We start from the raw sequence: 55,892 nt of genomic DNA, 5'->3' as shown, positions 1-55,892 counted from the left end.
GAGCCGCCGGCCCAACCGAGCGAGAAGCTCCGGCATGCCGTAGAGCGAGTCGACGAAGCCGGTCGTGGCGCCGTCCTGGTGGGCCAGCGCGCCGACCCGCGATCCGGCGACACGCACGTTCTCGGCGTATCGGCGCAGGCAGTCCAGCGCGGCGCTGTCGTCGCGGACCAGCCCCCCCTCGACGGCGTCCAACAAGACGCCCGCGGGGCCGAACGGGTTGGGATCGCTGTTCGTTCCGGCCTCGTCGGCCCACCGCTGCGCCTCGGTCACGGCGAACGTCGTGTACGCGGGATTGTCCAGGGCGCGGCTGGCCGCGAGCAGACCGTCGAGGGCGATCGCCTCGCCCCAGTCCCAGCGATAGAACCAGTAGCCCATGGCGGCGTAGCCGACGGCGGCAAGGCGCTCGGCCAGGGGCCGCTCGACACTGGCGTGAACGTTGACGCTGTCCCCGAACCGGAACATGGCATCCTCTCCTGAAGGTGGCGCGCACGGGGCGGCCGGTGGTCAGTACGTCGCGCGGCCGCCGCTGATGTCGAACACCGCGCCGGTCGAGAAGCTGCATTCCGGGGAGCACAGCCAGCGGACGAGCTCGGCGACCTCCGCGGTGGCACCCGCCCGGCCGATGGGGATGCGGCTGAGCATGTACTCCAGGTGCTCGGCGGAGACCTGCTCGTTCATCGCGGTCATGATCACCGCGGGGGTCACACAGTTCACGATCACTCCGTCGCGAGCCACCTCCTTGGCGACGGACTTGGTCAAGGCGATGACGCCGGCCTTGGAGGCGGAGTACGGCGAGGCGTTGGGGTTGCCCTCCTTGCCCGCGATGCTCGCGACGTTGACGATGCGCCCGTAGCCCTGGGCGCGCATGGCCGGAACCACGGCCCGGATCAGGTGGAAGGTGCCGCTCAGATTGACGGCGAGTACCCGATGCCACTCGTCGTCGTCGATGTCCCAGGTCGGCATGGATCGCCCCGCGATGCCGGCGCTGTTGACCAGGATGTCGATGCGTCCACGAGCGGCCAGGATGTCGGCGACGGCGCTGTTGACCGCCGCGGCGTCGGAGACGTCGAGCGTGACGCCCATCGGCGGGTCCGCCGATTCCGAGGTGAGAGCCGCCGTCGCGGCCTCCACGGCGGCGGCGTCCCGATCGGCGATGACCACACGCGCGCCACCGCGGGCCAGGACGGTCGCCGTGGCCAGTCCGATTCCGTTCGCTCCACCGGCGATGAGGGCCACGGGCTCGTCAGGTTGCATTGCTGCTCCTTGTCATGACCGATGGCCTCTCCTCGGGGAGCAGCCGCCACCATGTCGGGTGAATCGGTGGTCGGCAGAGCCTTGCGGTACCGGCCGAGCCACCTTAAGGTCATAACGTTATACCCGGCTGTACGGCTGCACACAATGATGCGACCGGAGTGGGTCAAGCGGGCAGAGACGCCCGAAGGAGGCCTGGCGTGGACAAGACAACGACGACGAGCCCGCGCGCGGCGACCATCGCCCGAGCACGCCGCTCGGGATGGAGCACCCTCGCCGCGCTCGCAATCCTGGCAACCGCCGCGTGTGGTGGTGGCAGCTCCGGCGCCGGTGGCGACGGAGCCTCCGACGAACTGAGGGTCGCACACCCGTTCCCCATCGCCGGCCTCGACCTCGTCGGTCCGCTCAGCGGCGATCGCGCGGTCCTGACGATCAATCAGAACCTCTTCGACTCGCTGACCCGCAAGGACCCGGTAAGCGGAGAGATCGTCCCCTGGCTGGCCGAGTCGTGGGAGACCACCGACGGCACCAGCTGGACGTTCACCCTGCGCGACGACGTGGTCTTCCACGACGGAACGCCGCTCACCGCGACGGACGTCCAGGCGACGATCATGACCCTCATCGAACGCAAGACGCCCCTGGCACCGATCTTCGCCGGGGTGACCAGCGTCGAGGCGCCCGACGACACGACCGTCGTGATCAACGCCGACCGGCCGCTCGGGACGCTGCCGTCCAATGTGTCGCTGCTCGGCATCGCGCCGGCGGACCAGGTCGGCAGCGACGACTTCAACCAGCGCCCGATCGGCTCCGGCGTCTTCGAGTTCGAGTCGTTCGAGGGCGGCGCGGAGCTCGTCCTCGCCGCCAACGAGGACCACTGGAACGGGCCGCCGGCGGCGGAACGGCTGGTGTTCGAGCAGATCCCGGAGGCCAGCAACCGCGTCGTCGCGCTCGAGACGGGCGAGATCGACCTGACGTGGGGCATCCCGGTCGATCAGGTGGCCAGGCTCGAATCGGCCGACGGCGTGACCGTCGAGACGGTTCCCGCGTACGTGAACTACGAGATCCTGGCGAACTGGAACCGGCCGCCGCTGGACAACCTGAAGGTGCGACAGGCGCTGGCCCACGCCATCGACGTCGAGCCCATCGTCGAGAACGTCCTCGGCGGCTTGGGCGCTCCGTCATCCGGACCGCTCCCGACGACGGTCTTCGGTTCCGTGGAGCTCGACCCGTTCGAGCACGATCCGGACCTCGCCCGCCGGCTGCTCGACGAAGCCGGCGTGAGCGACCTCACCATCAAGGTGCTGGTGCGCGACCAGGAGGTCGAGCAGCAGGTGGCGCTGGCCATGATCTCGGACTGGGCCGAGATCGGGGTCACCGTCGAGCCGGACTTCCAGGAGCTGGCCACCTGGACGGAGAACTACGTGAACCAGAACTTCGACCTGTCCCTCACCGGCCGCCCGACGCTCACCGGGGACGCCGACTACACGCTCGGGCGCCTCTACCTGTCCGAGTCGGATCGGGTGCCGTGCGCCAATGCCGAGCTCGACGAGCCCATCGTCCGGGGCGGGTCCGAGACCGATCCGGAGGCACGGCAGGCGGCGTACGACGAAGCACTCAGCTACCTCTGGGACAACGTCTGCGGCATCTACCCGATCGACGGGCTCGAAGCGTTCGCGTGGAACGACGCGCTGGCCGGGTTCGAGCCGCCGCCGAGCACGATCCCGTTCTTCGCCGACGTCCGGATCGAGGAGTGAGTCCGCCCGACGCCGGAAGGCAGGCGACGTTGCTCGACGTCCGCGATCTCCGGGTGACGTTCCGCCCGGCAGGTGGTCCGGTGCCCGCGGTCGACGGCGTGTCCATGACCGTCAACCGGGGTGAGCGGGTCGCGGTGCTGGGCGAGTCCGGCTCGGGCAAGAGCGCGACCGCGCTGGCCCTCATGGGGCTCCTTCCGGGCTCGGCGGACGTGTCCGGTTCCATCCTGCTCGACGGTGAGGAACTGGTCGGCCGCGGCGAGGCGGGAATGCGCTCGGTGCGGGGTGAGCGGCTCGCGCTGGTGTTCCAGGATCCGTTGTCGGCCCTCAATCCGGTCTACACGGTGGGACGGCAGATCTCGGAGATGTTCAGCCGGCGACGCGGGTTGCCCGAGCGGGAGGCCCGCCGCCGCGCGGTGGAACTGATGGAACGGGTGCGGATACCGCATGCCGCGGCTCGGATCGATGACTATCCGCACCAGTTCTCCGGTGGCATGCGGCAACGGGTCGTGATCGCCATGGCGTTGGCGCTGTCGCCGTCACTGCTGATCGCCGACGAGCCCACGACCGCGCTCGACGTCACCGTCCAGGCGCAGATCCTCGCGTTGCTGCGCCAGCTCAGCGATGAGGAGGACATGGCGCTCATCCTCATCAGCCACGACCTCGGGGTGGTGGCCAGCGTCGCCCAGCGGGTCTACGTGATGTACGGCGGTCAGATCGTCGAGCACGGCGCCACCCAACCCGTCTACGACCGCAACGCTCACCCGTACACCGCCGGCCTCATGGCCAGCCTGCCGGACCAGTATTCGCGCCGCGAACGGCTGGTGGCGGTTCCGGGGTCGCCGCCGGATCCCCGCGCCCTGCCCGCCGGCTGCCGGTTCCACCCGCGGTGCGGCTGGGCCGAGTCGCTGTGCGAGACGACGCCGCCGGAGCTGCTCCCGGTCGACGACGGACACCGGCGGTCCCGATGTCACTTCTCCGACCGCGTGCTGCAGGCGGGGAGTCCCCGGTGAGCGCCGCCATGCTCCAGGTCCGTTCCGCGCGCAAGACGTTCGAAAGCCGCGGGATCGTCGGACTCGGCCGCGGCGAGAGTATCCAAGCCGTCCGCGACGTCAGCTTCGACCTTGCCGAGGGCGAGACCATGGCGCTCGTCGGCGAATCCGGGTGCGGGAAGACGACACTCGCCCGGATGGTGGTCGGTCTGGAGACCCCGACCTCGGGTTCGATCACGTTCGAGGGCCGTGACCTGAGCACGCTCCGGCCCGCGCAGGTCCGCCAGGTACGGCGACGCATCCAGATGGTGTTCCAGGATCCCTACGCGTCGCTGAATCCGTACCACACGGTCGAGCGCATCGTGTCCGAGCCCTGGCGAGCCTTTCCCGACGCCGTCGCCAAGGCCGACCGGCCCGCCCGCATCCGGGAGATCCTCAGGCTGGTCGGCCTCGATGACCGGTTCGCTGAACGCTTTCCCCACCAGCTGTCCGGAGGCCAGCGCCAGCGGGTGGGCATCGCCAGGGCGCTGGCGGTGGAGCCGCGGCTGATCGTCTGCGACGAGCCGGTGGCGTCGCTGGACGTCTCCGTGCAAGCGCAGATCGTCAACCTTCTCCGGGACCTGCAGGATCGCTTGGGCGTGGCCTACCTGTTCATCACCCACGACCTGCGCCTCGTGTCCCACATCGCCGACCGGGTCGGGGTCATGTACCTCGGCAAGCTGGTCGAGTCCGGCGCCACCGAGGACATCTACGACCGGGCCACGCATCCGTACACCCAGGCCCTGCTCGGCAACGTGCCGCTGACCCATCCGTGGCGCGAGGACAGGCCCCAGTTCGTGCTCGGTGGCGAGGTCCCCTCCCCCGCCGACCCGCCGTCCGGCTGCGGCTTCCGCACCCGGTGCTGGCGGGCCGACCAGCGCTGCGCCGACGAGGAGCCGGCCCTCGTCGATCGCCTCGGTCACCCCAGCGCCTGCCACTACGCCTCGTTCGACCTGGAGCACGGGGCGACGACAACCCTCCCGAAGGAGCGCACGTGAGGATCACCTCGATATCGGCGTACACGGTCAAGGCCGATGTCCGCTACGAGCTGGCCGGTGGCACCCGGCACGAGAACCAGCTGCCCGGCAGCGACTATCTCCGGTTCGCGCCGTATCCCCAGCTGTACTCACAGCGATCCGAGGCCATGGTCGTGCGAGTCGAGACCGACGAGGGCATCGTGGGATGGGGCGAGTCGCAGGCGCCCGTCGGCCCCGAGGTGGCGCAGGCGATCGTCGAGCGAGTGATCGGCCCCGCCGTGCTCGGGCACGACCCGCTGGCCACCAACGTCCGGTTCATGGACATGTACGGAACGATGCGCGTGCGCGGCCAGATCACCGGATACCAGATGGACGCCATCGCCGGTGTCGACACCGCCCTGTGGGACATCCGGGGCAAGGCGGCGGGACTCTCCGTGAGCGAGCTGCTCGGTGGCCGGTTCCGCGACGTCCTGCCGTGCTACGTCACGGGGCTGCGCGGACACTCCTTGGACGAGCGGCTCGAGGAGGCCGTCGGGTGGGTCGAGCAGGGCATCGGCATCAAGCCCTGCCTCGGCTTCGGCTACGACGACGACAGCCGCGAGATCACCGCGATCCGCGACGCCATCGGCGACCGGGGACCGCTGTTCGTCGACGGCGTCTGGAAGTACAGCTATCCGGAGGCCGTCCGTATCGGCCGTGTGTACGAGCGCAACGGCGTGGAGTTCTTCGAGTCGCCGCTGTTGCCCGAGGACGTCAGCGGCCACGCCCGGCTGGCCCGCGAGCTCGACGTAGCGATCGCCGTCGGTGAGCCGCTGCGGACCCGGTTCCAGTTCCAGCCGTGGTTCCAGGCCGAAGCCCTCGATCTGGCGCAGCCCGACCTCATGCGCAACGGCGTGTCCGAGCTGGTCAAGATCGCGACTGTCGCCGAGTCGTTCAACATCGACGTCGCACCGCACACGGGATGCCTGACGGTCATCGGCATGGCCGGAACCTGGCAGGCGGCCGCGGCCATCCCGAACCTGTTCGTGCAGGAATACCAGCCGGTGATGTTGGAGACGTTCAACCGCTGGCTCGACGAGCCGTTGTGGGTCGAGGACGGGCGCCTCGTCGTGCCGACGGGGCCAGGTCTCGGTATCGACATCGACATGGATCGCTTCGAGCGCGACGTCGACAGCGTCGTCACCATCCGGGAGGACAGATGAGCACGGCGGCCGACAACGGCGGGTGGAAGGGCATCTTCGCGATACCGGTCACCCCGTTCCGACCCGACCTGGAGATCGACCTCGACAGCCTCGACCGGCAGGTGGAGTTCTGCCTGGACGGTGGCAGCCGTGGCCTCGTGTACCCCGGTGTCGTCAGCGAGTTCTTCAGCCTGTCCGAGGACGAGCGCCGCAGCGCCGCCGAGCGGGTGATCGCGACCGTGGCCGGCCGCGTACCGGTCATCGTCGGGGTGTCCGCCACCAGCGCTCCGGTGGCGGCCGGGCTGGCCCGTCACGCGGCCGGCGCGGGCGCCGACGCCGTCATGGCGACGCTGCCGTACGTCCAGCACTTCTTCACGCCGGACCTGGACTACGTCAACGCCTACTTCCGCGCCGTGTCCGATGCCTGCGGCCTCCCGGTCGTGCTGCAGAACGCGCGGATCGGGCACGCCATCGGCATCGACAGCGTGCGCCGGGTGATCGACGCGAACCCGGCCATCCGCTATCTGAAGGAGGAGACGTCGCCGAGCACGCATCAGCTGTCGGCGGCGGTGGCCGCCGTCGGCGACCGGGTCGACGGCATCTTCGCGGGGCTGGGCGGCGTCCACCTGATGAGCGAGCTGGATCGTGGCGCGGCCGGGTCCATGCCCGCTCCCTCGTTCGTCGACGTCCTGTCCCGGGTCTATGACCTCTACGTCGACGGCGACCGCGCGGAGGCTCGGCGCCGGCTCATGGCACTGGGCGGCCTGTTCACCCACGAGCTGCTCTACAACGTCGCCGTGATCAAGGAGATCCTGCGCCGCCGGGGCGTGATCGCCACCACGGTGTGCCGCACCCCGGTCCCGTCGCTGGATGCGGTGGACCTGCGCGAGCTGGACGAGATGCTTGAGGTGGCCGACCTGGACGGCCTGGCCAAGTGAGCGGAGGCCTGCCGTGCAGTACGTGATTCGCCGCCTGGGCCACGCCGTCGTGGTCATCTTCGGCGCGGTCTCGCTCATGTTCGTCATCCTGCGGCTGGTGCCCGGCGACCCCGCGATCGTCTATGCCGGCCCGTCGGCGACACCTGAACAGATCGACGTCGTGCGCGGCGAGCTTGGCCTCGATCAGCCGCTGTACGTGCAGTACGTCAGCTTCCTCGGCGATCTCGTGCGCGGTGATCTCGGCGAATCGCTGCGGCTCGGAGGGTCGGCGGTGTCCGCGGTGGCCGACCGGCTACCCGCCACCGGCTTGCTCGCGCTGTCCGCCATGGGTCTGGCGGTACTGCTCAGCTTCCCGCTGGGCATCGCCGCCGCCCGCCGGGCGCGAACCGCGGTGGACTACTCGATATCGACGTTCTCCCTGCTCGGCCAGTCGCTGCCGAACTTCTGGCTGGGCCTCGTCGCCATCCTCGTCTTCTCGCGGGCGCTGGGGCTGACGCCGAGTTCGGGCTGGGGTACCTGGCAGCATCTGATCCTGCCGGCGATCGTGCTGTCGCTCCCCCTTCTCGGCGTGCTCGTGCGCCTGGTCCGGGCCGGGCTCATCGAGGTCATGGGCGAGCCCTATATCCTCACCGCCAGGTCCAAGGGCTTGACCGGGCGAGTGATCCTCTACCGGCATGCCATGAAGAACATGCTCATCCCGGTGATCACCGTGGCCGGGCTCCAACTCGGGCAGCTGCTCAGCGGCACGGTCATCGTCGAAGTCGTGTTCGCCTGGCCGGGCGTCGGCCGGTTGCTGATCGACGCCATCTCCAACCGCGACTTCGCCGTCGTGCAGGCCGTCGTCATGCTCGCCGCGTTCACGTTCGTCATGTTGAACCTCATCGTCGACCTGCTGTACGGCTACCTCGATCCCCGCGTGCGGCTGGAGGCGAAATGATCGACACCACGATCGATACGGCTACCGTCCCCAGCCGGCCGCGACGAGGAGGCCGCGTGGCTCATCTGCGCCTCTATCTGTCCGCCGGCATCATCGCCATGTTCGTTCTCGTTGCGGTGCTCGGCCCGGTCTTCTACGAGTTCGATCCGGTCACGACGGACGTGGCGGCCCGGCTGCTGCCACCGCTGTCGTCCGTCGACGGGACGTCGTATCCGCTCGGCACCGACCCCTTGGGTCGGGACCTGCTCGGCCAGATCATCTACGGGGCCCGGATCTCGCTCGGCGTCGCTGCCGGCACCGTGCTCGGCGGTCTGGTGGTCGGCGCCGTGATCGGGATCATCAGCGGATACTTCGGCGGCCGGCTGGACTCGTTCATCATGCGGCTGGCCGACATTCAGCTGGCCGTGCCGCCGATCCTGCTCGCCATCCTCATGGTCGCGGTGCTAGGTCCCGGGATCCAGACGCTGATCGTGGCGCTGGCGATCACCCGGTGGGTCTTCTTCGCCCGGGTCTCGCGCAGTTCCGTCCTGGTCGCCCGGGAGCGCCCATTCGTCGAGGCCGCCCGTGTGTCGGGGCTGTCGCATCGCCAGATCATGATGTCGCACATCGCCCGTTTCACGGTCAGCCCGCTGCTGGTCGTGGCGACGATGCAGATCGGGCTGGTCATCCTGGCCGAGGCGGCGCTGAGCTTCCTCGGCCTGGGCGCGTCGGCGCAGGAGCCGTCGTGGGGCCTGATCATCGCGAACGGCCGAGGCGTGCTGCTCGAGGCATGGTGGATCTCGACCCTGCCCGGCGTGGCCCTGAGCCTGCTCGTCGTCAGCGTCGCCGTCTTCGGAGACGAGCTTCGCGACCGTCTGCAGCCCGATCTACGCCTCGACGACTGACAGTGAGGATGTGGGTGAGCTCCGCAGCGGTCGTCCTGACTCAGCGACTGACTGACTGAGGTCTTCAACCGGATCTGTCAGTCGATCCGCTGCGGGGCTCGTTTGCACTCACCAGACGAGGGCCTAGCCATGGCGCCTCACCGCCGCCCGGCCGGCGGTGCCACAGCAGGTTCGCGTCGTTCCTCCAGCCAGGTCTGGATATCGGAAACGGCGAACTTCAGATGACGGCCGATGCGCAGGGCCCGTGGGCCCTTGCCGTCGACCCGCCAATCGTAGATGGTCGCCACCGGCGCCCCGAGATAGTCGGCCGACTCGGTGACGGTCAGCAGCGGTTCCAGGCCACTAGGTGCCGCCGGTTGCTCGCTCAGATCGGTCAGGTGCGCAGGCCGCTCCCAACCGATCCAAGGCGGACCGAGACGGTCCAGGCTCGACGAGCGGGAAGCCGCCCGAAGGCGGCTGTGCGAGGGATAAGTGGTGAGTAAGTGGTGACCTGATCAAGTCTCAACACCATTCTGCTGTTCCAGATCATCACCGCCCGCGGGGAACGAGCATCCATCGCCTGCGCCTCCAACGCCGCGTTCTCCGAATGGGGCGCCACCTTCACCGACCTCCGTTTGGCCGCCGCCGTCGACAGGTTGACGTTCAACGCGCACATCACCCGGACCGGGACCAAGTCCTACCGACTCGGCACCAGCCGCGCCGCCAAGGCCTGGCCGTACGACATCGACTGACCGTCTACAAACCCGCCGCCCACCGCGTCCCCAACCCGGGACGCCGCGAGCCAACAGAAACCGTCGACAGGTGGGGCCGCTTCAAAGCATCACAGTGGGGCCAAAATGGGGTTGTCATTCTCACCGGGATCTCCGAGGGCCTCAATGGTCGGTCCACGACCGGGCCTACCTTGTCCGGGGTATCCGTTCATCTTCGTACCCGTGCTCGAACATGTCCGCGAACGCCGACGCGTTGTGGTTACGAAGGGGGTCGATCAGGTTTGTCACCAACGCGTCGAGTCGTTGTGCCTCGGCTTCCGCGGCAGCGAGACATTCGTGCATGGTGATGGCACGGTGTCCAACTACAAGAACCCCTACCTGCAGGGCGGCACCGCGCACTAGGTCGTCACCATGGTGGCGGCTCTCAGGCCACAGTCCCTTCCCTGCCCGACCGTCCGGGACCGTATCCTCTCAACTAGATCGTCCGCACGTTGAGCCGAGCCGGCAGCACCGAGATCGTCCTGCGAGGCATCGCCAATCTGATCAACCCACACGTGCGCGGGCCGACGCGATCACGGCCGTATCCAGGCCGAAACGTCCCGCCGCGGGGTATGACTGCGGCTATGGCAACCACGGGGGGCCCCATGCCGGGCGCCGTCGCGCCGATGGCCGCCACGCTTTCAGCGAGCCTGCCGCCCGATGACGACGCCTGGGGCTACGAGATCAAGTGGGACGGCGTCCGCACCATCGCTCGCATTCGGGATGGCAGGGTCCGACTCACCAGCCGCAGCATGCGCGACGTCACCGACAGCTACCCAGAAGTTGATCGGCCATCTGCCGCACTGGCTGGCCGACGCCTGGTCCTCGACGGCGAGAGCGTCGCCCCGGACAGGCACGGCCGACCCAGCTTCCAACACCTGCAACCGCGGATGAATGTGAAGGCCCCGACACCGCGGCAGATCCGCGAGACGCCGGTCTACTACATGATTTTCGATCTGTTGTACCTCGACGGCCGGTCACTGCTCCGGGTTCCCTACGAGGACCGGCGGGCCGGCGGCCGCGGTGGCCAGAAGGCGTTGGTATCCGCGCTCGGACAGGCCGAGGTACGGCTCGGCGAATCGCCCGGCCAGGAAGGCCTGGACGATATCGGGCTGGGCACGGTGCGGCGGCGGCAAGCGCGTCAGGACGGAGTACGCCTCCAGCGCCGCGTGCGCCACCAGCCTCGGCCGTCGAGCCAAGGCCTTCAGACTGACCGCATGATGCTCGTGCCAACTGGCGAACCCTGCGATCACGACGCTGGAGTCGACGGCGATCATCGCCGCGTCTTCTCCAGCACGTCACGGACCAGTGCGTCGGTCAGCTCGGGTATCTCGATGTCAGCGACCGCGACCGGACGGTCGCCGTCGTCGACCAGCCGCATGGGCGTGGGCGACGGCACCAGTTCCAATCGTCCGTCGCGCTCCTCCACGTCCAAGGACTGGCCCGAGGTCAGGCCGAGTGCGTCGCGCAGCGCCTTCGGGATGACGACGCGCCCGGCAGCGTCGATGGCAGTTCTCATGCCAGAATTCGACCACTCGTCGACCCACGCGAGCCGATCACTGACGCGGAGCGGCCTGTGAAAGCAGCTCGACCAGGTGTACGGCCTTGACCTTGGACCGCAGCAGGCCCTGCTTGAGCTGGAGGAGGCAGCCGGGGTTGACCGCGACCACGTAGTCGACGTCCAGTGCCTCGATCTCGGCGAGCTTCGGCGCGAGGACCCGCTTGCTGTCGCGCGGGCGCAGCACCGAGTAGGAGCCGGCGGCGCCGCAGCAGGAGCCGGCGGAAGGCAGCTCCACGTAGTCGGCGATCTGCTCCAGCAGCTGGCGTGGCTGCGCGAAAACACCCAGCCCGTTGCGCAGATGACAGGAGTCCTGCAAGGTCACCCGGATCGGGCGCGGGTGGCCGTGGGAACCGTGGGTCATGAGCTTCGTACCAGGCGACCAGCCCGACCGGGCCAGGTATTCGCTGATCTCGACGACGCGGTCGCGGCCCAGCGCGTCGGCCAGGTGCGCCGCGCAGCCGCCGGAGGTGGTGACGATGGTGCCGGGCAGGTCGCGTCCCAGCCGCTCGGCCATCGCGCGACCGCCGGCGGAGTCGCCGTTGTGGGCGTGCAGGGCACCGCAGCAGCCCTGCGCGGCCGGCGCGTCGGCGCCGTCGACAAGTGCCACCGCGGCCCGGCTGACCTTGGGGAACAGCACCCGCTCGGCACAGCCGAGCATGACGTGCGGGGTGTCGGGGTCGACCGAGCGGGCGCGGGTTCGGGCGAAGCGTCGCACCAGCCCGGCCAGCCGCAGCGGCAGCCGCCGGGCCACCGCCCAGCGCAGCCACCGCGCCGGCGCCGGGCCGTGCCCGACCCGCCACTGGTGGTCGCGCCACTGCTCGAGCATCGGCCCGTACTCGACGCCGGCCGGGCACACCGTCTCGCAGGCGCGGCAGCCCAGGCAGAACGACGCCTCGTGCTGCAGCGTCGGGTCGTCGGGCTCCAGGCGGCCGGCCTCCAGCGCCCGCATCAGCGTGATCCGCCCGCGCGGCGAGGACTGCTCGTCCTTCTCCAGCGCATAGGTGGGACAGACCGGCAGGCAAAAGCCGCACGAGATGCAACGGTCGAGCAGCCCGGCGTCGAAGATGCCGCGGCCGTGGACCCCGTGGTCGCCCTCGTCCACCGCGCCCGACCGGCGCGGCACGATCGGCAGCTCTCGCGACGGCCCACTCATGAGCCGGTCTTCCCCGGGTTGAGGATGCCGGCCGGGTCGAACGCCGCCTTGATCCGCGACAACAGCGCCAACTGGTCCGCGCCGAGCCGGTCGGCCAGCCAGGGCAGCTTCGCCGCGCCGACACCGTGCTCGCCGGTGATGGTGCCGCCGAGGTCCAGCGCCGCTGCGAAGATGTCGCCGATGACCGCCTTGGTCCGGTCGATCGCGCCGCCGTCGGACGGGTCGACGACGGCGGTTGGGTGCAGGTTGCCGTCGCCGGCGTGCCCGAACGTCGCCACCGTGATGCCGTGCCGGGCGGCGATGTCGTCGATGCGCCCGACCATCTCCGCGATCCGCGGCCGGGGCACGCCGACGTCCTCCAGCACCGTCACCGGCGCCAGCCGGGCCAGCGCCGGCAGCGAGCAGCGGCGGGCCTCCAGGAGCGCCTCGGACGCCGCCACGTCCTGAGCCAGCGTGACCCCGGTGGCGCCCTCCTTGGCGCACGACTGCGCCATCCGTTCCAGGTTGCGGCCGACGGTGTCAGGGTCGCCGTCGTCGCCGAAGAGCAGCAGCGCGCCGGCCGACCGGTCAAGGCCGAGCGCGGCGAAGTCCTCGACGGCGTTGACGCACTTGTTGTCCAGGAACTCCAGCGTGGCCGGGACGACGCCGTCGGCGATCACCCGGGCCACCGCGCGGCCGGCGTCGGCCAGCGACGGGAAGTACGCCACGCCGGTGCGCGAGTCCGCCGGCGCCGGCACCAGCGCGACCGTGACCTCGGTGACCACCGCCAGCGTTCCCTCCGAGCCGGTGAGCAGCCGGGTGAGGTCGTAGCCGGCGACGTCCTTCCAGAGCCGGCCTCCGGTGCGGATGACCTCACCGGTCGGCAGCACCGCCTCCAGACCCAGCACGTAGTTGCGGGTGACGCCGTACTTCAAACCGCGCAGCCCGCCGGCACAGGTGGCGACGTTGCCGCCGACCGTCGAGACCGTCTTGCTGCCCGGGTCCGGCAGGTAGAGCAGGCCGTGCGCCGCGGCGGCCGCCGCGAGCTCCGTCGTCGTGACGCCGGTCTGCACGACCGCGAGCAGCTCGTCGGCGTCGACCTCGAGGATGCGGTCCAGCCGGGTCAGCACGAGGACGATGCCGCCGTCCTGGGCGAGCGTGCCGGCGGCCAGGTTCGACCCTGCACCGCGCGGCACCACCGGAATGCGCCGCTGCGTGGACAGCCGCAGCACCTCGGCCACCTCCGCCGTCGACCCCGGCAGCACGACGACGTCCGGCCGGGCCGCGAACAGCGGTGTCGCGTCACGCGAGAACGCCGCGACGGCGCCGTCGTCGGTCTTCACGTGCTCCGCCCCGACGATCGAGCGGAGCCGCTCGACCACGCCGTCGTCGACGGCACCCCACCCAACGCTGTGGTCCGACCTCATGATGGACACCTTGCCACCCGCCAGCCCGATCGGGAAATGCCGCTGTCAAGATGTGCAGGTGCGCCGGCTGTTGTTGGACCTTACCCCGCTCAGGGTCAGCGTCCCGTACCGGCGGTTGTGGATCGGCATCTCGCTCTCCGGCATCGGCACCCACCTCACCACCGTCGCCGTCGGGTTGCAGGTGTACGACCTCACGGACTCCACCTTCAGCGTCGGACTGGTCGGGCTGTTCGCTCTGGGGCCGCTGGTTGTGCTCGGGCTCTACGGCGGGTCGATCGTCGACGCGCACGACCGCCGCCGCATCGTCATCCTCACCTCCAGCGGCCTGCTGCTGGTCGCCACCGCGTTCGCCGTGCAGGCCTGGCTCGACGTCGGTCAGGTGTGGCTGCTGTACCTGCTGGTCGCGGCGCAGAACGGGCTCTTCGCGATCAACTCTCCCGCCCGGGCGGCGATCATCCCACGGCTGCTACCCATGCGGCTGCTCCCGGCGGCGAACGCGCTGGCGAGCATGTCGACGAGCCTGGGCCTGACCGTCGGGCCGCTGCTGGCCGGCGTGCTCATCGACCAGGTCGGCTACGGGTGGACCTACAGCATCGAGGCGGTGCTGCTGACGGTGGCGCTGACGACGGTGATGGCGCTGCCGCCGCTGCCGCCGGAGGGCCGGTTCCGGCGCGCCGGGCTGACGTCGGTGATGGAAGGCCTGTCCTATCTGCGTACCCGGCCGAACGTGCGGATGACCTTCCTCGTCGACCTCGCGGCGATGGTCCTGGCGATGCCACGGGTGCTGTTCCCGGCCGTCGCGGCGACGCTGCTCGGCGGCGGGTCGACGACGGTCGGCATCCTGGTGTCCGGGGTGGCCGCCGGGTCGTTCCTGGCCGGGCTCCTCTCCGGGCCGCTGGGACACGTGCGCCGGCAGGGGCTCGCGGTCGTGGTCGCGGTGGTCGGCTGGGGCCTGGCCGTTGCGGCGTTCGGGGTGGTGCTGCTGCTGACGCCGGAGGGCCACGGCGGCACCGGCGACGGCGGCGACGCGCACTGGGCGCTGTGGCCGGCGGTGGTGTGCATGGCGCTGGCCGGGGCCGCGGACACCGTCAGCGCCGTCTTCCGTCAGACGATCCTGCAGGCGGCCACTCCGGACGAGCTGCGCGGGCGGTTGCAGGGCGTGTTCATCGTGGTGGTCGCGGGCGGTCCGCGCCTGGGCGATCTGGCGCTCGGTTCGATGGCCGAGGTCAGCGGCGAGGCGCTGGCCGCCGTCGCCGGCGGGCTGCTGTGCGTGGCGGTCGTGGTGACGCTCGCACTCGCCCAGCGGCGGTTCCTCCGCTATGACGCGTTGCACCCGGCCCCGTAGCCGGCCGCTACGCTGCCTGCTGCCGATCCGGCGGCCGAATGGCAGGAGGCCCAGCGTGTCCGACATCCGCGTCTCGACGTCCCGTGGCTGGGAGATCGTCCATCTCGGCTCCGACGAGCTCGACGTCGACGTCGTACCTGGCAAGGGCGGCGACGTGACTTCCGTGCGGTGGCGGCCGCTCGGCGTCGACGTCATGTGGCACACCCGCTGGGGCCTACGGGTCCGCGGCGAGAGCGTCACCGCCGGTTCCAGCGAGACGTTGCTCATGCACGCCTACCCCGGCGGCTGGCAGACGGTGTTCCCGAATGGCGGAGACGCCGCGGTCGAGCACGGCGTCGAGTGGGGCATGCACGGGGAGGCGTGGCTGGCCGCCTACGACTGGCGCGCCGATGGTCCTGGTGCCGTCGAGCTCAGCACCCAACTGGTCCGCAGCCCGTTCTCCGTCGTCAAGCGGATCACCGTGACCGGCCCCACGGTCACCGTCGCCGAGACCGCGACGAACGAGGCGGCCGAGCCGATCGAGGTCATGTGGAGCCAGCACCCGGCGTTCGGCGCGCCGCTGATCGGGCCGGGCGCCCGGGTCGAGACGTCCGCGCGCACCGTGCACCGTGACCCGTCGGCGCACGCCGCCTGGCCGGCGCTGCCCGGTGCCGGGCCGGACGACGGCGCCGACCTCAGCCGGCTGCCCGAGCCGCGCTCCGGTGTCAGCCGGCTGGCCTACCTGGGCGACTTCGCCGAGGGACGGGCCGGCATCGTCAACGACGAACTCGGCCTGCGCGCCGACCTGACCTGGGACGCCAGCCTGATGCCGTACGCCTGGTACTGGCTGGAGGCCGGTGGACGGACCGGGTTCCCGTTCTACTCCGATGCCTACGTGCTGGCGCTGGAGCCGGCCACCAGCTGGCCCGGACGCGGCATCGCCACGGTGCGCCGCACGACAGGCACGCAGATCACCATCGACCCGGGGCAGAGCCGGACGTCCTCGGTGTCCCTGACCCTGGCCGTCCCGTGATCGTTGATGATCACGGGAGCAGGCCGGAGATCGCGCATACTGGCTGGCATGTCCTCCCCTGACTCGCCGTCCGCCGCAACCCGTGTCGTCACCGCCGGCCGGCCGGTCCGCACCCCGGACGCCCCGCTCAACGAGCCGGTCACCTTCGCCTCGACGTTCCACGCCGGCGGCGAGATCGGCTACGGCCGCTACGGCAACCCGTCGTGGACGGCCCTCGAGTCCGTGCTCGGCGACCTCGAGGGCGGCCGGGCGCTCGCCTTCGCCTCCGGGCTGGCGGCGTCGAGCGCCGTGCTGTCGCTGTTGCCGGAGGGCGCCGTCGTCGCCACACCCGACTGCGCCTACCTCGGCGTGCTGGACCAGCTGCGCGAGCGCGGCGCCCAAGGCCGGGCGACGTTGCGGCAGGTGCGGATGGACGACGCGGCCGCCGTGGCCGCCGCGGCCGAGGGCGCGACCATGGTCTGGCTGGAGTCGCCGACCAACCCCAACCTCGACGTCGCCGACATCGCCGCAGCGGCCGCAGCGGCCCGCGCGGCCGGCGCCGTCACCGTCGTCGACAACACGTTCGCCACGCCGCTGCTGCAGCGGCCGCTGGAGCTCGGTGCCGACATCGTCGTGCACAGCGTCACCAAGCTGCTGTCCGGCCACTCCGACCTGGTGCTCGGGGCGGTCGTGAGCGGGTCCGACGACTTCTACGCGCGGCTGGACGCCCACCGGCGGCTGCACGGCTCCATCCCCGGCCCGATGGAGGCGTATTTGGCGCTGCGTGGGCTGCGGACGCTGTCCGTACGACTGGAGCGGGCGCAGACGACCGCGGCGCTGCTGGCGTCACGGCTGGAGCAGCATCCCGCGGTGACCAAGGTCCGCTACCCCGGGTTCGGCACCATGTGCTCGATCGAGGTAACCGGTGGCGCCGCGACCGCGGACAAGGTCGTCGAGTCGGTACAGCTGTGGGTTCACTCGACCAGCCTCGGTGGCGTGGAGTCGTCGCTGGAGCGCCGGCGCCGATGGCCCACCGAGAGCCCCACCGTCGACGAGTCCCTGCTGCGGCTGTCCGTCGGGATCGAGGACCCCGAGGACCTCTGGGCCGACCTCGCCCAAGCCCGAGCATCACCAGGATTACCTGTGCCTCACGAGGCTCACAGGCATGGTGTGACACGAGATTTCGTGCTGAACGTGATCATTTCGAGGCGGGGGCGGGATGGGAGGCCCACCAGAGGTCTTGGTAGGGGCCCGCGACGGCGACCAGGTCGGCGTGGGTGCCGCGCTGGACGACACGGCCCGCGTGGAGCACGACCACCTCGTCGACGCCGTCCAGGCCGAACAGCCGGTGCGTCACCAGCACCGTCGAGCGCCCGCGGGTGGTGGCCAGCAGATCGGCCACCAGCTCGTCGGCGGTCTGCGGGTCCAGGCCCTCGGTGGGCTCGTCCAACAGGACCACAGGCGGGTCGGCCAGCAGCGCCCGGGCCAGTGCGAGGCGCTGCCGCTGCCCGCCGGAGACCTGCCCGCCGCCTTCGCCGACCTCGGTGTCCAGCCCGGCCGGCAGCGACGACACCCAGTCGCGCAGCCGGGCCAGCTCCAGTGCGCCGAGCAGGTCGTCGTCGGAGGCGTCCGGCCTGGCCAGGCGCAAATTCTCGCGGATCGTGGTGTGGAACAGGTGAGCGTCCTGGGTCACCCCGGTGATCACGGCCCGCACGTCGTCACCGTCGTAGTCGCGCACGTCGTGCCCGTTCAGCAGGACCGTGCCGGCAGACGGTTCTATGAAGCGCATCAGGCAGGCGAGCAGGGTGCTCTTGCCCGAACCGCTGGTCCCGACGACGGCGACCCGTCGGCCGGGTGTGAGGCGCAGGTCGACACCGTCGACAGCGTCGCGTGACGCTTCCGGGTACCGCACCGACACCGAGCGCAGCTCGACGGTGACGTCACGGCCCGGCGCCGGCAGCGGCGACGCCGGCTCGGCCACCGGCGGTCTCGCGTCAAGCACGGCCAGCACGCGGCGCATCGACGCCCGCGACTCCAGCAGCCGCTGTACGGCCGGCACCAGGGGCAGCACCGGCTCGAACGAGATCAGCGCGACCAGCGCCAGCACCGGCACCATGACCCCGGCCAGCGACCCGGCGTCCAGGGCCAGCACGGTGACCGCGACCGTGGTGGCGCCCTGTACGAGCATCGAGCCCGCGCCGCCGAGCGCGGTGGTCAGCGCGGTGCCGCGCTCGAGCCTGGCCAGCCGCTCGCCGGCCCGCTCGGCGTCGGTCAGCGCCTGCTCCGTCGCGCCGAAGGCGGCGAGGTCGGCACTGCCGTGCAGCAGGTCGGTGTGCCGCTCGGCGAGCTCGGCCCGGGCCGGTGCCAGCCGGCGGGCGGTCCGGCGGGCGGCGGACACCATGAGCAGCGGGACGACGACGCCGGCCAACGCCAGCCCGATCGCGAGCACGACGGCGGCGGGCGGCAGCACCAGCGCGGTGAACCCGACCGCGACGCCGGCGACCACGACGGCGGTGCTCACCGGCACCAGGACCCGGACCACCAGGTCCTGCACCGCCTCGACGTCGGACACCATGCGGCTGAGCAGGTCGGCGCTGCGGTAGGCCGGCAGGCCGGACGGCGCCAGTGGCACCAGCGCGTCGTAGACGCGGCCGCGGAGCGTGGCCAGGGCCCGCAGCGCGGCATCGTGGCCGGCCAGTCTCTCGCCGTAGCGGAAGACGCCGCGCGCGGTGGCGAAGGCCCGCACCCCGACGATGGCCAGCGACAGCGCGGCGAGCGGCGGCTGCTGGGCGGCCCTTGCGAGCAGCCAGGCGGCCGTGCCCATCAGCGCCAGGGCGGCCAGCTCGGTGACGACCGACGCGGAGACCGCCAGGACCAGCCTGCCGAGGTGTGCCCGAAGCATGCCGAGCATCCGGCGGATCGGCCCGTACCGGGTGCGGGCGGATCGATTCGCCATCAGCCGACACCTAACGCGGTGCGGTCGGACCCGCCGACGATGCGTCCGTGCTCTAGCCGCACGACCCGGTCCGCGTCGGCGACCATCGCCGGCCGGTGCGCGACCACCAGGACGGTGCGGCCGGCCATCAGCCGCGAAGTGGCGTCGACGACGGCGGCCTCGCTCCCGGCGTCCAGACCGGCGGTCGGCTCGTCGAGCAGCAGCAGCGGCGCATCGCGCAGGAACGCCCTGGCCAGGGCGATGCGCTGCCGCTGGCCGGCGGACAGGCCGGCGCCGCGTTCGCCCAGCGGGGTGTCGTAGCCCCGCGGCAGGTCGGTGACGAACTCGTCGGCGTGCGCCAGCCGCGCGGCCCGGACGACGTCGTCGTCGCCGGCGTCGGGACGGCCGAGCCGGATGTTCTCGGCGACGGTGCGGGCGAACAGGTGCGGGCGCTGCGGGACCCACGCGAGCTGTCTCCGCAACTCCTGCACGTCGACGGTGTCGAGGTCGAGCTCGGCGCCGTCGGCCTTGGTGAGTGTGACCCGGCCGGCATCGGCGACGACCAACCCGAGCAGCACGTTCAGCAGCGTGCTCTTGCCCGCGCCGCTCGGCCCGACCAGCGCGACCCGCTCCCCCGGCGCGACCGTCAGCGACAGGTCGTCCAGCGCCGGCTCGTCGCGTCTTGGATACCGCACCGAGACCCCTTCGAACCGCACCACGCAGGGCGCACCAGCTTCATGAGCGCGCGCGACAACCGCACGTTCGGGGCGACCGGAGTCCGCCGCCCCGTGCGCATCCGGCTCGTCCAACACTGCGAACGCACGCGACGCGACCGCCAGCCCTTCGGTGCTGGCGTGGAACTGTGACCCGAGCGCCCGCAGCGGCAGGTACGCCTCGGGAGCGAGCAGCAGCACGAGCAGTGCCGTCTCCAGGTCCATGCCTCCGTCGAGGGTGCGCAGCCCGACGGGGACGGCGACCAGTGCGACCGAGAGCGTCGCCACCAGCTCGAGCACGAGCGCGGACAGGAACGCGATGCGAAGCGTTCCCATGGTCGCGACACGGTGTTCGTCCGCGGTCCTGCGCACGGCGACCGCCTGGGCGCGGGCCCGGCCGAAGGCGCGCAGGGTCGGCAGTCCCGCGACCAGGTCGAGGAAGTGGCCGCCGAGGCGTTCCAACGAGCGCCACTGGCGCTCGGTGGCCCGCTTGGTGGACAGCCCGACCAGGATGCCGAAGATCGGAATGAGCGGCAGTGTCACCAGGACGATGACGGCGGAGGCGAGGTCTGCGACGGCGAGGCGCACCAGCACCGCGAGCGGCACCACGGCGGCGACGAACAGCTGCGGGAAGTATCCGGTGAAGTAGGGCTCGAGCGCGTCCAGGCCGCGCCCGAGCGTGGTGGTGAGCGCGCCGCTGTGCTGGCCGGTCAGCCACCCGGGGCCCAGCTCCTGGGTGCGTCGCAACAGCCGCCGGCGCAGCGACGCCTTGATCGAGGCGGCCGCACGCTGGGCCAGTGCCTGCTGCGCCCACGACAGCCCGGCCCGCACCGCGAAGACCCCGGCCAGCAGCGCCAGGGTCCCTGCGAGCGCCTCGGCGCCGGACCGCGAGAGGACGCCGTCGGCCAGCGCCCGGGCCAGCAGTTCCGCCTGGACGAGGATGGCGACGGCCCCGGCCACCGCCAGGACGGTGAAGGCCAGGGCGATGACGCGGTAGGCGGGGAGGCTGGCGAGCAGCCGGCGGGCGAGCTGGTTCAGAAGAACACCGCCGATCGGACGCCCACACGGTCGCGGAACACCCACCACATCCAGGCCTGGACGGCGATCAGCAGCGGGATGGCCGGGAACACGACGTAGCCCAGCAGGTCGAGGGTGCTGTCGTGCGCCAGGCCGTCGAGCAGCCGGGGCGCGGTGGCGAGCCCGACGGCCAGCACCGGCGCGGCCGCGGCCACCGCGGTGCAGGCGTAGGCCCAGCCGTCGCGGCCGCGCTCGACCAGCCGCAACGCGACAGTCACGGCGGCAACGACGATGATGCCGACCAGCGCGGCCGGCAGCGGGCGGGCGAGGTCGACGCTGAACGCCGGGGTGGCGACGCCGGCGGCGGCCAGCAGCGCCAGTGCGGCACCCCCGGCGCGGCGGATCGTCGGCGTGGCCCGGGCACGCCGGCCATGCGGCAGCCGCAGCGCGGCGAAGACCGCGCCATGCAGCGTGAACACGGCGACCACGGCGGCCCCCCACAACAGCGAATAAGGCCCCACCAGTGTCTCAACACCCGGTCGCCCGCTCTCGGGCACCCCCTGTGCGATGTTGCCGAGCAACGTGCCCCACGCGAAGGCGAACACGGTGCTCGCGGCGATGATCACCCGTTCCCAGCTGTGCCGCCAGGCCGGCGACGGGCGGCGGCTGCGGAACCAGACGCCGATGTCGCGCAACACCCAGGCCACCACGAACGTCACGACGAGCGGGTAGTAGGCGGAGAGGAGGTCCTTCTCCAGTGCCGGGAACGCGCCGATGAGCAGCCCGGCCGCCGCGACCAGCCACACCTCGCCGCCGAGCAGGAATGGGCCGAGCGCGGTCAGCAGCAGCCGGCGCTCAGGCCCGGTCCGGCCGATGCGCCGCAACGACATGCCCAGGCCGAGGTTGGCGCCGTCGAGCACGAACCACCCGGTCAGCATGAGCCCCAGCAGGCACAGCCACAGCACGTCCATCGTCAGGTCCTTCCCGCCGTCACGAGCTCACCCGGGGTGTCCTCGGCGTCCTCGCCGGTTCCGTCCGATCCGAGGACGAGGTCGTGTGGCCCCCGCCGGGCCAGCCGCGCGATCAGCCACCAGTCCAGCACTGCCAGCACCGCGAACAGCGTGGTGAACACGATCAGGCTGGTCAGCACGGTCGCGGTGCCGTGCGGCGAGACGGCGTCGGCGGTGGTCAGCTCGCCGTAGACGACCCACGGCTGCCGGCCGACCTCGCGCAGCAGCCAGCCGCAGGCCACGACGACGAGAGGCCACGGCAGCGTCCACACGTAGAAGCGGTGCCAGAAGCGGCCGAACCACGCCGGCCGGAACCGGTCGAACGCGTTCTTGACCAGCAGCAGCACCAGCCCGAAAAAGACGATCATGTACAGGCTGCCGCTGATCTCCATGAGCGGCCAGGCGAACGAGATCCACGTCGGCGGCGTCCAGTCGCCCGGCCCGTGCAGCGCCTCCATCTGGGCCTGGAACTCCGCACGCTCCGCGGCGCTACCGCCGAACGCCAGCTCCTTGCCGTCGGTGAGGTAGCCGAACTGCGCGTAGCCGTTGCCGACGGCGAAGGTCGCGGCGATCGCGCCGATGATGACGGCGACCCGCAGCGAGCGGCGGAAGAAGTCGACGTCGGGCGTGCCGCGCAGGAAGTGCCACGAGCAGATGCCGACCATCACGACGCTGCCGGTCAGCAGGCAGACCGGCACGATGTGCAGCAGCGCCCCGACGGCCTGCTGGTTGGACAGCAGTGCGCCGACGTCCTCGACGCGCGCGACCCCGTCCTCGACGACGTGCCCGACGGGGTTCTGCAGGAACCCGTTGGCGACCATGACCCAGAACGCCGAGAGGTACGCCGTCAGCACGACGAGCCAGATCAGCGAGGTGTGCACCCACCGGTTCAGGCGGTTCCACCCGAAGATCCACAGGCCGAGGAACGTGGACTCGAGGAAGAACGCGACCAGCGTCTCGGTGGCCAGCGGCGCGCCGAACACGTCGCCCGCGTACGTCATCAGGCCGCTCCAGTGCAGCCCGAACTGGAACTCCATGGCCAGCCCGACGACGATCCCCATCGCGTAGTTGACGACGTACAGCTGGCCCCAGTACCTGGTCAGCCGCTCGTGGACCTCCTTGCCAGTGACGGCCCAGCGGGTCTGCAGGAACGCCACGACCGGCGCGAGTCCCAGCGTGAGCACCACGAACAGGAAGTGGAAGATCGCCGTCAGCGCGAACTGCAGGCGCGACAGGTCCAGCGCACTCATTCCGCAACCCCTCCCCCGGGTGTGCAGCGCCTCGCTACATGTAGGCAGGCTACACTAGTGATGAGTAGACTGCCGACATGAAGGCCGACGCTCTCCGCGGGCACCTCGACGCGATGATCCTGGCCGTGGTCAAGGACCGGCCGCTGCACGGGTACGCCATCGCCGAGGCGCTGCACGCGCGCAGCGACGGCGCCATCGAGCTGCCCACCGGCACGCTCTACCCCGCGCTCCGCCGGCTCGAACGGCTGGGCTACCTGCGCAGCGCGTGGGACACCGTCGGCGGGCGCAAGCGCCGCACGTACGAGCTCACCCGGTCAGGGCGAGCGCACCTGGTCGCGCAGCAGCAGGCCTGGGCGGAGATGAACTCCGTCGTCAGCGCCATCCTCGGCACCGCACCGGCGACGTGAGGTCAGCCAGAGGCAGCGCCAGGCCACCCAGCTGATCCAGACCGTGGAGACGACGGAGAGCACCGACATCGCCACCAGCTGCGGGCCCTCCCACTCGGCCATGCTCTGCGGCGCGTACGCGCTGAGCACCATGCCGCTGACGATGTGCGCGACGACGTCGACCAGGGTCACGACGGCGACCACCTGGACCACTCGCCGCGTCGGCAGCACCCGGCCACCGCGGCCCAGCGCGAGCACCGAGACACCGGCGAGCACCATGAAGGCGACGCTCGACAGGTCCACCACCCGCGCCAGCGCGGAGTACCACGACGTGGGCTCCGGCCATCCCTGGGCGGCCGCCGCCGTCGTCCACGTGTAATGCGCCAGCGCGAACTGGGTGGACCCCAGGACGATGACGAGGCCGGCCAGATAGCGCGCGGCGACCGCGGCCAGCTCGGCACGCACGCCCGCCGCCACCGGCCCGACCGGCCCGAACTCCTCGACGGCGAGCCGCTCGGCCGCCGCGGGCGTGGCGCCGGCGGACCGGTGCGCCGCGGCGGCGTCGCGCAGCCCGTCACGGATCTCGTTGATCATGCCGCGCCGGGGCAGCAGAGGCCCGCGGACCTCGCGGCGCAGCCGCGCCACGTACTGCTCGATCACAGCACGCCTCCGATCAGCGGCCAGGGTCCCGGACGTCGCCAGGGTAACCGCGCGGCGGGCGGGTACTGAAGGCGGCGCGAGCGATATCGGGAACAGGTCAGGGATGCCCCTGAGCCGTGGCCGAGCACGCGACCGCGCCGGCTAGCCCGGACGCGGCCACGCCGCCACCGGGTTGACTTGTCGCGGTGAGTGATCTAGGCCACGATGACGGCAATGCGCGCGACCCGCGACGGCGACTAATCTGTACCAGAGCAGCCGCGCAGATTCGAACGGAAGAAGGCGAACGCGACAGTGGCCCCAACCGGCCCGGCATCGGGATTCGGACCGAACGAGTGGCTCGTCGAGGAGTTCTACGAGAGCTGGCTCGAAGACCCGAACAGCGTCGACCCCCAGTGGGCGGAATACTTCTCCGAGCGTGGTCCCACCAAGCCAGCCGCCACCGCACCGTCCAACGCGAGGTCCACCGTGAGCACGAAGGATGCGATTACCGCATCGCGCACAGCATCCAAGCCGGCCGCACCGTCCACGAACGCCGCCACGAACGCCGCCACGTCGGCGCCCGCCGCGCCCGCTGAGCGCTCCGCGCCGTCACAGCCCGCACCGGCCAGGCACGCCGCCGCCAAGGCGGCGCCGGCCAAGCCGGCTCCCGCGCAGCCGGCCAAATCGGCCCCCGCGCAGCCGGCCAAATCGGCCCCCGCGCAGCCGGCCGCCGTGGCGCCCGCCACGGGCGACGACGAGCCCGAGCTCGTCACGCTGCGCGGCGCGCCCGCGCGCACGGTGGCCAACATGGAGACCAGCCTCGAGGTCCCGACGGCCACCAGCGTGCGCGCCGTCCCGGCCAAGCTGCTGGTCGACAACCGCATCGTCATCAACAACCACCTCGCCCGCTCCCGCGGCGGCAAGGTGTCGTTCACGCACATCATCGGGTTCGCATTGGTCAAGGCGCTGGCGACGATGCCGGACATGAACTACGCCTACGCCGAGGTCGACGGCAAGCCGGCGCTGTCCAAGCCCAGGCACATCAACCTCGGCCTGGCCATCGACATGAAGAAGCCCGACGGCACCCGGCAGCTGCTCGTGCCCAGCATCAAGGGCGCCGAGAAGCTCAACTTCGCCGAGTTCTGGGCGGCCTACGAGGACATCGTCCGGCGCGCCCGCGACAACAAGCTCACCGTCGCCGACTTCCAGGGCACCACCATCACCCTGACCAACCCCGGCACCATCGGCACCGTCCACTCGGTGCCGCGGCTGATGAAGGGCCAGGGCACCATCATCGGCGTCGGGGCCATGGAGTACCCGGCCGAGTACCAGGGCGCGGCCGCGGAGACTCTGGCCAGGCTGGGCGTCTCCAAGACGATGACGCTCACCAGCACCTACGACCACCGGATCATCCAGGGTGCGCAGAGTGGCGACTTCCTGCGCATCGTCCACGGGCAGCTGCTGGGCGACGACGGCTTCTACGACGAGATCTTCCGGTCCCTGCGCATCCCCTACGAGCCGATCCGGTGGGCCACCGACGTCACCTCCAGCCACGAGGACGAGGTCAGCAAGCAGGCCCGGGTGCTGGAGCTCATCCACGCCTACCGGGTCCGCGGCCACCTCATGGCCGACACCGACCCGCTGGAGTACAAGCAGCGCACCCACCCCGACCTCGACGTCAGCACCCACAACCTCACCCTGTGGGACCTCGACCGCGAGTTCGCCACCGGCTCCTTCGGCGGCAGCAAGCGGTTCATGATGCTGCGCGACATCCTCGGCGTGCTGCGCAACGCCTACTGCCGCACCGTCGGGATCGAGTACATGCACATCCAGGAGCCGGAGCAGCGGCGCTGGATCCAGGAGCGGGTCGAGAAGCCGGTCGACCTCACCCCGCGCGAGGACCAGCTGCGCATCCTGCTCAAGCTCAACCAGGCCGAGGCGTTCGAGACCTTCCTGCAGACGAAGTATGTCGGGCAGAAGCGGTTCTCGCTCGAGGGCGGCGAGTCGCTCATCCCGATCCTCGACGAGGTCGTCGAGGCGGCCGCCGAGGCGGGCCTGGAAGAGGCCTGCATCGGCATGGCCCACCGGGGCCGGCTGAACGTGCTGGCCAACATCGTGGGCAAGAGCTACGGCCAGATCTTCAGCGAGTTCCAGGGCAACATCGACCCGCGCACCGTGCAGGGCTCCGGCGACGTCAAGTACCACCTGGGCGCCGACGGCGAGTTCGCCGCCCTGGACGGCTCGAAGATCAAGGTCTCGCTGACCGCCAACCCCAGCCACCTCGAGGCCGTCAACCCGGTCCTCGAGGGCATCGCCCGCGCCAAGCAGGACATCCTGGACCGCGGCGAGGAGTTCCCCGTGCTGCCGATCCTGGTGCACGGCGACGCCGCGTTCGCCGGCCAGGGCGTGGTGGCCGAGACGCTCAACCTCTCGCAGCTGCGCGGCTACCGGACCGGCGGCACCGTGCACGTCGTGGTCAACAACCAGGTCGGCTACACCACCTCGCCCGACCAGTCCCGCTCGTCGATGTACTCCACCGACGTCGCGCGGATGGTGCAGGCGCCGATCTTCCACGTCAACGGCGACGACCCCGAGGCCTGCACCCGGGTGGCCCGCCTGGCCTTCGACTTCCGGCAGACGTTCCACAAGGACGTCGTGATCGACATGATCTGCTACCGGCGCCGGGGCCACAACGAGGGCGACGACCCCAGCTACACCCAACCGCTGATGTACGACCTCATCGAGGCCAAGCGGCCGGTGCGCAAGCTCTACACCGAGGCGCTGATCGGCCGCGGCGACATCACGATCGAGGAGGCCGAGCAGGTCCTGCTCGACTACCAGAAGCAGCTGGAGCGGGTCTTCGCCGAGACCCGGCAGGCCGCGCCGACGTCGTTCACCACCGTGCCGAACTACCCGGACAAGCCCGAACCCTCCGGCGAGCTCGTCACCGCGACGTCGCCGGAGGTGCTCAAGCGCATCGCCGACGCCTACCTGACGGTGCCCGAGGGCTTCACCGTGCACCCGAAGGTGCTGCCGCAGCTGCAGCGGCGTGCGTCGGCGCTCACCGAGGGCGGCATCGACTGGGCCACCGCCGAGATCACCGCGTTCGGCTCGCTGCTGATCGACGGCCGCCCGGTGCGCCTGGCCGGCCAGGACAGCCGTCGCGGCACGTTCGTGCAGCGCTTCGCCTCGATCGTCGACCGCCGCACCGGCGAGTCCCACATCCCGCTGCAGAACCTCGACGAGAACCAGGCGAAGTTCTACGTCTACGACTCCCTGCTGTCGGAGTTCGCGGCCATGGGCTTCGAGTACGGCTACTCCGTCGCCCGGCCGGAGGCCCTGGTGCTGTGGGAGGCACAGTTCGGCGACTTCGCCAACGGCGCGCAGACCATCATCGACGAGTTCATCACCGCCGGTGAGGCCAAGTGGGGCCAGCATTCGGGCATCGTGCTGCTGCTGCCGCACGGCTACGAGGGCCAGGGCGCGGACCACTCCTCGGCACGCATGGAGCGGTTCCTGCTGATGGCCGCGGAGGACGCCTTCCGGGTGGCCCAGCCCTCGACCCCGGCCTCGCACTTCCACCTGCTGCGCCAGCAGGCGCTGGAGATGCACCACCGGCCGCTGGTCGTCTTCACCCCGAAGTCCATGCTGCGCAACAAGCGGGCGGTGTCCCAGCCCGACGACTTCACCGGCACGACGGCGTTCCGGCCGGTGCTGCCGGACCCGGAGCGCATCGACCCGGCCACGGTGGAACGGGTGCTGCTGTGCAGCGGCAAGATCACCTGGGAGCTGCTGGCGGAGCGGCGCAAGCGTTCGGACGAGCGCACCGCGATCCTCCCGGTCGAGCAGCTGTACCCACTGCCTGCTGACGAAATCCTGCGCGAGCTCGGCGCGTTCCCCAACCTCCGCGAGGTGCGCTGGGTCCAGGACGAGCCGGAGAACATGGGTCCGTGGCCGTTCATGGCGCTGCACCTGGCGCCCCAGGTGCCTCAGGACCTGCCGTTCACGCCCATCACCAGGCCGGCCAGCACCTCGCCGGCGGTGGGCAACCACGTCGTACACACCGAGCAGCAGAAGGCGCTGCACGACGCCGCCTTCGCCTGATCCGCTGGAGCTTCGAGCACCATGTACTTCACCGATCGCGGCATCGAGGAGTTGGACGAGCGCCGCGGCGACGAGCAGGTCACCCTGGGCTGGCTGGCGGAGCGGATGCGCGACTTCGTCGACCAGAACCCGGAGTTCGAGACGGCGGTCGAGCGGCTGGCCACCTGGCTGGCCCGCAGCGACGACGACAGCGAGGACGAGTGAGTGGCTGACCCACGCGACGTGCGGGTCTGCGTCTTCGGCGACTCGTTCGTCGCCGGGGTCGGCGATCCGAAGGCACTGGGCTGGGTCGGCCGGGTCGCCGCACGCACCCCGCCGTCCACGGGGATCGCGTTGACCGCGTACCCGCTGGGCGTGCGTGGCGAGGCGACGGAGGAGATCGTCGTGCGGATGCCGATGGAGAGCGCGCCGCGCTTCGCCCGCGGCGACGAGCACCGCGTGGTGCTGGCCGTGGGCGTCGCCGACGCCTACCGCGGCGTCTCGCCGGCTCGCTCCGCCGCCGCGCTGGAGTTCGGCCTGTCGTCGACGAGCGTCCCGACGCTCGTCGTCGGCCCGCCGCCGGTCGGCGACGACGACGTGGTCAGCCGGATCGGCGAGCTCGATGCCGCCTATGCGGCCCTGTGCGCGAGCCTCGACGTGCCCTACATCGCCACGTTCGAGCCGCTATCCGGCAAGGGAGCCTGGCAGCGGGCCCGGGCCGACGACGGCCTCCACCCCGACCAGGCCGGCTACGGGCTGCTGGCGTACCTCGTCCTCAACGGCGGCTGGTACCCGTGGCTGGGCGTCGAGCCGCCCAAGACGCCGGTCAAGGAGCGCCGGGTACCTCGCGCCGCGTCGTGAGCGGTACGTCGTGAGCACCGGCACACAACCCGGGTCAGCGCGTCCGAACCGTTCCGCCTCGACGCACCCGGGCGCTACCTGTACCACGTCACCTGACGTTCCCTCGGGCGCTCACGGGGTGAAGACGACCTTCCCGAACACGTCGCCGCGCTCCATGGCGGCGAACCCCTCCCGCGCCTCGTCCAGCGGCAGCACGCCGTGCACGACCGGCCGGACCCCCGAGCGCTCGCAGAACGCCATCAGGCGCCTCAGCTCGTCCCGCGTCCCCATCGTCGAGCCGAGGATGCGCAACTGCAGGAAGAACACCCGGTTCAGCTCGGTGTCGGCCGAGTAGCCGGACGTCGCGCCGCTGGTGACCAGCGTGCCGCCGGGGCGGAGGGAGCGCAGGGAGTGCTTCCAGGTCGCGGCGCCGACGGTCTCCAGGACGACGTCGACGCGCTCGGGCAGGCGCTCGCCGCTGGGGAACAGGCGGTCGGCACCGAGCTCCAGCACCTTGGAGGCGCGTGCGGGGTCGCGCGAGGTCACCCACACCCGCGTCCCGGCCGCGGCGCCGAGCGACACCAGCGCCGTCGCGACGCCGCCACCGGCGCCCTGCACCAGCACGGTGTCGCCGGGACGCACCGCCGCCTGGGTGAAGAGCATCCGGTAGGCGGTCAGCCACGCGGTCGGCAGGCAGGCGGCCTCCTCGAACGTCAGCCCGGGCGGCTTGGGCACCAGGTTGCGCCGCGGCACCGTGACCCGTTCGGCGAACGTGCCCTGGTAGCGCTCGGACAGCAGCGACCGCTTGGGATCGAGGGTCTCGTCGTCGCGCCAGTCGGGGTTGGAGACGACGGCGTGGACGACCACTTCGTTGCCGTCCTCGTCGACACCGGCGGCGTCGCAGCCCAGGATCATGGGCAGCCGTTTCTCGTCGAGGCCGACGCCGCGCAGCGACCACAGGTCGTGGTGGTTCAGTGCGGCGGCCCGGACGGTCACGGTGGTCCAGCCGGCGGGCACATCGGGCTCCGGCCGCTCCCCCACGGTGAGTCCGGCCAGCGGATCGTCGGCGTCGAGCTTCGAGGCGTAGGCGGCGATCATGCCTCGAGCCTAGCCGCGCGGGCGAAACTTCTTTATGCGATCGTGGCACCGGGCACGGGCGCGCGCACCAGCGAGGATGACAGGATTCGGTGACCTTCCGAACACCGCGCCCCGGTGGCCGACCTGACGGTGCACACCTCCACGTGTGACACTCTGTTCGGAGGGTGCGACACACACGAGGAGGTTTGGTGAGCGAGTCCGATTCGTCGTTCGGTGACCTTGTCGAGTTGCAGGTGCCGGCGTCCAGCGCTTACCTCACCGTCCTGAGGACCACCGCCGCACGGTTGGCCGCCAGGATCGGGTTCACGCTCGACGAGATCGAGGACCTGCGCATCGCCGTCGACGAAGCGGGCGCGATGCTGCTGCCGCTCGCCACGACCGGCGCCACCATGCACTGCAGCTTCCAGCTCCACCCCGACATCCTGGACGTCGTGGTCTCGGTGCCGGCGGCCAAGACCGACCTGCCCAGCCGTGACAGCTTCGCCTGGACCGTCCTGTCAGCCCTGGCCGGCGAGGTGCACTCGCGCGTGGAGGACGGCCGGGTGTCCATCATGCTGCGCAAGAAGAGAGGTTGAGACAGCCGGTGGGACCTGCCGAGGTGCGCTACTCCAGCCGAGCCGAAGCGCCGGCCGCTGGAGCCCTCGATGCGGACCATGCCGACGCGGCCGGCGGCGCGTCCGCGGTCGGCTCGGAGTCCGACTCCGACGTCCTCGACGCGGCCGACCTCGATCCCTTCGACCCGCCGGAGCAGCGCACCGGCATCGACCGCGCCACCAGCCGGGCGCTGCTCGACCTGCTCGCCCGTCTCGACCCGGACGACCCCGAGCGCGCGGAGGCCCGCAACCGGCTGACGACGCTGCACCTGCCGCTCGCCGAGCACCTGGCCCGCCGGTTCGCCGGGCGCGGAGAGCCGTACGAGGACCTCGTGCAGGTCGCCACCATCGGGCTGATCAAGGCGATCGACCGCTACGACCCCGGGCGCGGCGCGGAGTTCTCCACCTACGCCACGCCCACCATCCTCGGCGAGATCAAGCGGTGGTTCCGCGACAAGGGCTGGGCCATCCGGGTCCCGCGCCGGCTGCAGGAGCTGCGGCTGTCGATCAGTTCCGCGACCACCGACCTGCTGCAGCAGCTGGGCCGGTCACCCACCATCGCCGAGCTCGCGCAGGCCACCCGCACCACCGAGGAGGAGGTGCTCGAGGCGCTGGAGACGGCGGCCGCCTACAGCACCGTCTCGCTGGACTCCCCGGAGCCGGGCGAGAACGCGCCGTCGACGATCGACACCATCGGCCACGACGACGAAGCCCTGGAGGGTGTGGAGAACCGCGAGACGCTGGCGCGGCTGCTGGCCGGCCTGCCGGAGCGGGAGCGCCGCATCATCGTGCTGCGGTTCTTCCGCGGCATGACGCAGTCGCAGATCGCCGGCGAGGTCGGCATCTCGCAGATGCACGTGTCGCGGCTGCTGTCGCGCACCCTCATCCAGCTACGCGAGGGCATGTTCCGCTGACCTGCCGCCGCACCGGCGACACCGCGCCTCTTAGGCTGTCGGGCATGCGGGCTCTGGTCGTGCTCAATCCCAACGCCACCACGACGTCGGTGCGCACCCGCGACGTGCTGCTGGCGGCGCTCAGCAACGACCTCGATCTCGAGGTCGCCGAGACCACCCATCGCGGCCATGCGACCGAGCTGAGCCGGCGGGCCCGCGCCGACGGCGTCGACCTCATCGTGTCGGTCGGCGGCGACGGCACGATCAACGAGGTCGCCAACGGCCTGCTCGCCGACGACGACGGCGACCGGCCCGCTCCCGGCCCCGGCGGGTTTGCCGACCGGCCCGACGTCGCGATCATCCCGGGCGGCAGCACCAACGTGCTGGCCCGCAACCTCGGCATCCCGGAGAGCCCGGTCGAGGCGACCGGTCTGCTCCTGGACGCGCTGCGGTCCGGCCGGCGGCAGAGCATCGGCCTGGGCCGCCTCGACGACCGCTACTTCACCTTCGCCGCGGGCTTCGGCCTGGACGCCGACGTCATCCGCTCCGTCGAGGCCGAGCGGGCCCGCGGCCGCACGTCCACCGTCCCGCTCTACGTGCGCACCGCGATCAAGCGCTTCTTCGCCCAGCCCGACCGCGCACACGGAACCATCGAGCTGGTCGCCGACGGCGGCCACCCGGTGCCTGGGCTGTCCGTCGTCATCATCACCAACTGCACGCCGTGGACGTACCTGGGTGCGCGTCCGCTGCGGCCCACCCCGTACGCCGACCTCAACGCGGGTCTCGACGTGTTCGGGCTGACCGGGCTGCGGCTGGGCCCGACGCTGATGCGGCTGGGTCAGATGGTCACCCGCCGCGGCCCTCGCGGGCGCAACGTCGTCTCGCTGCACGACCGCAAGCAGGTCGTGCTGCGCGCGACCGCCGATCCGCTCCCGGTCCAGGTGGACGGCGACTACATCGGCGAGCGCGCGGAGATCGTGCTGACGTCGGTGCCGAACGCGCTGCGGGTCGCCTACTGAGGGCATCGGCCATCGATACGAAGCCAGGCCGGCCGGGCTGCCCCGGGATCAGGGTCCTCAGACCCTTGCCAGCCCCGTAGACGGCCGTTATGGTCGCATCTTGTCCGTTTTGGACTGGAACTGTGACCGACGCTACACCGACCTTCATGAGACGGATTACACAAAGCCCTTGTACAAGCCTTACGAACTTGTCACCCTGGTAGTGCCACGCGGTTACACGCGCGCCATGAGCGCGCGGTAGGCCGCACGCAGAACTTCGCGCCATCCCCCTCCGGTCGCCAGCGACACGGCCGGGCAGGGATTCGTGAACGAATTCACGTAGTGCAACGTGGCTGGACGGTCACCCGTCCGGCACCACCATAAAGGAGCTGTGAGAACCATGGATTGGCGCCACCGTGCCGCCTGTCGCGACGAGGACCCCGAGCTGTTCTTCCCGATCGGCAACACCGGGCCCGCGTTGCTCCAGATCGAGGAGGCCAAGACCGTCTGCCGGCGCTGCGACGTCCGCGAAGCCTGCCTGAGCTGGGCGCTGGAGAGCGGCCAGGACGCCGGCGTCTGGGGTGGACTGTCCGAGGACGAGCGTCGCGCGCTCAAGCGCCGCAACGCCCGAGCCCGGGCGCGCGCTTACTGATCAGCACCATCCCCGACGCATCACGCCCCGCCAGACCCCGGACGGCGGGGCGTCGGCATGTCCAGGCCGGCTCCGCTCACGCCCCGCCAACGCTCCAACGGCGGGGCGTCGGCATGTCCAAGCGCAGGCCCGAGGCCTGCGGCGTTGAGCCCGGGCGCCTCTGCGGCTCCGATCACCGCGCCCATCCGCTTTGCGCTGGTGGCATATACGCACCATCGCGGCCGGAGCGATGGTCAGCGGATGGCGGCCCAGCGGTGACGCCTATGTGCGCCCAGGGCAAAGGCGGCCGGAAAGGTAGGCGCGCCGAGGAGACGGCGCGAGGGCGTCAGCTCGTGGTCAGGTGGCGACCGGGAGGTCGAGCACGACCCGCGTCCCGCCGTCGGGGCGGGGCCCGATGTCCAGCGTGCCGCTCAGCTCACCGACGACCAGGGTCCGGACGATCTGCAGCCCCAGGTTCCCCGTCGTCGCCGGGTCGAAGCCGTCCGGCAGGCCGACGCCGTCGTCGTCAACCGTCACCGCGAGCCGGCCGTCGCGGCGGTCCGCCGTCAGCGTGACCGAGCCCTGCCGGCGGTCCAGGCCGTGCTCGACGGCGTTCTGCAGCACCTCGGTGAGCGTCATCGCCAGCGGCGTGGCGATCTCCGCACCCAGCACGCCGAACGTGCCGGTGCGCCCCACCTTGACCTCCGCGGACGTCGAGGCGACCTCCGCCACCATGGCCAGGAGGCGGTCGGCGACGTCGTCGAAGGCGACGGTGTCGTCGACGGTCTGCGACAACGTCTCGTGCACGATCGCGATCGACCCGACCCGGCGCACCGCCTCGTCCAGCGCGGCCCGGCCCTCCGCCGACGCGATGCGCCGCGACTGCAGCCGCAGCAGGGCCGCCACCGTCTGGAGGTTGTTCTTGACCCGGTGGTGGATCTCGCGGATCGTCGCGTCCTTGGTCAGCAGCTCACGCTCGCGCCGGCGCACCTCGGTGACGTCGCGACACAGCACCAGGGCGCCCACGTGCCGGCCGCCGGGGTCCAGCGGGATGACGCGCAGCGTCATGACCGCGCCGTTGCCCTCGATCTCCGTGCGGATGTGCTGGTGCCCGCCGAGCACCGACTCCAGCGGCTCGTCGCGGGCTCCCGGCGGCGGCGCCAGCGTCGCGGTCGCCTTGCCGAGGTGCTGGCCGACCAGGTCGGCGGCCAGGCCGAGCCGCCGGTACGCCGACACCGCATTCGGGCTGGCGTAGAGCGCGACGCCGTCGGCGTCGAGTCGGACCAGGCCGTCGCCGACCCGGGGCGCGCCGCGCCGTCCCATGTCGGTGGCGCGGGAGTGCGGGAACCTGCCCTCGGTGATGAGCGTGGCGAGCTGGCTGCCGCACTCCAGGTATGACAGCTCCAGCCGGCTCGGGGTGCGGACGGCGACGAGGTTGGTGTGCCGGCCGATGACCGCGATGACGCGGCCCTCGTGCCGCACCGGGATGGCCTCGACCCGCACCGGCACGTCGTCCCACCACTCCGGGTCGCCCTCGCGGCGGATGACGCCCTCGGTGTACGCGGTATCGATCAGTGGCCGGCGCCCCTTGGCCAGGTAGGAGCCGACGAGGTCCTCGACGTAGGCCGTCGGGCCGGTGGTGGGGCGCATCTGGGCCACCGCGCGGTAGCCGTCGCCGTCGCGGTCGGGCACCCAGAGCACCAAGTCGGCGAAGGACAGGTCGGCCAGCAACTGCCAGTCGGCGATCAGGGCATGCAACCAGTCCAGATCGGCCTCGGAGAGGTCGGTGTGACGGTGGACCACGTCGTTGAGCGACGGCACGATGTCGAGCGTAGCCCGCAGCACCTCGCTTCCCTCAGCTGAGGGGGTTCTGCGAGGATTGCTCCGTGCAGCAGTCGTACTGGGAGCGTGTGGTCGCGGGGGGCTTCCGGCTACCCCAGGGCGCCGCCCTCGACGAGCTGACGATCGAGCTGGTCACCATGCTCGGCGACACCGACCCGCACGTGCGTGAGGACATCGCGCATTCGGTGCTGCAGGCCTGGGTCCGCGAGGGCGTGTACGACGAGCTGCTGATCGGTCTCGGCGACGGGCTCGCGGTCGGTTTGCGCAAGGGCATCGGCGAGGAAGGCACCACGTCGGTGCTCCGACGCTCCTACTCCGCCAGCATCCTGGCCGAGGTCATCGCCCGCGACAACACCACACACGGGCTGCATCCGACCGCGGTGCTGACGTGGGCCGACCAAGCCGTCGGCTGGTTCCTCGCCGAGCGCGACCTGCGCGGCTGGACCCCCAGCCAAGGCTGGGCCAACGCCGTCGTACACGGTGCCGACGTCCTCGGCGCGCTCAGCGCGTCACGGCACCTGGGCGCGGACGAGTTACGGGTGCTGCTCGACGTCGTCGCCGAGCGGCTCGGCACACCGACGCGGCACCGGTTCTCCGCCGGCGAGGAGCAGCGGCTGGCCTACGCCACCATGTCCATCCTGCACCGCGACCTCATCGCCATCGAGTCGCTGGAGAGCTGGCTGGAGCGGCTCACGCTGGCCTGGCAGGACGACTCCCCGCCACCGGCACCGGGCGCCGCGGCCCGCGAGAACACGCTCGACTACGTCCGCTCGCTGCATCTGCAGCTGCTGCTGGGAGTGAGAGGAACCCCGGCGCAGGACGTCGCCAGCACCGCCAAGGCCATGCCGTCGGTGCGCTCGGACCTCCTCATCGCGCTGCAGGCGGCGCTGCGCGCCAGCGCCCCCTGGCTCTACCGCCAGACATAGGCCCCGACCCAACCCGGTCAGGCGTCGACGGCGGCCGCCACCGTCCGCACCGTCTCCTCGGTCCACGGCACGCCGCGGGTGATGACGCCCAGGTGCTCCATGCCCAGCTCGCGGGCGACCCGGCACCGCTGCACGAACGACGATGCCGACTCCCCCGGCGCGAGCGCCATGCCCAGGGTCTTCTCGATCGCGCCGAACGGCCGGCCCACGGCGTCGCAGTGCCGTGCCAGCACGTCGAGCTTGTGCCGGACGGTCTCGCCGCCGTCGGGGATGTCGGGGAGGTTGCACGCGTCGGCGTACTGCGCCACCAACCGCAGCGTGTGCTTCTCGCCCATGCCGCCGACCAGGATCGGCGGATGCGGGCGGCGCACCGAGTTCGGCGCGTTGACCGGCCGCTCCAGGCGATAGTGCCGCCCCTCGAACGGCGCGTCGTCGCCGGCCCACATCTGGCGAGCCAGCCTCAGCAGCTCCTCCAGACGCTCGAAGCGCTCGGCGGTGGGTGGCAGCGGCAGCCCCATCATCCCCGCCTCCTCGCCTTGGTAGCCGGCGCCGACGCCGAACCACGCCCGGCCGCCGGACAGCACGTCGAGCGTGGTGACCGCCTTGATCAGCAGGGCCGGCTCGCGGTAGCTGACCGGCGAGACCATGCAGCCCAGCCGGACGCGCTCGGTCTGCGCGGCCGCGTAGCCCAGCACGGTGTATGCCTCGAGCATCGGGTCGTCGATCGAGGCGACCGGGTCGCCCTGGATCAGGTGGTCGGCCACCCAGACGCTGTCGATGCCGGACTCGTCGGCGGTACGCACGACGCGGGCCAGCTGCTCGTGCTGGGCCTCGCCGGGCCAGTAGTTGGTGATGCTGATGCTGACTCGCATGGTCGTCACCTCGGGGGTCGGGTCATCGCCTTCGAAACGACCCTACGTAAGAATGCTTGGACAAGTCAAACTATTGGAATGACCCAAGCATTATGATTGGACCGTGACCGACGACGAGGAACGGGCCGCCCTGGCCGGCGAAGCGTGGCGGATGATGTTCGACTTCCTGATCCGCACCCGACCGGAGCGTGACACCGCGCTGGCCGAGCTGGGGCTGACCGCCAACGAGTACAAGGCGTTGCACTCGTTGGACGCGACGAGCGGACGGACCATGAAGGAGCTGGCCGCGGAGTGGCGATGCGACGCGTCCACCGCTACCTGGACGGTCGACCGGCTGCAACGCTTGGATCTCGCCGAGCGCCGCACACATCCGACCGACCGGCGGGCCCGGCTGGTGGTGCTCACGCCACAGGGCGCGGCGATGCGCGCGGAACTGATGCGCGCCATGTACGCGCCCCCTGCCGAGCTGCGCGAGCTCGACGCCGCGAGTCTGCGGACTATTCGCGACGCCGCCACCCTCCTCCCATGATCATCAACGATCTCGGGTGCCATGACGCCCGAGATCGTTGATGATCATGGGTCGCGGCGCTACCGTAAGGTCGTGAGTATTTCGCAGCGCAACAACTTGACGCTCAGCGGACATGCCGGTCAACACGCTCTCGCCGTCGCCGAGGCGCACGGCGTGCGGACCATGTGGACCCTCTCCGGCGCCCACGTGTTCCCGCTCTACGACGCAGTGGTCAAGGCCGGCGAGGCGACGACCACCCGCATCGTCGACGTCCGGCACGAGCAGACCGCCGTGTTCGGCGCCGAGGCGACTGCGAAGCTCACCCGCGAGCCCGGCCTGGCCGTGCTGACCGCCGGCCCGGGCGTCACCAACGGCATCAGCGGCATCGCCCAGGCGTACTTCTCCGGCGTTCCGCTGCTGGCCATCGGCGGGCGCGCACCGGCCTGGCGCTGGGGCACCGGCGCGCTGCAGGAGCTCGACCACCCGCCGCTGCTCGCACCGGTCACAAAGCTCTCGACCACCGCGGCCAAGGCGGCCGACGTCGGCCCGGTCCTGGACCGCGCACTGAGCCTGGCCAGGTCGGCGCACCGCGGGCCGGTCTTCGTCGACGTCCCCATGGACGAGCTGTACAGCTTCGCCGACCTACCCCTCGACGTCACCCCGCCGGCAGCGCGCCCGGAGCCGGACCCTGACGCCGTCGCCGCCATCGCGACGGCGCTGGGCTCGGCGCAGCGCCCGGTCCTGGTGCTCGGCTCCGACGTCTGGATGGACGGCGCCGAGGTGGCCGCGCGGCGCTTCGCCGACGAGACCGGCATCCCGGTCGTCGCCAACGGCATGGGCCGCGGCGTGCTGCCGCGCGGCCACGAACTGCTGGTCAACAGGGCCCGGTCGACGGCGTTCAAGCACGCCGACCTGGTGCTGGTGGTGGGCACACCGCTGGACTTCCGGCTCGGCTTCGGCACGTTCGGCGGCGGCGACGACGCACCGTCGGCCCGCGTCGTGCACGTCATGGACTCCCCCGACGGCATCGCCGGCCACGTGGACCTGGCCGCCAGCGCCGCCGGCGACCTGACCAGCGTGCTCGACGCGGTCCTCGCGGCGACACGACCCGCCCCGACGTTGGGCGAGTGGGCCGGCCGGCTGCGCGAGGCCGCGGCCGCCGCCGTCGAGTCCGACGCACCGCTGCTGGCCGCGGACGGCGACCCGATCCACCCCGCGCGCGTCTACGGCGAGCTGAGCCGCGTGCTCGACGACGATGCCGTGGTGATCGGTGACGGCGGCGACTTCGTGTCGTGGGCCGGCAAGCTGATCGAGCCCGGCCGCCCCGGCTGCTGGCTCGATCCCGGCCCGTACGGCTGCCTGGGCGCCGGGGCGGGCGCGGCGGCCGCGGCCCGCCTGGCACGGCCGTCCAGCCAGGTGGTGCTGCTCTACGGTGACGGCGCCGCCGGCATGTCGCTGATGGACGTCGACACGCTCGTCCGCCACCAGCTCCCGGCGGTGATGATCGTCGGCAACAACGGCGCGTGGGGCCTGGAGAAGCACCCGATGCGGTTCCTGTACGGCTACGACGTCGCCGCCGATCTGCGCGCCGAGACCGGCTACGACGCCGTCGTCGATGCGCTGGGTGGGGCCGGCGAGACCATCACCAAGCCCGGCGATCTCGGTCCGGCACTGCGCCGCGCGTTCGACGCCGGCGTGCCGTACCTGCTGAACGTGCAGTGCGACCCGGAGGTGGCCTACCCCCGCTCCACCACCGGCATCTGAAGCTTGCCGCGGTCACAGAACGCGGCGCGGTAGGCCTGCGGCGTGGTGCCCAGGCGCTTGGCGAAGTGGTGGCGCATGGCCGCACCGGTACCGAAGCCGGCCCGCGCCGCGACCGTCTCGACGACGTCGTCGCCGCGCTCCAACATCCGCTGGGCCGCGGCCAGGCGGGCGGTGAGGAGCCACTCGTAGGGCGTGGTGCCGGTCTCGGCGCGGAATCGCCGGGCGAACGTACGCGGCGACATGTTCGCCAGCGCGGCGAGGTCCTCGATGGTGAGGTTCTGGTCGAGGTGGGCGGCCATGTAGTCGACCACGGCGGCCAGCGTGCGCGCCGGGGTGGCCCGGATAGGCGCCTCGATGAACTGGGCCTGGCCGCCGTCACGGTGCGGTGGGACGACCATCCGGCGGGCCACCGTGGCGGCCATGTCGGCGCCGAACTCCTTGCGCCACAGGTGCAGGCTCGCGTCGATGCCCGCGGCTGTGCCGGCGCTGGTGATGATGGGGTCGTCGTCGATGTACAGGACCCCCGGGTCGACCTTGGCCTGCGGGAACCTCGCGGCCAGCTCGTCTGTGTACATCCAGTGCGTGGTGCACCGCCGCCCGTCGAGCAGGCCGGCGGCGCCCAGGACGAACGCGCCGGAGCAGACCGACAGCACGCGAGCACCCCGGTCGACCGCGGCCCGCAGTGCCTCGAGCAGGTCGGCGGGGAAGACGTTGTTGCGCGGCATCGCCGGGATGCCGATCAGGTCGGCGGACTCCAGCCGCTCCAGACCGTGCTCGACGATGAGCTCGAAGCCCAGCGACGTCTTGACCGGCCCCGGGTTCACACCAGCAAGGTCGAAGTCCATGACCGGAAGACCCTGGTCGGACCGGTCGATGCCGAAGGCCTCACACAGCACACCGAGTTCGAAGGGCGCGACGCCGTCGAGCACGACGGCAGCGACATTTCGTAGCATTCGGACAGTCTGCCAGATCTTTGGCAGGATGTCGATGGACGGCGGCAGTCCTGCCACTAGTGGCAGGAAGGTAACGGTAGCAGAATTACTGCCATGGACATCGTCATCATGCTTCTGCTGGCAGCCGTGATCGTCGCCGCGATCGCCGCGGCCCGGTGGGCGGACTCCGACGGCGGACCCCGCCACGACCCACTACCGCGCGCCGAGGACGAGTGGTCGCCGAACCTGCCGAACCACCCCTACGCCGGCTGAGTCAGCCGTGCCAGGAATCGCTCGCGCCCCACGACGACGCGGATGATCGTCCCACCAGCTATCCGCACGCCGTCGCCGTCGTGGGCGGTGACGGCGAAGCTCAGCACTCGCCCGTCGACGGCCAGCAGCGCGCACCCGACCTCGATCCGCGCGCCGAGCGCGCTGGCCGCGACGTGGTCGACCTCGATCCGTGTGCCGACCGTGGTGTCGCCGCCGGCCAGGGCATCGGCGACGGCGCTGACCGTCGCCGCCTCCATCCACGCGACCAGCCGGGGCGTCGCCAGCACCGGGACGTCGCCGGAGCCGACCGCCAGCGCGGTGTCGACCTCCGTGACGACGTGCTCCTCCGCCGCCGCCAGTCCGGGCTCGAGCGCGCTCACGAGATGACGACCAGGACGTCGCCCTCCTGGACCACGTCGCCCGGCCCGACCTTGACGTCGGACACCAGGCCGCCGTCCTCACAGAGCACCGGGATCTCCATCTTCATGGACTCCAGGATCAGCAGCGTCGCACCGGCGTCGACGTGGTCGCCCACGGACACCGCCACAGAATGGACATTGGCCACCATCTCGGCAGCCACCATCTCGGCCACGCCGTCTCCTCTCGAATTCCTGCCTGTGCATTCCACCACGAACCGTCGTGCTCGCGGGCGTGGCACCCACACCAACGCCGGCGACCGGGTCAGGATGAAAACATGGCGCTCGTCCTGCTCGCCCTGGCCGCCGGCCTGGGCGGCGGGATACGCACGCGGTGGACGCTTACGCCGGCTTGCCGCCGCACCGCCCGTACGCAGCCGCCTCATCCTCACCGCGCTGGGCCTGTACGCCCTCGGCGTCGGCGGCAGCTGGGTCTGGGAACCGCTGCTGCCGGCCCTGACCGCGCTGTGCTGGTTCACGCTCGGCTTCTACGCGTGGCTCAACCGCGGCCACCACGGCGCCCGGCTGGTGGCGCTCGGGCTCGCCGCCAACGGCCTGGTCATCATGCTCAACGGCGCGATGCCGGTGTCGGCGACGGCGCAGGAGCGGGCCGGGGTGTCACCGACGGTGGCCGAGGAGGCACCCGAGGACAACGGCCGGATCGCCGCGACCGGGGACCGGACCGCGCTGCCCTGGCTGGGCAAAGTGGTCCCGGTGGCGTTCCCGCCCCGACCCGAGGTCGTGAGCCCTGGCGACATCGCCGTCGCCGCCGGCTGCGCCGCCGCCCTGGCCACCGGGATGACCGGACGCCGGGCGGTGACGGCGGGCGCCAAGCGACCCGCGGCGCCGCGCGAACCCCGTCGTGAGCCGAGCGGACCCCGTCGTGAGCCGGCCGGACCCCGTCGTGAGCCGGTCCGCCGCGGACCCCGTCCGGGCCCGGCCGACGGCCCGCCACCACCGCCGCCGGACCGCGACGAGCATCACACCGGTGACTCCCGGCCAGGCGACGACGACGGGTCGGAGCGCACCGCCGCACGTGCGACAATGGACGCCGACGTGACCGCCGACGCCAAGCCGGAGTCGCCGCGCGTCACCGCATGACGGCACCCGTCGTCGCGGGTTCGGCGGTCGTCCGCCGGTCATCGATCCATCGAGAGGAGTCAGCTCGCCATGGGCAAGAAGGCACGCAAGCGCCGCTCGCGGAAGAAGAGCGCGGCCAACCACGGCAAGCGCCCCAACTCCTGAGGCGCCCCGTACGCACGAGAGCCCTGGACCCTGCGTCGGCAGTGGTCCGGGGCTCTCGTCGTTTGGTCAGGCGACTCTGGCTGTGGCCGCAGGGCGCTCAGGGCGTCCGGCTGATCTGCACCCGGACTTCCTGGATGCGCGCCCGGATCTTGGTGCGCAGCTCGTCCGGCGCGTGGTCGCAGCCGCAGGAGCGCGCCAGCATCTCGCGGATGACCCGCTCGATGTCGTACTTCGACAGGCACGGCTGGCACGCGTCGAGGTGCGCCTTGATCTCGTCGTAGGTGATGGTGCGGTCATCGAGCTCATGGTCGAAGAAGACATAGACCCGATCGAGAACCTCAGCGCAGTCGACGTCGTTGTCGTCGCAGCTCATCCTCCGACCTCCTGAGTTACCTTCGGCACCAGCCCACGCTCGCGGGCGTAGTCCTCCAACAGCCCGCGAAGCTGACGGCGGCCACGGTGCAGCCTGGACATCACCGTGCCGATCGGTGTGCCCATGATGTCGGCAATCTCCTTGTAGGGAAAGCCCTCGACATCGGCGAGGTAGACGGCGATGCGGAACTCTTCCGGGATCTCCTGGAGGGCGTTCTTCACGTCGGAGTCGGGCAGGTGCGCCAGCGCCTCCGCCTCCGCGGAGAGCAGACCGGTGGAGGTGTGCGCCTCCGCCCTGGCCATCTGCCAGTCCTCGATCTCCTCCGTGGCGCTCTGCTGAGGCTCGCGCTGCCGCTTCCGGTACGTGTTGATGAACGTGTTGGTCAGGATGCGGTAGAGCCACGCCTTGAGGTTCGTCCCCTCCTTGAACTGGTGGAACGAGGCGTATGCCTTGGCAAAGGTCTCCTGTACCAGGTCCTCGGCATCGCTGGCGTTGCGGGTCATCCGCAGCGCCGCCGAGTAGAGCTGGTCGAGGTACGGCAGCGCATCACGCTCGAATCGCTGTGTGCGCTGTTCGTCGCTCTCCGGTTCGGTCATCACCAACGATGCTACCGGCGTCGTCTGCGCCCATGCTCGTCGGTCCGCTGGGCGGGCGTCGTCAACGGTCAACCGTTCCAAGCACGTTGCACCCACGCTGATGGGAACCTCCCGGGTCGTCATCCACTCGTTGCCGTAACGGCGGGCGGGTCACGGGCATTCCCCGGCGGCGGTGTCGGCTCAGGACGCGCCGGCGGCGAACGGCGCCAGGAAGGACCGGACGGCGTCGACGACGGCGTCGATGGCCGCCCCCTGCTCGTGGCCCTTGGTGACCCGCATGCCGTGATCGGCGTGCGAGACGGTGACCAGTTGGTGCGGCCCGGGCGGGAACTCGCCGGGGCCGCCGAAGGAGTCGCGCTCGCCCTGCACCACCAGCACCGGGAGCTTCTCGGCCGCGCCGGCCAGCTCGGGCAGCCGGGAGTTCTGCGGCTTGCCCGGCAGGTGCAGCGGGAAGGCCAGGGCGACGACGGCGACGGCGTCGAGCTGCTGGGCCGTGCGGCAGGCGACCCGCGCGCCGGAGCTGCGTCCGCCCAGCACCAGCGGCACGTCGCGGGGCAGCGTGGCCACGGCGGCAAGCCAGGCCTCGTCGAGAGCCGGCGGGCGCGGCGCGACCTTCTTGCCGGCCAGCCGCCACGGCTGCTCGAAGCGGTGCACGCTGACGCCCTCGGCGGGCAGCCGCCCGGCCAGCGCGTCCAGGTCGGCGGCCTTCGGGCCGCCTCCGGCGCCGTGGCCGAGGACCAGCCGCAGGCTGGGCTCGTCGGCCTCGTCGACCCAGAAGGCCGCCTCGCCCACGGGCGTGGACACCGTCGAGCGGACCGGCGCCCTCACAGCTTCACCGGTTCGACCAGCTGCGGGCCGTTGTTGGCAACCCGGTTCACCTCGGTGGACACGGGGTAGGCGTCGAGGATGCCCGGCACGGCCGGCGTGAGCAGCCCGCCGAGCTCGGCGGGCTTCGTCCGGCCAGGGTCGAGCCACTGCTCCCACTTGTCCGGCTCGACCAGCATGGGCATGCGGTCGTGGATCTGGCCGACGTCATCGGTGGCGTCGGTGGTCAGGATGACGACGGACCACAGGAACGCGTCGGGGTCGTCCTCCGGGCGGCTCTTGTCACGCCAGATCTCGTAGAGGCCGGCCATGGCCAGCGACCCGTCCTTCGGGTGGATGAAGAACGGCTGCTTCTGGCCCTTCTTCTCGCCACGCCACTCGTAGAAGCCATCAGCCGGGAGCAGGCAGCGCCGGGCGGCGAAGGCGCGGCGGAAGGCCGGCTTCTCCGCCGCCGTCTCGACCCGGGCATTGACCAGCTTGTTGCCGATGGACGCGTCCTTGGCCCACGAGGGGACCAGACCCCATTTCAGGGTGCGCAGCCGACGCTCGGGCGGCGCCTCGGACTCGTCCTTGCGGCCCCGCGTGAGCACCGCGTAGACCTGTTTGCTCGGCGCGATGTTCCAGTCCGGCTGCAACCGCTCGCGCACGTCGACGCGGTCGACCCCGAACTCGTCGGCAAGGTCGTCCGCGCTCTGGCTGACCGCGTACCGTCCGCACATGTCATCCATCCTCGCACCAGGCACCGACAGGCGGTCCGTTCCTCGCGATCCGGTATCGGACCGCGAGGAGTGGATCGGAGCCTTTCGTGGTAAGCCATTGTCATGAGTCTCGTCCGCATGATCGCCCGTCCGATGCTCGCGACCATCTTCATCGCCCAGGGCGCCAAGAACCTGCGCGACCCGGAGCCGGCGCTGCCCGCGGCCACGCAGTTCTCCGAGCAGTTCGGCCCGATGCTGCAGAAGCGGGTCCCGTCGCTGCCCAGCGACCCGGCGACGCTCGTGCGCATCAACGCCGGCGTGCAGCTCGGCGCGGGGCTGGCGCTGGCCACCGGGCGGTTCCCGCGGCTCGCCTCGGTGGTCCTGCTCGGCTCGCTGCTGCCCACCACGCTCGCCGGTCACCCGTACTGGAGGACCGACGACCCCGCGCAACGCAGCGCCCAGCGCGTGCAGGCCATGAAGAATGTCGGCATGGCCGGCGGGCTGCTGCTGGCCGCCGTCGACACCGAGGGCAAGCCGGGCCTGTCCTGGCGGACCCGCCGGGCCGCGAAGGACGCGCGCCGCGCCACCCGCACGGCCAAGCGCGAAGCACGCATGACCGCTCGGCGCGCCAAGTCCGGGCTGTCGCACCGTATCTCGTCCTGAGGCCGCGCCTGATCCGGGGTCGGCGGGTCAGCGGCCGTCGTCCGCGTCGGCTTCAGGACCAGGTCCAGACCTGACCAGCGCGGCCTCCAGCAGGTCCGCCGCCGCGGCCCGGGCGTGCGCCATCGCCCGGTCGTCGTCGCCGACCGTGCTCATGATCATGGAACCCTCGTGCAGCAGCGCCAGCCTGACGCCCACCTCGTCGGCGCGCTCCGCCGGCGCCAGCCCGGCCTCGGCCGCCAGGCGTGCGTAGAGCCGCCGCACCCAGCTCTTCTCCGCCCGGATGACCTCGATGCCCGGGTGCTGCGAGCCGCCGACCTCCGCGAACGCGTTCACGAAGGCGCATCCCCTGACCGCCTCGCCGTGCCACTGCGCGAGCGCGTCGTATACCGCCAGCACCCGCTCCGGGCCGGGCTGGGGCGCATGCTCCTCCAGGTACGCGAGCACGAACGCCTGCCACCGCTCGAACCGGCGGCGCAGGTAGAGCGCAACCAGCGCGTCCTTGGAGCCGAAGCGGTCGTAGAGGGTCTTCTTCGTGGTGCCGGCGGCTTCGGCGATGGCGTCGACCCCGACGGCCCGGATGCCGTGGCGATAAAACATGTCCGAGGCGGCGTCGAGCAGTCGCATCCCGGCCGGCGTGAGCTGGGCGGACGGCGTACGAGGCATGATCGGACCTCCCAGCGCGGCGATGAGGACACTGACAGTATACCGACCGGTATGTTTACATGGCTCGCATGACCGACCTCGCCACCAGGCCACGGACCTCCGGTGTCGACGTCGCGGCCGCCGCCGGCCTCGTCGTCTTCTGGAGCTCCGGATTCATCGGTGCCCGGCTCGGCACCGAGCACGCGCCCGCCGACACCCTGCTGGCCTGGCGGTACCTCATCGCGGTCGCGGTCCTGGTGCCGGTCGTGGCGCCGCGGCTGGCCCGGCTGGCCCGGTCCGCCCCTGGCGCGCTCCGCCGGCATGCCGCCGTCGGCCTGCTGTCGCAGGCGTTGTACCTCGGCGGCGTCGTGACCGGGATCGGTGCCGGCGTCCCGGCCGGCACGGCGGCGCTCATCGCGGCCCTGCAGCCGCTGGTCGTCGCCACCGCGGCGGCACGACTGCTCGGCGAGCCGGTCGGCGCCCGTCGCGGGCTGGGGCTCTGGCTCGGCCTGGCCGGCGTCGCCCTCGTAGTGGCCGACGACGTCGGCACCGGCGCCCCGGCCTGGGCGTACCTGCTGCCGGTCGGCGGGATGCTCGCGCTGTCGGCCGGCACCGTGCTCGAGCAGCGCTGGCGCCCCGCCGGCGGCCTGGCCGAGTCGCTGACCGTGCACGCCACCGTCGCGGCCGCGGTCTTCGTGGCCGAGGCAGTGGTGGCGGGACGGATCGAGCCGCCCGCGACGGCCGGCTTCTGGTGGGCGGTGGCGTGGGTCCTCGTGCTGTCGACCGCCGGCGGCTACGGCGCGTACCTCGTCGTGCTCAGGCGTGCCGGGGCCACCCGCGTGAGCAGCCTGCTCTACCTGACGCCACCGACGACGGCGCTGTGGGCCTGGGCGATGTTCGACGAGCGCGTCGGCGTCCGCGCGCTGGCCGGCCTAGCCGTCTGCGCCGTCGCCGTCTGGCTGGTACTCGCGACCCCCACGCCGAAACACCCGGCACCGCGTACCTGAGCCGCGCCGCACCAGGATTCTCCGTGCCTCAGAGGCTGCCCGAGACCTCAGGTCCTGGATCTTGAGTCATGGCCCGCTCAAGGCATTGTTCGAACGCGTGGCCCCCGAATGATCACGTTCAGCACGAGATCTCGTGTCACACCATGCTCGCAATCATGGTGAGGCTCGGAGGATCCTGCTGAACGTGATCATTTCGGGGGCCGTGCGCGATCCGAACCCACGGATGCAGCAGAAGATCATTGGAGCGGGGCAGACGCAAGGGAGGGGCGATTCGGGTCACTTGGTGACGGGGTCGGAGACCAGGGGACGGACCTCGGGGGCGGCGGAGCGGATCTGGTCGGCGGCCTCGTCGTCGGGCTTGGTCTGCGACGCGCGCTCGGCCTCGACCCGCTCGGCGTAGAGCTCGACCTCGCGCGCGATGGTCTTCTCGTCCCAGCCCAGGGTCTGCGCCATCAGCCGCGCCACCGGCTCGGCCGCCGTGATGCCGCGGTCGGGGTACTCGATGGACGCCCGGGTGCGCCGGGTGAGCACGTCGGTCAGGTGGAGTGCCCCCTCGTGGGTGACGCTGTAGACGACCTCGACCTGGAGGTAGTCGGCGGCGCCGGGAATCGGCTCGAGCAGCTCGGGGCGGTCCTCGGCCAGCGCCAGCACCTCGTGGACCAGCGAGCCGTACCGGTCGAGCAGGTGCCGCACTCGGTGCGGGTGCAGGCCGTGCTCGTCGGCGAGGCGCTCGGCCTGGTTGACCAGCGCGTGATAGCCGTCGGCGCCCAGCAGCGGGACCTTGTCGGTGATGGACGGCGCGATGCGGCCGCGCAGGTCGACGGAGGCGGCGTTGATGGCGTCGGCGGCCATGACGCGGTACGTCGTGTACTTGCCGCCGGCGATCGAAACCATGCCAGGCGCCGGCCTGGCCACCGCGTGCTCGCGCGACAGCTTGGAGCTCTGCTCGCTCTCGCCGGCCAACAGCGGCCGCAGCCCGGCATAGACGCCTTCGATGTCGTCATGCGTCAGCGGCGTCATGAGCACCGCGTTGACGTGCTCGAGGATGTAGTCGATGTCGGCGCGGGTAGCCGCCGGGTGCGCGAGGTCGTAGGTCCAGTCGGTGTCGGTGGTGCCGATGATCCAGTGGTTGCGCCACGGGATGACGAACAGCACCGACTTCTCCGTACGCAGGATCAGCCCGGTCTCGGCGGCGATGCGGTCGCGCGGCACGACGATGTGCACACCCTTGCTGGCCCGGACGCGGAACCGGCCGCGGGTACCGGCCAGCCGCTGCATCTCGTCGGTCCAGACGCCGGTGCAGTTGACGACGACGTCGCAGGTGACGTCCTGCTCGTCCCCGGTCTCGACGTCGCGCACCCGCACCCCGGTGATGCGGTCCGCCTCGCGCAGGAACCCGACCACCTGTGTCGACATGCGCACGACGGCGCCGTAGTGGGCGGCGGTGCGTGCGACGGTGAGGGTGTGCCGGGCGTCGTCGGCCTGGGCGTCGAAGTACCGGATGCCGCCGACGAGCGCGTCGTGGCGCATCGACGGGAACAGCCGCAGCGCGCCGGCGCGGGTGAGGTGCTTCTGCCCGGGCACCGACCGCGCGCCGCCCATGGTGTCGTACATCAGCAGGCCAGTGGCGGTGTACGGGCGCTCCCAGATCCGGTGCTTCAGCGGATACAGGAAGCTGACCGGCTTGACCAGGTGCGGCGCGATGCGGCTCAGCATGAGCTCGCGCTCGTGCAGCGCCTCGCGGACCAGCCCGAACTCGAACTGCTCCAGGTAACGCAGGCCGCCGTGAAACAGCTTGCTGGACCGACTGGACGTACCGGCCGCGAGATCGCGAGCCTCGACCAGCGCCACCCGCAGCCCGCGCGTGACCGCGTCGAGGGCCGAACCCGCGCCCACCACGCCGCCGCCGATGACGACGACGTCGAAGTGCTCGGCACCGAGGCGGTCCCAGTTCTCCCGCCGGGCCTGCGGGCTGAGCTGGCCGCTGGACCCGGTCAGTCCGCCGGGAGCGCTGTTGGCGGTCACGTCTGTCACATCTCCTCGCAGCTCAGAGAGCGAAAGGTGCCGAATGCCCCCAAAGGCGGGACGTTGCCGCACAGGGTCACGTCCGCCCCGCCGAGGACACTCAGCAACACGCTACCCGCTCTCGTCGTCAAGGACGTAGACAGTTGGTCTACGCACCAGTAGCTTTCGAGATGACCCTTGGCAACGCTGCCGAGACCAGCCGGGACACCGGGGACGCCGCGGCCGTTGCCGTCCACGGAAGCGGAGGTTCACATGGACCTGAGTTTCGGCGACATCTTCCTGTCCGAGTTCCTCGGCACCGGCATGCTCACCCTCCTCGGCTGTGGCGTCGTCGCCACGAACATCCTGGCCCGCAGCAAGGGCTTCGGCGGCGGCTGGCTGATGGTCAACTTCGGCTGGGGCCTCGCGGTCTTCGCCGGCGTGTTCGTGGCGGCCGACTCCGGCGCACACATCAACCCGGCGGTGACGTTCGGCCTGGCGTTCGAGGGCACCACGGAGTGGTCCGACGTTCCGGCCTACCTCCTGGGTGAGATGGCCGGTGCCATCGTCGGTGCGGCACTGGCGTGGGCGGCGTACCGGCAGCATTTCGACCTCGAGGAGGACCCGGCCAAGAAGCTCGGCGTGTTCTCCACCGGCCCGGAGATCCGCAACTACGGATGGAACCTCGTCACCGAGATCATCGCGACCTTCGTCCTGCTCTTCGTGATCCTGTCGTTCGGCAACCAGCCCGTCGACCTCGGGCCGCTCGCCGTCGCCCTGCTGGTCGTCGGCATCGGCGCCTCGCTCGGCGGACCGACGGGGTACGCCATCAACCCGGCCCGCGACCTCGGGCCACGCATCGCGCACGCGCTCCTGCCGATCCGCGGCAAGGGCTCAAGCGACTGGGCCTACTCGTGGGTCCCGATCGTCGGTCCGATCATCGGCGGCATTCTCGGCGGTCTCCTCGCCCGCGCCGTCTACTGAAGTTGTCCGAGCCCAGGCCTGCCCCCGACGCCGAAGCCGTGTTGTGATGGCAGAACGGGGTCAGGCCCGCACGACGACGTGAGGAGAACGGATGAGCAAGTACGTAGCCGCCATCGACCAAGGAACCACGTCCACCCGCTGCATGATCTTCGACCACTCGGGCCGGGTCGTCTCCGTCGACCAGCGCGAGCACGAACAGATCTTCCCGCAGGCGGGGTGGGTCGAGCACGACCCCGAGGAGGTCTGGCGCAACACCCGTGAAGTGTGCGCCGGCGCCCTGGCCAAGGCCGACCTCGTCACCGGTGACGTCGTCGCGGTCGGCATCACCAACCAGCGCGAGACCGCCGTGGTCTGGGACCGCACCACAGGTAAGCCGGTGTACAACGCCATCGTCTGGCAGGACACCCGCACCGACCGGATCGTGAACGAGCTGGCCCGCGACGGCGGCCCGGACCGCTACCGATCCACGACCGGTCTGCCGCTGGCCACCTACTTCTCCGGGCCCAAGGTGAAGTGGATTCTCGACAACGTCGACGGTGCCCGTGAGAAGGCCGAGGCCGGCGACCTCGTGTTCGGCAACATGGACACCTGGGTGCTGTGGAACGCCACCGGCGGCCCCAACGGCGGGTTGCACTACACCGACCCGACCAATGCCTCGCGCACGCTGCTGATGGACCTCGACACCCTCTCGTGGAACGAGAACAACGCCGCCGACATGGGCATCCCGCTGTCCATGCTCCCGGAGATCCGCTCGTCCTCGGAGGTGTACGGCAACATCCGCGAGCGCGGTGCCCTGGCTGGGTTGCCGGTCGCGGGCATCCTCGGCGACCAGCAGGCCGCCACCTTTGGGCAGGCGTGCCTGTCGCCGGGCGAGGCGAAGAACACCTACGGCACCGGCAACTTCATCCTGCTCAACACCGGCACCGAGAAGGTGATGAGCGAGAACGGCCTGCTCACGACCGTCTGCTACAAGATCGGATCCAACGATTCGGTGTACGCGCTGGAGGGCTCGATCGCGGTCACCGGCTCGCTGGTGCAGTGGCTGCGTGACAACCTCGGCATCATCGGCTCGGCGCCGGAGATCGAGGCACTGGCCGGCGGCGTCGAGGACAACGGCGGCGCGTACTTCGTGCCGGCGTTCTCCGGGCTGTTCGCGCCGTACTGGCGCTCCGATGCCCGCGGCGCCATCGTCGGGCTGACCCGGTTCGTCAACAAGGGGCACATCGCCCGCGCGGTGCTGGAGGCCACGGCCTTCCAGTCCCGTGAGGTAGTCGACGCCATGAACGCCGACTCGGGGGTGGCCCTGACCTCGCTCAAGGTCGACGGCGGCATGGTCGCCAACGAGCTGCTCATGCAGTTCCAGGCCGACATCCTCGGCGTCCCGGTCATCCGGCCGGTCGTCGCGGAGACGACGGCGCTCGGGGCGGCGTACGCGGCGGGCCTGGCCGTCGGCTTCTGGGAGGGCGAGGACGACATCCGCAACAACTGGGCGCAGGACAAGCAGTGGGACCCGGCCATGGACGACGCCCACCGCGAGAAGATCTACAAGACGTGGAAGAAGGCCGTGACGAAGACCTTCGACTGGGTCGAGGACGAATGATCCGACCGGTTCGGTCGTCGGGCACCGATAGGCTTGGTGCCCGATGACTGAACCGACCGCCCCGCTCTGGCCTGCACCGACCGCCTCGGGCCCGGTGGACGCCACCGTCGAGCTGCCCGGATCCAAGTCGCTGACCAACCGCGCGCTGGTGCTCGCCGCGCTCGCGTCCGGGCCGTCGCGGCTGCGCCATCCGCTCGTCGCCCGTGACACCCGGCTCATGATCGAGGCGCTGGGCGCGCTCGGCGCCACCATCGAGCCAACCGGCGACGGAGTGCGGGTCATCCCCGCGCCGGTCGCCGGGGGCGGCTTCGTCGATTGCGGCCTGGCCGGCACCGTCATGCGCTTCGTCCCGCCGGTCGCCGCGCTGGCCGACGGCGACGTCCGGTTCGACGGCGACCCACCCGCCCGCAGGCGCCCCATGAGCACTGTGCTCGACGCGCTGCGGAGCCTGGGCGCCACCATCGACGACGACGGCCGCGGCGCGCTGCCCTTCACCGTCCGTGGGACCGCGGCGCTGCCCGGCGGCGCGGTCACCATCGACGCGTCGGCGTCGTCGCAGTTCGTGAGCGGACTGCTGCTTTCAGGGGCCAGATACGACAAGGGCGTCACGCTCCACCACGACGGAAAGCCGGTGCCGTCGCTGCCGCACATCGACATGACCGTGGCCATGCTGCGCGAGCGCGGTGTCGAGGTCGACGACGAGGCGCCGAGCACCTGGCGGGTCGAGCCGGGCGCCGTGCGGCCGCTGGACACCGTCGTCGAGCCCGACCTGTCCAACGCCGCGCCGTTCCTCGCCGCGGCCGTGCTCACCGGCGGCACCGTGCGGGTGCCGCGCTGGCCGGCCGCCACCACGCAGCCCGGCGCCGAGCTGCGCGACCTGCTCTCCCGCATGGGTGCGGCCGTCTCGCTCGACGACGGCGTCCTCACTGTCCGCGGCACCGGCGAGGTCCGCGGGCTCGACGCCGACCTGCACGACGTCGGCGAGCTGACGCCCGTCCTGGCCGCGCTGGCAGCCGTCGCGCGCGCGCCGTCGCACCTGCGCGGCATCGCCCACCTGCGCGGTCACGAGACCGACCGGCTGGCCGCGCTGGCCGCAGAGATCAACAGCCTGGGCGGCCAGGTCGAGGAGACCCCCGACGGCCTGGTCATCCGGCCGGTGCCGCTGCGCGGCGGCGTGTTCCATTCCTACGCCGACCACCGCATGGCCCAGGCCGGCGCCGTCCTCGGCCTGGTCGTCCCCGGGGTCCGGGTCGAGGACATCGCGACGACGTCCAAGACGCTCGCCGACTTCCCCGGCATGTGGTCCGCTCTCCTCGGGTCGGAGCCGGCGGCGTGATGGCACGGCGGGCCACCGCCTCGTACGACGAGGGCGACGTCAGGGTCCGCCCCGGCCGCGGTTCGCGGCCTCGCAGCAAGCGCCGCCCGGCGCACGCCGACGCCCGCCGGGGCCTGGTGACCGCGGTCGACCGCGGCCGGTACACGTGCTTCGTCGACGGGGCGCCGACTCGTACCGTCACCGCCATGTCCGCCCGCGAGCTCGGCCGCAAGGCCGTCGTCGTCGGCGACCAGGTGGGCCTGGTCGGCGACGTGTCCGGCCAGCCGGGCTCACTGGCCCGCATCGTGCGGGTCGAGGAACGCGCCACGGTGCTGCGCCGCACCGCCGACGACGACGATCCGGTCGAGCGCATCGTCGTGGCCAACGCCGACCAGCTCCTGGTGGTGACCGCCGTCACCGACCCCGAGCCGCGGCCCCGGCTGATCGACCGGTGCCTGGTGGCGGCCTTCGACGCCGGCATCGAGCCGCTGCTGTGCGTCACCAAGGCCGACCTCGCCGACCCCGCACCGCTGCTGGCCACGTACGCGCCGCTGGACGTGCCGACGGTGGTCACCCGGGCCACCGACGACGGCGGCATCGACGCGTCCTCCGTCGTCGAGCATCTGCGCGACCGGGTGACCGCGCTCGTGGGCCATTCCGGGGTCGGTAAGTCGACGCTGGTCAACGAGCTGGTGCCGGGCGCTGACCGCGTCACCGGAGAGGTCAACGTCGTCACCGGCCGCGGCCGGCACACCTCCACCAGCGCGGTCGCGCTGCCGGTGCCCGCCGGCGGCTGGGTCATCGACACACCGGGCATCCGCTCGTTCGGGCTGGCACACGTCGATCCCGCACGGCTGATCCTCGCCTTCCCCGACCTCGCCGCCGAGACCGCCGACTGTCCACGCGGCTGCACCCACGCCGCCGACGAGCCCGAGTGTGCCCTGGACGCCGCGCTGGCCACCGGCCGCGTCGACCGTGACCGGCTGGACTCCTTCCGCCGCCTGCTGGCCAGCCGCGACCGGCAGGCCGGCGACTGACCCAGCGTCCGCCCTCGCGCCCGGCAACTCCGGACAGCACGTGCGAGCGTGTAGGTTGCGGTCGTGGCCCACGACGACGACCTCCGCTTCGCTCACGTCCTGGCCGACGACGCCGATGCACAGACGACGTCCCGGTTCCGGGCGGCTGACCTGCGCGTGGAGACCAAGGCCGACCAATCGCCGGTCACCGACGCGGACAAGGCGACCGAGGAGGCGATCCGACGCACGCTGTCCAGGGCCCGCCCGCGCGACGCCGTCGTCGGCGAGGAGTTCGGTTCGGAGGGCTACGGCGCCCGCCGCTGGGTCATCGACCCGATTGACGGCACCAAGAACTACCTGCGCGGCGTCCCGGTGTGGGCGACGCTCATCGCGCTCATGGTCGAGGACAAGGTCGTGGCCGGCGTGGTGTCCGCGCCGGCGCTGAGCCGGCGCTGGTGGGCCGCTCGCGGCACCGGCGCGTGGACCGGCCGGTCGCTGTCGTCGGCCACCCGCTGCCGGGTCTCCTCGGTCAACGCGCTCGAGCAGGCGTCGCTGTCGTACTCGTCGCTGGCGGGTTGGGAGGATCGCGGCCAGCTGTCGGCGTTCCTCGACCTGACCCGGGCCTGCTGGCGCACTCGCGCTTTCGGCGACTTCTGGTCATACATGCTGCTGGCCGACGGCGCCGTCGACATCGCCGCGGAGCCGGAGCTGTCGCTCCACGACATGGCCGCGCCATCCATCGTCGTCGAGGAGGCCGGCGGCCGCTTCACCGACCTCACCGGGCGGCCCGGCCCGCTGGGTAGGGACGCACTGGCCACCAACGGCCCTCTGCACGAGGAGATCCTGGAGCGCCTGACCCCGCCCAATTGACCATCGGCTGCAGCCCTCGCCCATGGTCAACGGGGTTTCGGGGCTTGGCCCTCCCCCTGCTGCCCCCCCATGATCATCAACGATCGCCGACACCACGAGGATCGTGTGTGCTTCACCATGCTTGCAGGCCTGGTGGAGCGCGAGAACACCTAGTGATGTCACTGATCAACGGCATGGCCATGCAGTGGCTGGTCGACCGGACCGGCGCCGGACTAGCGGCCGGCGGCCGGCGTCTCGTCGGGCTGGTCGCGTGACGACGCCAGGTAGCTGCCGACGGTGTTGACGACGGCCACGATCGGGACGGCGATGATCGCGCCGATGATCGAGCCGGCCAGCGTCCCGATGGCGACGGCGACCGCCACCGCCAGCGGGTGGATGCGCACCATCCGGCCCAGGATGAACGGCTGGAACAGGTTGCTCTCGATCTGCTGGACGATGACCAGTCCGGCCAGCACGACGATGGCCGTCAACAGCCCCTGGGTCACCAGAGCCACCAGCACCGCGACCGTCCCGGTGACGAACGCGCCGATGAGCGGTACGAACGCGCCGAAGAAGATCAGCACGCCGAGCGGCAGCGCCAACGGCACCTGCAGGATGAACAACAGCACGGTGACGGCGACCGCGTCGAACAGCGCGACCAGCACGATGCCCCGGATGTACTGGGCCAGGGTGCGCCAGGCGACGTCGCCGGCCGCTGCCGCCCGCACCCGCGACCGCGACGGGAACAGCCGCACCAGCCACGCCCAGATGCGCTCGCCGTCGTAGAGGAAGAAGATCAGCGCGAACAGCGCGAGCACGATGCCGACGAAGATCTCGATGGCCACCGTCGCGGCGGTGGTGGCCTGCTCGGCGACGGAGTCGTCGCTCTGCACGTACGACAGCGCCCGGTCGATCCACCGGTCCAGCTGCGCCTCGTCGACGCCGAACGGCGGGCCGGCCAGCCAGCCACGGATCTCCTGCAGGCCCTCCTCCGCCTGGTCGACGACATCGCCGAACTGCCCTCCGACGGCGTTGCCGACCAGCGTCAGCGACCCGATGACGACGACAAGGAACCCGACGAAGACGGTGGCCGCCGCGAACCCGCGCCGCCAGCCCGCTCGGCGAAGCCGGCTCACCAGGGGTTGCAGTCCGGCTGCCATGAGCAGCCCGGCCACCAGCGGGAAGATGACCAGCCGCAGCTCCCACGCCAGCCAGCCAACCCCGCCGACGGCCGCGGTGATGACCAGGAGCCGCCAGCTCCAGTCCGCGGCGTCACGCACCGCCCGCGGTACCGGGTGCCC

General features: G+C 71.4%; 56 protein-coding genes and 2 pseudogenes (2 of these 58 cut by a window edge). 33 read left to right on the top strand and 25 right to left on the bottom strand.

The annotated features are described in order from the left end of the window. Positions 1-462 carry the beginning of a glycoside hydrolase family 88 protein gene (locus tag E1269_RS02415; RefSeq protein ID WP_131890689.1) on the bottom strand. 627 nt of this gene lie to the left of the window's left edge, so only the first 462 of its 1,089 coding nucleotides appear in the window; its start codon is at positions 460-462; the stop codon falls past the left edge of the window. A 42-nt stretch (positions 463-504) separates the two neighbouring features. Then, a complete protein-coding gene (locus tag E1269_RS02410; protein WP_131890686.1) occupies positions 505-1,254 on the bottom strand; it encodes an SDR family NAD(P)-dependent oxidoreductase in 750 nt (249 codons plus the stop codon). A 197-nt stretch (positions 1,255-1,451) separates the two neighbouring features. On the opposite strand from E1269_RS02410, the gene E1269_RS02405 reads away from it, so the two are divergent. From E1269_RS02405 to E1269_RS02375, 7 genes are read left to right on the top strand one after another with little or no spacing between them, the layout of a single operon-like run. Next, a complete protein-coding gene (locus tag E1269_RS02405; protein WP_162606196.1) occupies positions 1,452-3,005 on the top strand; it encodes an ABC transporter substrate-binding protein in 1,554 nt (517 codons plus the stop codon). Further along, the gene (locus E1269_RS02400) at positions 3,002-4,015 is read left to right on the top strand and encodes an ABC transporter ATP-binding protein (protein WP_239000747.1); all 1,014 of its coding nucleotides are present in this window, start codon (positions 3,002-3,004) and stop codon (positions 4,013-4,015) included. Before E1269_RS02405 ends, E1269_RS02400 begins: the two co-directional genes overlap by 4 nt. Beyond that, positions 3,970-5,031 (top strand): ABC transporter ATP-binding protein, encoded by a 1,062-nt coding sequence (locus tag E1269_RS02395; protein ID WP_131890680.1) that lies wholly within the window; start codon positions 3,970-3,972, stop codon positions 5,029-5,031. Before E1269_RS02400 ends, E1269_RS02395 begins: the two co-directional genes overlap by 46 nt. Next, positions 5,028-6,212, top strand: coding sequence for a mandelate racemase/muconate lactonizing enzyme family protein (locus E1269_RS02390; RefSeq protein ID WP_131890678.1), 1,185 nt, complete (start codon positions 5,028-5,030; stop codon positions 6,210-6,212). Before E1269_RS02395 ends, E1269_RS02390 begins: the two co-directional genes overlap by 4 nt. Continuing rightward, positions 6,209-7,129, top strand: coding sequence for a dihydrodipicolinate synthase family protein (locus E1269_RS02385; protein WP_131890675.1), 921 nt, complete (start codon positions 6,209-6,211; stop codon positions 7,127-7,129). Before E1269_RS02390 ends, E1269_RS02385 begins: the two co-directional genes overlap by 4 nt. A 13-nt stretch (positions 7,130-7,142) precedes the next feature. Next, positions 7,143-8,066: an ABC transporter permease gene (locus E1269_RS02380; protein ID WP_203432772.1), complete on the top strand. Its 924-nt coding sequence runs from the start codon at positions 7,143-7,145 to the stop codon at positions 8,064-8,066. Between the two features lie 56 nt (positions 8,067-8,122). Beyond that, positions 8,123-8,950: an ABC transporter permease gene (locus E1269_RS02375; protein ID WP_162606195.1), complete on the top strand. Its 828-nt coding sequence runs from the start codon at positions 8,123-8,125 to the stop codon at positions 8,948-8,950. A 137-nt stretch (positions 8,951-9,087) separates the two neighbouring features. On the opposite strand, the gene E1269_RS33245 is transcribed toward E1269_RS02375, so the two are convergent. After that, a complete protein-coding gene (locus E1269_RS33245) occupies positions 9,088-9,276 on the bottom strand; it encodes a helix-turn-helix domain-containing protein (RefSeq protein ID WP_131890667.1) in 189 nt (62 codons plus the stop codon). 183 nt (positions 9,277-9,459) lie between these two features. Here E1269_RS33245 and E1269_RS02365 point away from each other — a divergent pair, with 183 nt between their 5' ends. Both E1269_RS02365 and E1269_RS34115 read left to right on the top strand, forming a co-directional pair. Then, positions 9,460-9,681, top strand: a complete 222-nt coding sequence (locus E1269_RS02365; protein ID WP_203432818.1) for an ATP-binding protein — start codon at positions 9,460-9,462, stop codon at positions 9,679-9,681. A 590-nt stretch (positions 9,682-10,271) separates the two neighbouring features. Next, positions 10,272-10,652, top strand: a pseudogene (locus E1269_RS34115) (ATP-dependent DNA ligase); the annotation flags it as partial. Positions 10,653-10,676: 24 nt separating this feature from the next. On the opposite strand, the gene E1269_RS02355 reads toward E1269_RS34115, so the two are convergent. Genes E1269_RS02355 through E1269_RS02340 form a run of 4 tightly spaced genes read right to left on the bottom strand, consistent with a single transcriptional unit; the run spans position 10,677 to position 13,819 of the window. Continuing rightward, positions 10,677-10,976: a PIN domain-containing protein gene (locus E1269_RS02355; RefSeq protein WP_131890665.1), complete on the bottom strand. Its 300-nt coding sequence runs from the start codon at positions 10,974-10,976 to the stop codon at positions 10,677-10,679. Further along, the gene (locus E1269_RS02350) at positions 10,973-11,218 is read right to left on the bottom strand and encodes an AbrB/MazE/SpoVT family DNA-binding domain-containing protein (RefSeq protein ID WP_131890662.1); all 246 of its coding nucleotides are present in this window, start codon (positions 11,216-11,218) and stop codon (positions 10,973-10,975) included. The genes E1269_RS02355 and E1269_RS02350 overlap by 4 nt, the downstream gene beginning before the upstream one ends. 37 nt (positions 11,219-11,255) lie before the next feature. After that, entirely contained in the window at positions 11,256-12,413 is a 1,158-nt protein-coding gene (locus E1269_RS02345; protein ID WP_131890659.1) for a (Fe-S)-binding protein, read from the bottom strand. Next, positions 12,410-13,819 carry an FAD-binding oxidoreductase gene (locus E1269_RS02340; protein WP_131890657.1) on the bottom strand — a complete coding sequence of 470 codons (1,410 nt, stop codon included), beginning with the start codon at positions 13,817-13,819 and terminating at the stop codon, positions 12,410-12,412. The genes E1269_RS02345 and E1269_RS02340 overlap by 4 nt, the downstream gene beginning before the upstream one ends. 58 nt (positions 13,820-13,877) lie before the next feature. Here E1269_RS02340 and E1269_RS02335 point away from each other — a divergent pair, with 58 nt between their 5' ends. From E1269_RS02335 to E1269_RS34110, 3 genes and pseudogenes are all read left to right on the top strand, one after another. Then, entirely contained in the window at positions 13,878-15,164 is a 1,287-nt protein-coding gene (locus E1269_RS02335; protein WP_131890654.1) for an MFS transporter, read from the top strand. 55 nt (positions 15,165-15,219) lie between these two features. Beyond that, entirely contained in the window at positions 15,220-16,176 is a 957-nt protein-coding gene (locus E1269_RS02330; protein ID WP_162606194.1) for an aldose 1-epimerase, read from the top strand. Between the two features lie 6 nt (positions 16,177-16,182). Then, a pseudogene (locus tag E1269_RS34110) lies at positions 16,183-17,217 on the top strand (trans-sulfuration enzyme family protein); the annotation flags it as partial. A gap of 136 nt (positions 17,218-17,353) precedes the next feature. On the opposite strand, the gene cydC reads toward E1269_RS34110, so the two are convergent. Genes cydC through E1269_RS02305 form a run of 4 tightly spaced genes read right to left on the bottom strand, consistent with a single transcriptional unit; the run spans position 17,354 to position 23,080 of the window. Next, positions 17,354-19,111: a thiol reductant ABC exporter subunit CydC gene (cydC, locus tag E1269_RS02320; RefSeq protein WP_203432768.1), complete on the bottom strand. Its 1,758-nt coding sequence runs from the start codon at positions 19,109-19,111 to the stop codon at positions 17,354-17,356. Beyond that, positions 19,111-20,886 carry a thiol reductant ABC exporter subunit CydD gene (cydD, locus tag E1269_RS02315; RefSeq protein WP_203432766.1) on the bottom strand — a complete coding sequence of 592 codons (1,776 nt, stop codon included), beginning with the start codon at positions 20,884-20,886 and terminating at the stop codon, positions 19,111-19,113. The genes cydC and cydD overlap by 1 nt, the downstream gene beginning before the upstream one ends. Next, complete coding sequence (locus E1269_RS02310) at positions 20,838-21,791, bottom strand: cytochrome d ubiquinol oxidase subunit II (protein ID WP_131890648.1); 954 nt, start codon at positions 21,789-21,791, stop codon at positions 20,838-20,840. The genes cydD and E1269_RS02310 overlap by 49 nt, the downstream gene beginning before the upstream one ends. Positions 21,792-21,793: 2 nt before the next feature. Beyond that, positions 21,794-23,080 (bottom strand): cytochrome ubiquinol oxidase subunit I, encoded by a 1,287-nt coding sequence (locus tag E1269_RS02305; protein WP_131890646.1) that lies wholly within the window; start codon positions 23,078-23,080, stop codon positions 21,794-21,796. A 77-nt stretch (positions 23,081-23,157) separates the two neighbouring features. Between E1269_RS02305 and E1269_RS02300 the strand changes: the two genes are divergently transcribed. Next, positions 23,158-23,487 carry a PadR family transcriptional regulator gene (locus tag E1269_RS02300; protein ID WP_131890644.1) on the top strand — a complete coding sequence of 110 codons (330 nt, stop codon included), beginning with the start codon at positions 23,158-23,160 and terminating at the stop codon, positions 23,485-23,487. On the opposite strand, the gene E1269_RS32075 is transcribed toward E1269_RS02300, so the two are convergent. Beyond that, positions 23,395-24,126, bottom strand: a complete 732-nt coding sequence (locus E1269_RS32075) for a permease prefix domain 1-containing protein (RefSeq protein WP_162606193.1) — start codon at positions 24,124-24,126, stop codon at positions 23,395-23,397. The two genes, E1269_RS02300 and E1269_RS32075, sit on opposite strands and share 93 nt — an antisense overlap. Before the next feature lie 291 nt (positions 24,127-24,417). On the opposite strand from E1269_RS32075, the gene E1269_RS02290 reads away from it, so the two are divergent. Genes E1269_RS02290 through E1269_RS02280 form a run of 3 tightly spaced genes read left to right on the top strand, consistent with a single transcriptional unit; the run spans position 24,418 to position 29,049 of the window. Beyond that, the gene (locus E1269_RS02290) at positions 24,418-28,209 is read left to right on the top strand and encodes a multifunctional oxoglutarate decarboxylase/oxoglutarate dehydrogenase thiamine pyrophosphate-binding subunit/dihydrolipoyllysine-residue succinyltransferase subunit (RefSeq protein ID WP_131890641.1); all 3,792 of its coding nucleotides are present in this window, start codon (positions 24,418-24,420) and stop codon (positions 28,207-28,209) included. A gap of 21 nt (positions 28,210-28,230) precedes the next feature. Continuing rightward, a complete protein-coding gene (locus E1269_RS02285) occupies positions 28,231-28,413 on the top strand; it encodes a DUF6104 family protein (RefSeq protein WP_131890638.1) in 183 nt (60 codons plus the stop codon). Next, entirely contained in the window at positions 28,414-29,049 is a 636-nt protein-coding gene (locus E1269_RS02280) for a GDSL-type esterase/lipase family protein (RefSeq protein WP_131890635.1), read from the top strand. Between the two features lie 111 nt (positions 29,050-29,160). Here the strand turns inward: E1269_RS02280 and E1269_RS02275 are convergent, their stop codons facing one another. Next, positions 29,161-30,126: a zinc-binding dehydrogenase gene (locus tag E1269_RS02275; protein WP_131890633.1), complete on the bottom strand. Its 966-nt coding sequence runs from the start codon at positions 30,124-30,126 to the stop codon at positions 29,161-29,163. A 188-nt stretch (positions 30,127-30,314) separates the two neighbouring features. Here E1269_RS02275 and E1269_RS02270 point away from each other — a divergent pair, with 188 nt between their 5' ends. From E1269_RS02270 to E1269_RS02255, 4 genes are all read left to right on the top strand, one after another. Further along, positions 30,315-30,701 carry an ATP-binding protein gene (locus E1269_RS02270; RefSeq protein ID WP_239000743.1) on the top strand — a complete coding sequence of 129 codons (387 nt, stop codon included), beginning with the start codon at positions 30,315-30,317 and terminating at the stop codon, positions 30,699-30,701. Continuing rightward, entirely contained in the window at positions 30,698-31,633 is a 936-nt protein-coding gene (locus E1269_RS02265) for an RNA polymerase sigma factor SigF (protein WP_131890628.1), read from the top strand. Before E1269_RS02270 ends, E1269_RS02265 begins: the two co-directional genes overlap by 4 nt. Before the next feature lie 44 nt (positions 31,634-31,677). Then, complete coding sequence (locus E1269_RS02260; RefSeq protein ID WP_131890625.1) at positions 31,678-32,631, top strand: diacylglycerol/lipid kinase family protein; 954 nt, start codon at positions 31,678-31,680, stop codon at positions 32,629-32,631. 379 nt (positions 32,632-33,010) lie between these two features. Further along, positions 33,011-33,262, top strand: a complete 252-nt coding sequence (locus E1269_RS02255) for a WhiB family transcriptional regulator (RefSeq protein ID WP_053203257.1) — start codon at positions 33,011-33,013, stop codon at positions 33,260-33,262. A 336-nt stretch (positions 33,263-33,598) separates the two neighbouring features. Here E1269_RS02255 and E1269_RS02250 read toward each other — a convergent pair whose 3' ends face one another. Beyond that, complete coding sequence (locus E1269_RS02250; protein ID WP_131890623.1) at positions 33,599-35,062, bottom strand: sensor histidine kinase; 1,464 nt, start codon at positions 35,060-35,062, stop codon at positions 33,599-33,601. 65 nt (positions 35,063-35,127) lie between these two features. On the opposite strand from E1269_RS02250, the gene E1269_RS02245 reads away from it, so the two are divergent. Continuing rightward, a complete protein-coding gene (locus E1269_RS02245; protein WP_131890621.1) occupies positions 35,128-36,009 on the top strand; it encodes a DUF2785 domain-containing protein in 882 nt (293 codons plus the stop codon). A 17-nt stretch (positions 36,010-36,026) separates the two neighbouring features. On the opposite strand, the gene E1269_RS02240 is transcribed toward E1269_RS02245, so the two are convergent. Further along, complete coding sequence (locus tag E1269_RS02240) at positions 36,027-36,881, bottom strand: LLM class F420-dependent oxidoreductase (RefSeq protein WP_131890618.1); 855 nt, start codon at positions 36,879-36,881, stop codon at positions 36,027-36,029. 103 nt (positions 36,882-36,984) lie between these two features. On the opposite strand from E1269_RS02240, the gene E1269_RS02235 reads away from it, so the two are divergent. Together E1269_RS02235 and E1269_RS02230 are read left to right on the top strand one after the other, a co-directional pair. Beyond that, entirely contained in the window at positions 36,985-37,410 is a 426-nt protein-coding gene (locus tag E1269_RS02235; protein ID WP_203432764.1) for a MarR family winged helix-turn-helix transcriptional regulator, read from the top strand. 21 nt (positions 37,411-37,431) lie between these two features. Next, complete coding sequence (locus E1269_RS02230) at positions 37,432-39,153, top strand: acetolactate synthase (protein ID WP_131890615.1); 1,722 nt, start codon at positions 37,432-37,434, stop codon at positions 39,151-39,153. Here E1269_RS02230 and E1269_RS02225 read toward each other — a convergent pair. Next, entirely contained in the window at positions 39,126-40,106 is a 981-nt protein-coding gene (locus E1269_RS02225; protein WP_131890612.1) for a helix-turn-helix domain-containing protein, read from the bottom strand. The two genes, E1269_RS02230 and E1269_RS02225, sit on opposite strands and share 28 nt — an antisense overlap. Positions 40,107-40,199: 93 nt before the next feature. Here E1269_RS02225 and E1269_RS32070 point away from each other — a divergent pair, with 93 nt between their 5' ends. Next, on the top strand, positions 40,200-40,358 hold the full coding sequence (locus E1269_RS32070; RefSeq protein ID WP_162606192.1) for a hypothetical protein: 159 nt from the start codon (positions 40,200-40,202) through the stop codon (positions 40,356-40,358). On the opposite strand, the gene E1269_RS02220 is transcribed toward E1269_RS32070, so the two are convergent. After that, positions 40,346-40,738, bottom strand: coding sequence for a thioesterase family protein (locus tag E1269_RS02220; protein WP_131890609.1), 393 nt, complete (start codon positions 40,736-40,738; stop codon positions 40,346-40,348). The two genes, E1269_RS32070 and E1269_RS02220, sit on opposite strands and share 13 nt — an antisense overlap. Continuing rightward, positions 40,735-40,950 (bottom strand): biotin/lipoyl-binding carrier protein, encoded by a 216-nt coding sequence (locus tag E1269_RS02215; protein WP_131890607.1) that lies wholly within the window; start codon positions 40,948-40,950, stop codon positions 40,735-40,737. Before E1269_RS02215 ends, E1269_RS02220 begins: the two co-directional genes overlap by 4 nt. 94 nt (positions 40,951-41,044) lie before the next feature. Here E1269_RS02215 and E1269_RS02210 point away from each other — a divergent pair, with 94 nt between their 5' ends. Further along, positions 41,045-41,875, top strand: a complete 831-nt coding sequence (locus E1269_RS02210) for a DUF5317 domain-containing protein (protein WP_131890604.1) — start codon at positions 41,045-41,047, stop codon at positions 41,873-41,875. A 69-nt stretch (positions 41,876-41,944) separates the two neighbouring features. Next, positions 41,945-42,019 (top strand): 50S ribosomal protein bL37, encoded by a 75-nt coding sequence (locus tag E1269_RS34105; RefSeq protein ID WP_370246331.1) that lies wholly within the window; start codon positions 41,945-41,947, stop codon positions 42,017-42,019. A gap of 97 nt (positions 42,020-42,116) precedes the next feature. Here the strand turns inward: E1269_RS34105 and rsrA are convergent, their stop codons facing one another. From rsrA to E1269_RS02190, 4 genes are all read right to left on the bottom strand, one after another. Further along, positions 42,117-42,392 carry a mycothiol system anti-sigma-R factor gene (rsrA, locus tag E1269_RS02205; RefSeq protein ID WP_131890602.1) on the bottom strand — a complete coding sequence of 92 codons (276 nt, stop codon included), beginning with the start codon at positions 42,390-42,392 and terminating at the stop codon, positions 42,117-42,119. After that, positions 42,389-42,988: a sigma-70 family RNA polymerase sigma factor gene (locus tag E1269_RS02200; protein ID WP_131890600.1), complete on the bottom strand. Its 600-nt coding sequence runs from the start codon at positions 42,986-42,988 to the stop codon at positions 42,389-42,391. Before E1269_RS02200 ends, rsrA begins: the two co-directional genes overlap by 4 nt. 180 nt (positions 42,989-43,168) lie before the next feature. Next, on the bottom strand, positions 43,169-43,780 hold the full coding sequence (locus tag E1269_RS02195; RefSeq protein WP_203432760.1) for an alpha/beta hydrolase family protein: 612 nt from the start codon (positions 43,778-43,780) through the stop codon (positions 43,169-43,171). 32 nt (positions 43,781-43,812) lie between these two features. Then, on the bottom strand, positions 43,813-44,532 hold the full coding sequence (locus E1269_RS02190) for an SOS response-associated peptidase (RefSeq protein WP_131890595.1): 720 nt from the start codon (positions 44,530-44,532) through the stop codon (positions 43,813-43,815). Between the two features lie 117 nt (positions 44,533-44,649). Between E1269_RS02190 and E1269_RS02185 the strand changes: the two genes are divergently transcribed. After that, the gene (locus E1269_RS02185; RefSeq protein ID WP_239000742.1) at positions 44,650-45,174 is read left to right on the top strand and encodes a DoxX family protein; all 525 of its coding nucleotides are present in this window, start codon (positions 44,650-44,652) and stop codon (positions 45,172-45,174) included. Positions 45,175-45,201: 27 nt separating this feature from the next. On the opposite strand, the gene E1269_RS02180 is transcribed toward E1269_RS02185, so the two are convergent. Next, positions 45,202-45,837 carry a TetR/AcrR family transcriptional regulator gene (locus E1269_RS02180; protein WP_131890590.1) on the bottom strand — a complete coding sequence of 212 codons (636 nt, stop codon included), beginning with the start codon at positions 45,835-45,837 and terminating at the stop codon, positions 45,202-45,204. 68 nt (positions 45,838-45,905) lie between these two features. Here E1269_RS02180 and E1269_RS02175 point away from each other — a divergent pair, with 68 nt between their 5' ends. Continuing rightward, positions 45,906-46,823, top strand: a complete 918-nt coding sequence (locus E1269_RS02175) for a DMT family transporter (RefSeq protein ID WP_131890588.1) — start codon at positions 45,906-45,908, stop codon at positions 46,821-46,823. A 276-nt stretch (positions 46,824-47,099) separates the two neighbouring features. Here E1269_RS02175 and E1269_RS02170 read toward each other — a convergent pair whose 3' ends face one another. Next, the gene (locus tag E1269_RS02170) at positions 47,100-48,848 is read right to left on the bottom strand and encodes a glycerol-3-phosphate dehydrogenase/oxidase (protein WP_162606191.1); all 1,749 of its coding nucleotides are present in this window, start codon (positions 48,846-48,848) and stop codon (positions 47,100-47,102) included. A 252-nt stretch (positions 48,849-49,100) separates the two neighbouring features. On the opposite strand from E1269_RS02170, the gene E1269_RS02165 reads away from it, so the two are divergent. The 5 genes from E1269_RS02165 to hisN all read left to right on the top strand — a co-directional run bounded on the left by E1269_RS02165 (position 49,101) and on the right by hisN (position 54,612). Next, positions 49,101-49,811 (top strand): MIP/aquaporin family protein, encoded by a 711-nt coding sequence (locus E1269_RS02165; RefSeq protein ID WP_203432758.1) that lies wholly within the window; start codon positions 49,101-49,103, stop codon positions 49,809-49,811. A gap of 91 nt (positions 49,812-49,902) precedes the next feature. Beyond that, positions 49,903-51,411 carry a glycerol kinase GlpK gene (gene glpK / locus E1269_RS02160; protein WP_131890585.1) on the top strand — a complete coding sequence of 503 codons (1,509 nt, stop codon included), beginning with the start codon at positions 49,903-49,905 and terminating at the stop codon, positions 51,409-51,411. Between the two features lie 43 nt (positions 51,412-51,454). Next, positions 51,455-52,747: a 3-phosphoshikimate 1-carboxyvinyltransferase gene (gene aroA, locus E1269_RS02155; protein ID WP_131890583.1), complete on the top strand. Its 1,293-nt coding sequence runs from the start codon at positions 51,455-51,457 to the stop codon at positions 52,745-52,747. Next, positions 52,747-53,763: a ribosome small subunit-dependent GTPase A gene (rsgA, locus tag E1269_RS02150; protein WP_131891037.1), complete on the top strand. Its 1,017-nt coding sequence runs from the start codon at positions 52,747-52,749 to the stop codon at positions 53,761-53,763. Before aroA ends, rsgA begins: the two co-directional genes overlap by 1 nt. 63 nt (positions 53,764-53,826) lie before the next feature. Then, positions 53,827-54,612: a histidinol-phosphatase gene (gene hisN / locus E1269_RS02145; protein ID WP_131890580.1), complete on the top strand. Its 786-nt coding sequence runs from the start codon at positions 53,827-53,829 to the stop codon at positions 54,610-54,612. Positions 54,613-54,824: 212 nt separating this feature from the next. Here hisN and E1269_RS02140 read toward each other — a convergent pair whose 3' ends face one another. Continuing rightward, positions 54,825-55,892 carry the 3' portion of an AI-2E family transporter gene (locus E1269_RS02140; RefSeq protein WP_162606190.1) on the bottom strand. 342 nt of this gene lie beyond the right edge of the window, so the window shows 1,068 of its 1,410 coding nt (coding positions 343-1,410); its start codon lies beyond the right edge, outside the window — the gene reads right to left on this strand; its stop codon occupies positions 54,825-54,827.

The organism is Jiangella asiatica (assembly GCF_004349065.1).
In the GTDB taxonomy this organism is placed as follows: domain Bacteria; phylum Actinomycetota; class Actinomycetes; order Jiangellales; family Jiangellaceae; genus Jiangella; species Jiangella asiatica.
Note: the sequence above shows the minus strand (reverse complement) of the source record. Positions and strands in the feature narration are given on the sequence as shown.

Excerpts from the sequence above, each read along its gene's own strand:
- E1269_RS02305 (WP_131890646.1), bottom strand. The coding sequence starts at position 23,080 with ATGAGTGCGCTGGACCTGTCGCGCCTGCAGTTCGCGCTGACGGCGATC.
- E1269_RS02225 (WP_131890612.1), bottom strand. The coding sequence starts at position 40,106 with ATGCTACGAAATGTCGCTGCCGTCGTGCTCGACGGCGTCGCGCCCTTC.
- rsrA (WP_131890602.1), bottom strand. The coding sequence starts at position 42,392 with ATGAGCTGCGACGACAACGACGTCGACTGCGCTGAGGTTCTCGATCGG.
- aroA (WP_131890583.1), top strand. The coding sequence starts at position 51,455 with ATGACTGAACCGACCGCCCCGCTCTGGCCTGCACCGACCGCCTCGGGC.
- E1269_RS32070 (WP_162606192.1), top strand. The coding sequence starts at position 40,200 with ATGGACATCGTCATCATGCTTCTGCTGGCAGCCGTGATCGTCGCCGCG.
- E1269_RS02410 (WP_131890686.1), bottom strand. The coding sequence starts at position 1,254 with ATGCAACCTGACGAGCCCGTGGCCCTCATCGCCGGTGGAGCGAACGGA.
- E1269_RS02165 (WP_203432758.1), top strand. The coding sequence starts at position 49,101 with ATGGACCTGAGTTTCGGCGACATCTTCCTGTCCGAGTTCCTCGGCACC.
- E1269_RS02345 (WP_131890659.1), bottom strand. The coding sequence starts at position 12,413 with ATGAGTGGGCCGTCGCGAGAGCTGCCGATCGTGCCGCGCCGGTCGGGC.
- E1269_RS02395 (WP_131890680.1), top strand. The coding sequence starts at position 3,970 with ATGTCACTTCTCCGACCGCGTGCTGCAGGCGGGGAGTCCCCGGTGAGC.
- E1269_RS02275 (WP_131890633.1), bottom strand. The coding sequence starts at position 30,126 with ATGATCGCCGCCTACGCCTCGAAGCTCGACGCCGACGATCCGCTGGCC.
- E1269_RS02180 (WP_131890590.1), bottom strand. The coding sequence starts at position 45,837 with ATGCCTCGTACGCCGTCCGCCCAGCTCACGCCGGCCGGGATGCGACTG.
- E1269_RS02385 (WP_131890675.1), top strand. The coding sequence starts at position 6,209 with ATGAGCACGGCGGCCGACAACGGCGGGTGGAAGGGCATCTTCGCGATA.
- cydC (WP_203432768.1), bottom strand. The coding sequence starts at position 19,111 with ATGGCGAATCGATCCGCCCGCACCCGGTACGGGCCGATCCGCCGGATG.
- E1269_RS02260 (WP_131890625.1), top strand. The coding sequence starts at position 31,678 with ATGCGGGCTCTGGTCGTGCTCAATCCCAACGCCACCACGACGTCGGTG.
- E1269_RS02210 (WP_131890604.1), top strand. The coding sequence starts at position 41,045 with ATGAAAACATGGCGCTCGTCCTGCTCGCCCTGGCCGCCGGCCTGGGCG.
- E1269_RS02310 (WP_131890648.1), bottom strand. The coding sequence starts at position 21,791 with ATGGACGTGCTGTGGCTGTGCCTGCTGGGGCTCATGCTGACCGGGTGG.
- E1269_RS02355 (WP_131890665.1), bottom strand. The coding sequence starts at position 10,976 with ATGATCGCCGTCGACTCCAGCGTCGTGATCGCAGGGTTCGCCAGTTGG.
- E1269_RS02175 (WP_131890588.1), top strand. The coding sequence starts at position 45,906 with ATGACCGACCTCGCCACCAGGCCACGGACCTCCGGTGTCGACGTCGCG.
- rsgA (WP_131891037.1), top strand. The coding sequence starts at position 52,747 with ATGGCACGGCGGGCCACCGCCTCGTACGACGAGGGCGACGTCAGGGTC.
- E1269_RS02350 (WP_131890662.1), bottom strand. The coding sequence starts at position 11,218 with ATGAGAACTGCCATCGACGCTGCCGGGCGCGTCGTCATCCCGAAGGCG.
- E1269_RS02340 (WP_131890657.1), bottom strand. The coding sequence starts at position 13,819 with ATGAGGTCGGACCACAGCGTTGGGTGGGGTGCCGTCGACGACGGCGTG.
- E1269_RS02185 (WP_239000742.1), top strand. The coding sequence starts at position 44,650 with ATGATCGCCCGTCCGATGCTCGCGACCATCTTCATCGCCCAGGGCGCC.
- E1269_RS02240 (WP_131890618.1), bottom strand. The coding sequence starts at position 36,881 with ATGCGAGTCAGCATCAGCATCACCAACTACTGGCCCGGCGAGGCCCAG.
- E1269_RS02300 (WP_131890644.1), top strand. The coding sequence starts at position 23,158 with ATGAAGGCCGACGCTCTCCGCGGGCACCTCGACGCGATGATCCTGGCC.
- E1269_RS02230 (WP_131890615.1), top strand. The coding sequence starts at position 37,432 with ATGACGCCCGAGATCGTTGATGATCATGGGTCGCGGCGCTACCGTAAG.
- E1269_RS02190 (WP_131890595.1), bottom strand. The coding sequence starts at position 44,532 with ATGTGCGGACGGTACGCGGTCAGCCAGAGCGCGGACGACCTTGCCGAC.
- E1269_RS02200 (WP_131890600.1), bottom strand. The coding sequence starts at position 42,988 with ATGACCGAACCGGAGAGCGACGAACAGCGCACACAGCGATTCGAGCGT.
- glpK (WP_131890585.1), top strand. The coding sequence starts at position 49,903 with ATGAGCAAGTACGTAGCCGCCATCGACCAAGGAACCACGTCCACCCGC.
- E1269_RS02255 (WP_053203257.1), top strand. The coding sequence starts at position 33,011 with ATGGATTGGCGCCACCGTGCCGCCTGTCGCGACGAGGACCCCGAGCTG.
- E1269_RS02285 (WP_131890638.1), top strand. The coding sequence starts at position 28,231 with ATGTACTTCACCGATCGCGGCATCGAGGAGTTGGACGAGCGCCGCGGC.